This window comes from Acinetobacter sp. M5A5_2a (assembly GCF_053345265.1).
This window is the reverse complement of record NZ_JBKEZV010000006.1, coordinates 1-57,671: the sequence shown is the minus strand read 5'-3', so window position 1 is coordinate 57,671 and position 57,671 is coordinate 1. Positions and strand designations below refer to the sequence as shown.

Sequence of the window (57,671 nt, the reverse complement as noted above, 5' to 3'; positions counted from 1 at the left end):
CGATTCTTGAAGCACATAAAGCGCGTACGATCATGGTGATTAAGCGTTCTATGGCAACAGGTTATGCAGGTCTGGACAACGATTTGTTCTATAACGAAAAAACAATGATGATCTTTGGTGATGCGAAGAAAGTTGTGGAAGATATGACAAAAGCAATCAATGGTGGCGGTCACTAATCTGCCCTCAATTAGGATTGTAAAAGCCACCCTCGGGTGGCTTTTTTATTTGGTCTATTTGTTTAAAGAAATTTTTCTACAAGGTCCATTGACTGTTGATAGAGGTCACGTGCCAGTTGCTGGTTTTTTGCGTGTGAAGATTTCCAGTCTGGCATGTGCGCACTGACATATTCGCCATTACGATTCTGCCATGCATCTCCAGTTGCCATTTCTGTAATGAGATTTGCTGGAACTGAGGTTGGGACTAAGCCTAATTTCATCGCTGCATAAACTGGTTTTGGTAAGTCACGATAAATATCAGAAGCGACACCACCCGGATGCAATGCATTGTTGGTAATTGAGCTTCCAGCTAGCTGTTCTGCTAAAGCATTGCTGAATAATAAATTTGCAAGCTTCGATTGCCCATAATAGAACAGGGGATTGTAAAAACCTTCTGCTCGAAACTTGTTGGGTTTAATGGAGCCCACCCAGTGTGCGATGGATGCGAGATGAATAATCCGTGCTTCAGACGATTGTTGTAAAACTGGAAGCAATTTTTGAGTTAGTAAAAAATGGCCTAAATAATTAACGCCAAATTGCTGCTCGAAGCCATCGACAGTCAATTGCTTGGTCTTGGCAAATAACCCTGCATTGTTAATGAGTACATCAAGGCTACCATAGCGATCTGCAATCTCGTCGGCTGCATTTCGAGTTAATTCAAGACTGTTTAGATCGAGAGAAACTAAGTCGACTTGTCCTTGGTTAAGGATGCGTAATTTGTTTTGTGCAGCTTGAGCTTTTTCTGGATTTCGACACGCTAAAATAACATGTTGCCCTTGTTTAACGAGTTGTTCTGCTGTGGCGAAACCAATACCTGTGTTGGCGCCCGTAATCAATATTCTCACTTTCTGTGCTCCGGTTATGCTATTTATTGGTGGGGACTTCAAGAAATTGTATATTGCTGCAAATCTGACAATTTGTCATGTCAAATTTAAAAATGGGTGATGAGTAACGGCTTTTGCTTAATCTCTATAATCAAAAAATGGAAGTATTTATTATTTCTATTTAATGTAATGGTGAGAGTTTCAAGAACTATAATTAGCTAGTTTTTACTTTTACTGGATGCTAAGAATGATAATATTTGATTGATATATAATAGTTGTTTGAGGGGTTTAAGTGGTCAAAAAAATAATATTTTTCATAATCTCATTTATCAGTTTTTTCTTTTCTTCGGTAACTTTGGCAGAGCCTCTTGAGGAGGTGAGTGAAAAATATGCAAATTGTTTGATGAGGCAAGTTGAGCCTCAAATAAAAATGAATAAAGATGAAAATGATATTGTTAAAGATGCTTTCTATAAATGTGGACAAGAGGAAAAGGAGTGGATGGGGGTAACTGATATAAAAAAAATGGCGGGTGAAGATTATAAAAATATAAGTGATGAGCAACTCAAACTAATTTCTGAGCTACAAAGTGATATTGTCAAGAAAATGAAGATGAATATGACTGAGGAAATACTCAAAGTTATTCGGGAAGAAAGAAAAAAGCTAATACATAATAAAGTATAGGGGGGGTAATGGAAAATATCACCTTTAACAATTAAAAAAGCGGCTCAAAAGAGCCGCTTTTTTTAAAAGCAAAATTTTAAGCAACCGACTCTGGAGCGGTACGCCATAAGCTTTCTAAATCGTAGAATTTACGAGCTGTTGGTAGCATCACATGTACTACAACAAAGCCGAGATCAATCAAGATCCATTCTGCATCTCGTTCACCTTCAACGCCAATCGGGCGGAAACCGGCTTTTCGAGCTTCTTCTGCAACATTGTCAGCGAGTGCTTTGACATGGCGAGTAGAAGTACCACTTGCAATTACAATAGCATCAGAGACATTGCTAATTGAGCTAACATCTAACTGGAGAATATCTTTTGCTTTTACATCAACTAAAGCGTCATGAACAACTTTGAGACAAGTCTGTACGTCTTTATTTGAGGTGTTCATTGCGAAATCGTGAGAATTAGACACGCTGGGCGATGGTTCTAAATTCATATAGGGTATATTTTCCTGACAATTACTCACTATCTAATATAGTGGTTTTCGCGCTAAATTTCAATCAGAAGTCGTAACAGTTTATATATTTACATCATCCGAAAAATACTTTTTCTTCCAAGTAAATGACTGATTTGAAGTATTTTCAGGCTTATATTCTGCTGCAATATAGTTTTGATAAGAGCTTTGCTTTAACCAAGAAAAAATTTGTTCATAAGGAATTTGGGCTGTATCTGGTTCATGACGGCCCGGACAGTCCGCAAATTGAATATGTCCAATTAAGTTAATATTTTCTTGCAAACCCTCAAGTACATCTTCGCCCATCATTGCCATGTGATAGCAGTCATATTGCATTTTGAGAGCAGGATGATTGACCGCTTCTAGCATTTCTTGTCCCTGCGCAATATTCTGCACCAAAAAGCGTGGCATATCTGTACCGTTAATCATTTCAAAAACGGGTTCTATACCGTGTTCACTAAGTAAGTTACAGGCAAGTTTTAAATTAGCTGCTAATGTTTTCAAACAAGGGAGTAGGTCGGCATCTAGAGGCTGTTTCCCTGCCAAAATATTGATACGGGGAACTTTTAAAGCAGTGGCATAGCTAATTGCTAATTCTAACGCTTCACGAAAAGCTGTTTCTTGACCGGGTATGCCAGCTAAACCATTTCCACCTTGCATCAGATCACCCGCAGGCACATTGATTAGACAGAGGTTAAGGTTGTAGCGTTCGAGTTGAGTTTGAATATCGGAAATAGCCAATTCATAAGGAAATTGAATTTCTACATATTCAAAGCCCTGTGCATGCGCCAGAGCAAAGCGTTCAATTAAAGGAACTTCGGTAAAAATCATGGATAAATTGACTGCAAGACGACCCATACTCAAACTCCGTTTATTTTTGCTCTATTAATTGAATCATAGTAGCTAAATCTTTCTCAGCAAAGCCATTTTTTTGGTGAGTTTGTAGCTGTAGTAGAGCTTTTTGTGCAACAGGGATGTCTAAATTAACATTGTTAGCCAATGTTACTGCGTTGTTAAGATCCTTAGATAATGTTTGAACTTTCCACTGAACTGGTTCAAATGTATGAGTTGCCATGCGTGGAGTTAGAATTTGAAAGGGTTTGGAGTCAGCAAATCCACCAGCTAGGGCAGGAGCAAGCAAAGTTGTATCTACACCAGCTCGATCTGCAAGTGCGACAGCCTCTGCAATAAGAGCGCTGTTGGCTGCAACAATAAGTTGATTACAAATTTTGGTGGCTTGGCCGGTTCCTGTATCTCCCATGCGAGTCACACGTTGGGATAGAACATTATAAATAGGAGTTAATTCTGTAATAGTTTGAGCATCACCACCTGCAAAAATGACAAGAGTGCCTTGTTCTGCACCTGCTGTCCCACCTGATACAGGTGAGTCAATCCATATGACATCATGAGTTGTAGCTGCTTGAGCAAGAGTTTTCGTTGCGGCAACAGATAAACTCGAGAAATCAACAATAACCTGTTTAGCTTTTAAGTTAGGCTGAATTTGCTCAAATACAGCTTTTACTGCTTTGTCATCTGCCAGACAGATTAAAATAACTGGATACTCACCAATATTTGAAAGTTCTAAAGATTGTGCACCGATATCAAGAAGTTCGTCACATGCAGAGGCGGTTCGATTCCAAACAGCAACTTGAAAGCCAGCTTGAATAAGGCGGGTTGTCATCCGACTTCCCATAAGCCCTATGCCTAAAAAAGCAATAGCGGTGTTGCGATCAAAATTCATAATCTAAGCTCTTATTTATATTGGCGTGGTAAAAAATTAACTTCCGGATGTTTGTCTTTTTTACGAGCAAGTTTGCTATTTTTACCAAGTAATAATTTAAGTTGCCAGATTTTTTCTAGACGTAATGACTTTTCTGGTTGATGTTCCATTGCGTCAAGTACACGTTTTGCCGCAGTGAGGGCATCAGGTGAGCGCTGCAACATTTCAGATGCAATCTCATTTGCTCTCTCTAAAGGAGAATCACTTAAATGAGTTACAAGGCCAATTTCTTTTGCATAATTCCCATCAAAAACACGGGCAGTTAAGGTGAGTTCTTTTGCAAGGTCAACGCTAATTAAGCCTTTTAATGAGCGAGTAAGTCCCATATCAGGAACTAAACCCCAACGGCTTTCCATAATCGACATTTTTGTTTCTGGATGAGAAATTCGGATGTCAGCAGCCAAAGCGAGTTGCATACCAGCGCCGAAACAATATCCTTCTAGTGCCGCAATAACAGGTACAGGTAAATTCTGCCAAGTCAGAAATGCTTTTTGAAAAAGACTTTGTCCTGGTTTTACAAGTTCCCAAATGGCAAAAGCAGAGTTTTTGGGATTGTTGAGATCAGATAAATCAATGCCCGCACTAAACACATTTCCTTCGCCTGTCAAAATAACACAGCGAATATCTCTATCCTTTTTAATTGCTTTTGCAGTTGAAACTAACTCTTTTAATAAGGCAAAACTCATCGCATTGCGTTTGTCTGGACGGTTTAAATATACCGTTGCAATGCCATTATTTTTTTCAATACGTAAGAGTGCCATGAGATTCCCGCTTCTTTTTTTATAGATGAACGGAGCATAACATGGCTGTAATCTGGAAACATGACAGCTCAGTCATGCCTATTTGGTAGATATGTTAGTCAGGTATCACCAAGATCTGGTGAGCAGCACTTTCTACCTCTTTAACCACAAGACCTAATTCATCAAAGCGCTGTATAACTTCTTCAATGAAGCCTTCATCTGCTATACGGCGTTCTTTACGTAGCGTTGAAATAAATTGTTCAAAGTCACCTGTAACTTGCTGTAGTTTCGGTGCGCCTACATAGCGAGTGGCACCATACAGGCGATGTAAAACATGCTCAAGTTGAGGGAAGTCTTCAAGCTCAATGAGCTGCTGCATTTCATCTAGCTCAGTTGGAAAACTATCAACTAACATTTTAAGTAGATCGTGTGCTAAGTCTTCTTTATTTGCTGCAAGTTGCAAACTTTGTTGCCAGTTTAAAATTTGTGGGTCTAAAGCTTCTGCAACTACATGGTGATCTTTATCTATGGCTTTTGCTGTAAAGTTGTTTTTAGTCCATTGCGTTAAGATCTGGATGATTTGCTCCATTTGAATTGGCTTGGTGACATAGTCATTCATGCCTACTTTAAGAAGCTTTTGCTTTTCATCGGCAAGGGCGTGGGCCGTTAACGCAATAATTGGAAGCTGCATTTCTCCATCGAGCGTTGACTCTAAAGAACGGATAGCACGTGTGGTATCAATGCCCGACATGACAGGCATTTGGATATCCATAAACACCAAATCAAATGGTTTAAGTTTCTGATCAATTCGTTCTTGAATAAGGTTAAGCGCTTCTTGGCCACTTAATGCTTTAGTTGTTTTAACGTTTAATTCACCCAACAAAGCTTCTAAGACAATTAAGTTTGGTAAATGGTCATCTACTGCCAGAATGTGTAAACCTTGACCATTAAAATCTTGTTGTTCTTCTTCAAAAATAGGTTGGTTGCTTAATAATTGAATGAGTCCACTACGGCTTAATGGTTGATATAGAGGACGAGCGCGATATTCACTGAGCATGTTTGGCTCAAGCGTCATTTGATAACCATAGACTGCTAAATTACCTTGATAACGGCTACGGATTTCTTTTAATAACGCTTCGGTATCACCGCTATGATCAACGATAAGCCATGTATTATCTTTCTGATCAAGATGTTTTAAGCGACTAAACAAGTCTAGAATCGATTGTGTTTCGATATGAGGAACATGGTAGTTTTCAAGGTAGTAACGTAAAACACTTGCTGTAGCAGGGTGCGCAAGGTAAGACACCACTTGTAAATGCTCAAAGTGCGGGTGTTCGATTTCGTAATCTTCATCTACCACAAATTGTGCGGTAAACCAGAACGTAGAGCCTTTTTCTGTTGGTGCACGTTCTTGATTGTCCTCAAAGCCAATTTGACCATGCATCAGATGAACAAGCTGTTTAGAGATAGCAAGACCTAAACCAGTACCGCCAAATTGACGTGTAACTGATGCATCGCCTTGCGAGAATGATTCAAATAATTTTTTACGATCTGTACCACTTAAGCCAATACCACTATCTTGAACACTAAAATGAAGCAGACATTGCCCAATATCATCATGTTCCATACGAACACGAACAATAATTTCACCATCTGGAGTGAACTTGATTGCATTAGAAATCAAGTTGGTCAGAATTTGCTTGAAGCGTAACGCATCACCAATAACCTGTTGTGGAATATTGTCCGCATAGTAAAAAGCCATGGCGATATGTTTTTGAGCGGCCAAAGGAGACAGCATATCCATAACATCAAAAATGGCTTCTTCTAAATCAAAAGGTGCTGTTTCAAGCTCTAACTTACCCGCATCAATTTTTGAGAAATCTAATACATCGTTAATTAATGCCAATAAATGGGCAGATGACTTGCGAATGGTTTGTAAATAAAGATTTTGTTCGTTATTTAAGTTTTGCTGACGAAGCAATAGATGAATAAAACCATCAATACTGTTGAGAGGCGTTCGAAGCTCATGACTAATATTGGCAAGGAAAACTGACTTAGCTTGGTTTGATGAAATCGCTTGGTCACGTGCTTGACGATAGGTAATGTTTTGGACTTCTAAGGTATCTAATGTTCTGCGTAAGTCTTCTTCTGTTTGTTCAGTGTGTTCTTTTAATTCTAAAAAGCTAAAGTGCAATCGCTTAACAACGTTTGCAATATCGCGCTGTAGTAAGCGTAGCTCCCCAGTACTATTAATGACTAGATGCTGGTCTAGAGTATCTGCATTTAAACGTTGTAACTGCATGCGAATTTCATACATCGGCGCAATCCAGCGACGAGAATAAAAATTCAAGCATAGTAAAAGTAGCAGTAAGGTCATTAATCCAGTAATGACGAGGGCAATCATAATGCGATAACGTGCCAACTCTAAAGGCTGGTTATCCATTTCAATCACTAACCAGACAGGCGCTTTTCCAGCTTTATTACTAATCTGTAGCCCATAAATATTGTTGTGGTTATAAGAAATTGGACCAAAAAAATTATTACTACTGGGAAAGCTAGGCCAATAACGATTATCACGATAACCAATACTTAAATAAGTCTGTCCATTGTTATCGATGAGTACTGCGCGTTTAAGATTTTTTTCGCTAAACATGCTTTGCATGATGTGCTGAGCATGATCGTATTCATCGGGCTGTAGTTCGACCAGCGTATACAAATCTTTCGCAATTTGATTGTAGCGAGCTAAAATTGCTGAGGCATGATGTAGCTGTTGTTGTTTTACCGAATGTGACGTTTCAGTTAAAACCAGAAAAGCACCGACCCCTGTTAAAATCATAATCGGCACAAAAATTAGAGCAATCAATTGCCCATATGCATGATTCAGACGTAAGCGTTTCGATATGGTTTTATTGAAATTAGACATGGCTACATCAGATTTATCTCTCTGTACGGCATCTTATCACGCTTTATTTTAAAACAGACGGCATTTTATAAATGACCGAGCTTTAATCGCTTTCATGAAAAAGCATATTGAAATGGGTGCAGTACCGAGCATTTTTTCATACAATAGGCCCACCTCGATATAGGTGTTGATCATGAGTAATACACAACCTGACTTTTTAGCCGACAAATTTTTGTTAGATCACTATGTAGGTAAGACACCTCTAGTTCGTTTGCAGCGATTGGCTTCTCATACGCAAGCGACGGTTTTAGCAAAATTGGAAGGTAATAATCCGGCAGGTTCTGTAAAAGACCGTCCTGCATATAACATGATTATGCAGGCAGAAAAACGTGGTCAAATTAAGCCAGGTGACACTTTGATTGAGGCAACCAGTGGGAACACGGGTATTGCTTTGGCAATGGTTGCCGCAATGCGCGGCTATAAAATGAAACTTATTATGCCGAACAATATGAGTCAGGAGCGTAAAGATGCGATGCTGGCTTATGGTGCAGAGCTGATTGAAGTAACACCACAGCAAGGTATGGAAGGTGCACGTGATTTAGCCTTGCAAATGGAAAAAGACGGTAAAGGGCACGTTTTAAATCAGTTTGGTAATCCTGATAATGTTGAAGCTCATTACTTAACGACAGGCCCTGAAATCTGGAAACAAACAGGTGGGAAAATTACCCATTTTGTAAGCTCAATGGGTACAACTGGTACCATCATGGGTGTTTCTAAATATTTAAAAGAACAAAACCCAGATATTCAGATTGTTGGTTTACAACCAGCGGATGGATCAAGTATTGCTGGTATTCGCCGTTGGCCAAAAGAATATTTACCTACTATTTTTGATAGTAGCCGTGTGGATCGTACTATTGATATCCCACAAATTGATGCTGAAAAAACCATGCGTAAATTAGCGCGTATGGAAGGCATCAGTGCGGGTACATCTTCAGGTGGTGCAGTATGGGCATCCATCAAGATTGCAGAAGAAAATCCAGATGCTGTTATTGTTTGCATTATCTGTGACCGTGGCGATCGCTACTTGTCTACAGGACTGTTTTCAGTACAGGACGATAACTCATAATTGAGAGAAATAATGCGTTTCCCAACCTTAGTTTTTGATATTGAAACTTTAACTGATTTAAAAGCGGGAGCGCATTTATATCATCTTGATTTGCCAGAGGCTGATGTAGAGCAAGCGTTGACTAAACTGCGCCGTCAAGAATCAGGCATGGATTTTCAGCGCTTACCTTTGCACGAAATTGTTTGTATTTCTGGTCTATGGATTGATGAATCAGGTTTTAGATTATTTTCTTTTAGTCGTGAACAATATTCTGAAGCCGAAATTTTACAGAAATTCTTGTCAATTTTTGATAAACGTCATCCGACTTTAGTGAGTTGGAACGGCTCGCAATTTGATTTACCCGTCATTCTATTTCGTGCGATGTATCATGGGCTTTCTGCACCGGGCTTGTTTGATCAAGGTGAGATTGATAGCCAGAAGCGTTTTAATAATTACCAAAACCGTTATCACCATCGTCATATTGATTTAATGGATGTGATGGCAATGTTTAACGGGCGTAATTTTCAAAAGCTTGATGATATTGCCTGCATTTTAGGTTTGCCGGGTAAGCGCGGTGAGTCGGGTTATCATGTGCCGGAATATGTCCGTACGCAGCAGTGGTTAAAACTGACCAGCTATTGTGAAGGAGATGTACTTAATACATGGTTCGTCTATGTACGTTGGTTGTTATTAAAAGGACAATTAACTGTAGATGAGCATAATGATTGGGTAAACTCTAGTATTGATTATTTGAAAAATATTCCTCAGCAAGCAGATTTTCTTGAAGTATGGGAACGTACCTCAAAACATACTGAATTTACTTCACACTATTTTAATCCTTTAGATTTTTAGGTTCATCCTTTGAAACAACAAGCCAAATCTCGCAAGCCCCAACAACCTGAATACATTTTTCAGGTTGAAACACTTTCTCATGAGGGGCGGGGAATTGCGCATTATGGTTCTCATCCTGATCATCCCGCAGATAAGCATGGCAAGAAAGTTTTTATTCGTTATGCATTGCCCGGAGAAACTGTAAAGGCCAAGATTACCCATCAAGCAAAGCGTCTTGAAGAAGCTGAGATGGTGCAGTTGTTAGGAGAACCTTCAACTCATCGTATAGATGCAATTTGTCCTCATTATGGTATTTGCGGCGGCTGTAGCATGCAGCATATCCATCCTGATGAACAAATCCGTTTAAAGCAAAGTGTGCTCCAATCACATTTACAGCATTTTGCAGGTATTCAACCTGAACAATGGCTAGAGCCGATTCGGTCTTTACAAAGTGATTATCGCCGTCGAGCACGAATTGGTGTGCGCTATTTGCCGAAGCCAGATCGCTTAATTATGGGGTTTCGTGAACATCATAGTAATCGCTTAACTTCTATCCATAGTTGTAGCGTTTTGGATAAAAATTTATCAAATAGTTTGCCTGAGTTACGCATTTTACTCCAAAGTCTAAAAGGCAAAGCGCATATTGGTCATGTAGAATTAGCAAAAGGTGATCATGAAATTTCTTTATTGGTTCGTCATGTAGAAAAATTAAACAATTCTGATGTCAACCAATTAAAGCAATTTGCGTTAGACAAAGGGTGGCAGTTGTATTTGCAACCTAAGGGTCCTGGAAGTATTCATCGTATTGATGATGAAAAAGGTGCTTTACGTTTACATTATGCTTTAGAGAGGTTTAATGTAAATTTTGCTTTTTCGCCATTGGATTTTACGCAGGTCAATGCCACAGTAAATGAACAAATGGTTCAATTGGCATGTGAATTGCTTCAATTGCAATCAGGTGAAAAAGTACTTGATCTATTTTGTGGTTTAGGCAATTTCTCACTCCCGTTAGCACGATGTGTTGGTGAGAGTGGACAGGTTGTTGGTGTGGAAGGGAGTGAAGAAATGGTTCAACGGGCAACAGCTAATGCAAAATGCAATAGTTTGGTGCAGGCAACCTTCTTTTCACAAGATTTAACAAAAGATTTTTCGCATCATTCTTGGGCAAATCAAGGATTTGATGCATTATTGATTGATCCTCCTCGTGCTGGTGCATATGAAATTATGCAGTATGTATCAAATTTTGGAGCAAAAAGAATCGTTTATGTATCATGTAATCCAGCTACACTGGCAAGGGATGCAGGTGTTTTGGTCCAATATGGTTACCAGTTAAAAAAAGCAGCTGTGATGGACATGTTTACGCACACAGAACATGTTGAATCCATTGCACTATTTGAAAAAATTCAAGAGATAAACGATTAAAAACATGAGTTACATATTGAGGAGAATGGTATGGTCACAGTACGTGAACAGTTACCTGAACAACTAACTGAGTTGTCCGAGGAAACGACTGTAGAGCATGCCGCCGAAACGCAAATCGGTTTAGCCTCATGGTTGGATCGGGTGCGTGAAATATTAGATGGGGCGAAGCTTGAACAGCTTGAAAAAGTTGCGAATGAAACCCTGCAAAAAGAGTTAGAATCAACGGTTAATCATCGGTCCAATACTTTCGCTACTGGCGTTGGAATGGCCGACATTTTGGCACATCTCCATGTAGATGAAGATACTCTATCGGCAGCCATGCTCTATCGTAGTGTGCGTGAAGACATTACTGATATAGAAGAAGTAAAAAAGAAATTTGGAGATCAGGTCTATAACCTTGTCAAAGGCGCTTTGGCAATGGGTAAACTCTCGGAACTCATTGAAAAAAATAAGCGGTTAGAAGACCACTTCAATAACAATCAACGAGAACATTTAAGTGGCATTTATAAAATGCTGATTTCGGTCACCGAAGATGTTCGTGTTGTTTTAATTAAACTTGCTGAACGTACCTATTCTTTACGAGAGCTGGCAAATTCCTCTCGTGAACGTCAAGAACGCGTAGCACGTGAAATTCTTACTATTTATTCGCCATTGGCACATCGACTCGGTATTGCTCAGCTTAAATGGGAACTTGAAGATCTCGCTTTTCGCTATTTAGCTCCAGATCGTTATAAAGAAATTGCGTCATTACTGAATGAAAAACGTTTAGAACGCGAACATTATATTCAGTTCGTTATTGATCGTTTAAAAAATGAGTTGGCGTCTTACGGAATCGAGTCAGAAATCACAGGTCGAGCAAAGCACATTTATTCGATTTATCGAAAAATGAAAAGCAAAAACCTGAGTTTTGATCAGCTCTATGATATTCGTGCCTTACGTGTGTTGGTTAATAGTGTCCCAGAGTGTTACCACTCTTTGGGTATCGTACATCAAATCTGGCGTCATATTCCGCATCAGTTTGATGACTATATTACCAACCCAAAAGCAAATGGTTATCGCTCTTTGCACACTGCTGTAATTGCTGAAAATAAATCCCTTGAAGTACAAATTCGTACTCATGAGATGCATGACGAAGCAGAGTTAGGCGTATGTTCGCACTTTAACTATAAAGAAGGTTCAAAAAATACCGACCATTCCTTTAACCATCGTTTGCATTCGTTGCGTGCTGTTCTAGAACACTATCAAGAACGTAATGAAACGACGGTACATCAAAACGAAGATGAAACAGAAGGCTTTGATCAACTACAAGATTTTGAAGGCTTTGAGAAGATTTATGTTTTCAGTCGTGATGGTGATATTAAGGAATTGCCACGTGGCTCAACAGTTTTAGATTTTGCTTATCATGTGCATACAGAAGTAGGGAACAAGTGTTACGCAGCGCGAGTTAACCAGCGTTATGTGCCATTAACCTATACTTTAAAAACTGGCGAACAGGTTGAGATTTTAACTAAAAAAGATCGTGATCCAAACCGAGATTGGTTGGTGAATTCTTTGGGTTATATTAAGACCTCTCGTGCTCGTGACAAGCTGCGTCATTGGTTTAGACAACAAGATCGTAGTAAAAATCTTGAAGTAGGCCGTGAACTTCTTAATAAAGAACTAGCTCGTTTAGCAATTCACCCAAAAAGTATCGACCTAAATGATTATTCATCACATTTTAATGTAAAAACAGGTGATGACATTTTGGTGAGCCTAGTAAGCGGTGATATTAGCTTACATGCCTTGATTAATCAGGTGAACCGTCAAATGCATCTAGATCAGGATGAACCTGAACTAGTGCTTAAACCAGCATTAAATCCGCGTGCAAGCCATACGTTATCGGCCCACGGAATTTTAATTGATGGTTTAGACAATGTAGAGCTGCACATTGCTCAGTGCTGTCAGCCCGTACATGGTGAGTCAATCGCTGGATACATTACTTTGAATCGTGGTGTTAGCATCCACAAAGTCATTTGTTCAGACTACCAACGTATGATTAAGCAAGAACCAGAGCGTGCTGTTGAAGCCGATTGGGAAATGCAGCCAACGCGTGGTCAAAGCGTTCAAATTGTGGTGGAAGCTTATGATCGCCGTGGTCTGCTTAAAGACTTAACTCAAGTGATTTTCTCTGACCAAATCAATATTCGTCAGGTCAATACAATTTCTGAAGCAGATGGTATTGCCAATATGAAGTTGTTAATTGAGGTTAAGGGTTTAGCACAGCTTTCTCGTTTGTTGGCTCGCTTAGAGCAGCAGCCTGGAATCATTAGTGCACGACGCATGATCCAAGGTGTTTAATTAAATTGAGTAATTAAAAAGGCTGTCATTTGACAGCCTTTTTAATTCGAATTACTTTCTTGATAAATAAATATTAGTTAAGCGATTTAGAAATTGCGGACTTAAAGTCGAAAGTTGATAAAGTAGTTTGGTTTTTATGCCAACAGGCGTATGAGTAGGAGTCCAGAAATGAGCTTTTTTCTCTACGAGCGTAAGGACCTGTTGAGCAATATCATTCGGTGTTAAGTCGATTCCCATATTTTGAATGGTGCCTGCATCCATATTTTTGACCATTGCTGTTTGTACGAATAGCGGCATCACATCTAAAACACGAATACCGTATTTCTTCCATTCCACATCTAAGCCTTCAGTAATCCCCCGAACAGCAAATTTACTAGCCGAATAAGAAATCAAATCTGCTTGTCCATAAATTGCAGAAGCTGATGAAAGATTGATGACTCGTGCAAAAGAAGCTTGCTTTAAATAGGGGAGTGCAGCATGACAGCCATTGATGACACCGTTTACATTAATATTTATTGTCCTTTGGTGGGATTTAATATCAGTCGTTTCAAATGCACCAGAATATAAAATACCGGCGTTATTTACCAAGATGTTAAGTTCACCAGCCCAGTCAGTAAACTCTTTTAATATGTGTTGCCATTGGTTGTAATCACTTACATCTAGATAGCCAGCACATGCATTTGGCCCTAAATCACTTGCCAGTTTTTGAGCAAGCGACTCATTAATATCATAAATGCCTACTTTATATCCCTGTTGGTAAAATACACGTGCAATTTCTGCCCCAATACCTTGAGCGGCGCCACTAATCAGAATACTGTGTCTCATCTTTTTTCTCTTTGTCAGTACAATAGTGCGACTGATTTAATCGCTTTGATTTTGATCATAACAAATTAAAATCTTAGTTTTACTGACCGACTTTTTAAACCTGAGGGTTACCATGGATAAATTGCTTAAAATTATGCAAGAGTTACGTGAAAAATGTCCGTGGGATCAGGCGCAAACACCCATGACTCTTACGAAATATGCGATTGAAGAAGCCTATGAGGTCGAGGCTGCTATTCGTCAGGGCGATATTAGTGAAATTCGAAATGAGCTGGGTGATTTGCTATTACAAGTGGTGTTTCAATCACAAATGTTTAGTGAACAAGGTGCTTTTAATTTTCAAGATGTGGTTGAAGCAATAAGTGAAAAGTTAATTCGTCGCCATCCACATGTTTTTCAGCCAGATCAATTTAATAACTTAAGTTCTGAACAAGTAAGTGAACTCTGGAAACAAATTAAACAACAAGAAAAGCAAGGAAAGAGTCAATCGCGATTAGATGAACTAAAGCATGGACCAGCACTATTACAGGCACAAGAAATTCAAGAAAATGTAGCAAAAGTTGGATTCGATTTTGAAACTGTAGAAGATGCTTATGAAAAACTAGAAGAAGAGCTGGATGAGTTCAAACAGGCACTAAGAAATCAAAATATTGATGAAATTCAAGATGAATTTGGAGATTGCCTGTTTTCATTAGTCAATGTAGGACGTAAACTTGCGATTTCAAGTGAAACATCACTTTTATCAACAATACATAAATTTAGAAGCCGTTTTGCTTTTATTGAAGATCAAGCGAAAAAACAGCAAAGAACATTAGAAGACATGACCTTGTCTGAAATGGATGAATTGTGGAATCAGGCAAAGCGGCAGTTAAAGTTAGGGGAAAAAACACATGCAGCTCAGCATGAATCTTTGGAAGAGTAAGTATTATATTTTTATTGTTTTATTTTGGAGCCTGATTTCATCAACACTGATTCAGGCCCAATCTTTTGATCAAAATTTTAAGGAGTGGAAAGCTAAACAGCAGATGTATGATCAGAAGTTAAGCATTCAGCACTCCTCTCATTCTAATGTTTCAAAAAGTTCAACAATTTCTGATTCTTCAGGGCAAGTTCACTTGAATCAAGCCAATATTGATGAGCTTCAAAAGCTAAAAGGGATTGGTGAGAAAAAGGCTCAGGCGATTGTAGAATACCGCCAAAAGAATGGTGGTTTTAAAAATATTGATGAATTTAAAAACGTAAAGGGCATTGGTCCAGCCATTTTTGAAAAGAATAAAACACGGTTGAGTTTATAAATCATCTGTTTGTCAATTGTCATTTCATGCGCAAACTACAGAGAATCAAATTGCCCTTTGTGTGCGTTAGAGCTATGATTAGCGACAACTTGTTATTTACGTCCTGACGTAGGAGACAGCGTCTTTTGCAAACCTTGCGAGCGTCAAAATGTGGTTTGTCCACAGCCCAACTTCCTTCTTCGATTTTAGATGTGATCGATAGCCTGACTAAAGCTGGCTATGAAGCTTATATTGTTGGGGGTGGTGTCCGTGATTTAATGCTAGGGTTTAATCCTAAAGATTTCGATGCAGTCACCAATGCGACACCTGCTCAAATTAAAGAAGTTTTTGGCCGACGTTGCCGAATCATTGGCCGTCGATTTGAATTGGCACATGTCTATTCAGGGCGTGAGCTGATTGAAGTTGCAACATTCCGTGCCCCTCCTAAAAAAGCAGTTACGAGTGCCTCAGGCATGATTTTACGTGACAATAACTGGGGTACCATCGAACAAGACTTTGCTCGACGTGACTTTTCTATCAATACCTTATATTACCAACCGCGTAAGGCTATTGTGCTCGATTTTTGCAAAGCAATTGACGATGTTAAAAACAAAACTTTGCGTTTATTGGGTGATCCAACACAGCGTTTTGAAGAAGACCCTGTGCGTATGCTGCGAACTCTACGCTTTGCAGCCAAGTTAAATTTCAAAATTGATTCAAATATTCTCGATATATTTGATGCCGAAATGACGCAATTATTGCGTGATGTCTCGCCGCATCGTTTATATGATGAATCTCAGAAGCTCTTCACAATGGGACATTTGGCGCGTGTTTTGCCAATGTTGATTGAGTTCGGTGTCTGGAAGCAACTTTTTGCCGATATTCAGCCTAATCTCACTGCATTTATTTTAAGAGCAGCAAAGAATACAGATCAACGTATACAAGTGGGTAAAACAATTAACCCTGCATTTTTCTATGCGGTTTTATTGTGGGAGCCGTTTTTAGAGCGTTGTGAATTTTATTTATCTAAAGGTATTGTGCCGGCCGAAGCGCGTGCACAGGCTGGTTTAGACGTCTTAAAACGCCAAGCGACACGTACAGTGATTCCTCGTTTTGCAGAAACTTTTATTCGTGAAGTTTGGGAAATGCAGACTCGTTTGCTCAATCCAAAACCACAGCAAATAGAAGCATTGGCAGGGCATGCTCGCTTTCGCGCTGGTTTTGACTTCTTATTACTCCGTGAAAAGTCAGGTGATGACACAACACAAGGAATGGGAAGCTGGTGGGAATCCTACCAAGAAATGTCAAATGACGAAAAAGAAGCTGCTATTAGCCAATATAATCGTCAGAAAGCTAGAAACCGTCGTAAAGCTGCTGCTGAGCCTATTGAAAATAATAAAGTTGAGACGGAAATTGAACCTTTAGTTGATATTCCGGAACCACGCACTCGCCGTGGGAAAAAAGAACGTACTAGACAAGATCAGGCAGTAAGCCGATTTGTTGAAAAAGCGACTGCTTTGGACGCAGGCGTGATGGGCGATCATCCAATTTTAAAACGTAAGCGGGTACAACGTGATTTAAGCCAAGTTGTTTTTGGGCCAACACAATGACAATAACCACCTATATTGGTTTAGGAAGTAATTTAGGCGATTCACGTCAAATTTTATCTGAAGCCATTGCCAAGCTTAAAGCCTTAGGAATGGTTAAAGTTTCTAGACTTTATCAAAGTCCACCTATGGGGCCTCAAGACCAGCCAAATTATTTAAATGCAGTTGCAGAATTAAATACGGATCTTGCGCCTTTAGATTTGCTCGATCATTTACAACGTTTTGAGCAAGAGGCTGGTCGTGTACGACTTCGTCGTTGGGGTGAGCGAACCTTAGATCTGGATTTGCTTATATATGGTAATGAAAAAATTCAAAATGAGCGCTTAACTGTGCCGCACATAGGAATTCTACAACGAGATTTTGTTGTAATTCCCTTATTAGATTTAGATGCAGATTTACAACTGAATGGTCAGCCACTCAAAGATTTAGAGCTGATACAGCAGCCGACACTGACTGTACTTGCTGATGAGTCTTGGGCTTAAGCTCTCGATTCATTATGTTCTGCGAACTCCTGTAGAGGATATCATCATGATTAGTCTAAGTGACTTAAGAAAATTTAAAACCGAAGGACGCAAGTTCTCTTGCCTGACTTGTTACGATGCAAGCATGGCAAAAGCAATGGAACTTGCTGAAGTTGATACAATCTTAATTGGTGATTCTCTTGGAATGGCAATTCAAGGGCGAGATTCAACTTTGCCAGTCACCGTTGAAGATATGGCTTATCATACGGCAGCGGTTCGTCGTGGTAATCAGCATGCATTGATTATGACCGACTTACCATTCATGAGTTATGCAACCTTAAATGATGCTTTGCAGAACTCAAGAACAGTCATGCAGGCTGGCGCTCAAATGGTGAAAATCGAAGGCGGTGCATGGTTAAGTGAAATCGTGCAGGTTTTAACCCGTAATGGCGTGCCTGTTTGTGTACATTTAGGCTTAACACCTCAATCTGTACATGTATTTGGTGGTTATAAATTACAAGCGAGAACACGTGAAGCGGCAGATCAACTCATTGCTGATTGTACAGCAGTAGTTGAGGCGGGTGCATCGGTGTTATTACTTGAATGTGTACCTGCTCAGTTGGGACAAGAAATTGCTGAATTATTCCCAAATACACCTGTAATTGGTATTGGTGCAGGTAATGCAACCGATGGTCAGGTATTGGTTGTACAAGATATGTTAGGTTTAACTTTTGGTCGAGTTGCGCGCTTTGTACGTAACTTTATGAAAGAACAATCAGGTGAAACTGCTATTTTAGATGCGTTTAAAGCTTATCATGCTGCGGTACTTGATCAGTCATTCCCTGCTAAAGAACATACTTTTCACGTTGAGCTGTAATTCATGAAAACAGAAACCACCATACAAGGTCTTGCAGCTTCTTTAAATCCTGCTAGAGCTGCACGTAAAATTATTGGTTTTGTCCCAACAATGGGAAATCTACATGAAGGACATCTCACACTTGTTCGTGAAGCGAAAAAGTTATGTGATGTTGTGGTTGTGAGCATCTTCGTAAATCCGACTCAATTTGGACCGGGTGAAGATTTTGATAACTATCCTCGTACTTTAGAACAAGATAGTCGTCTATTGGCTGATGTAGGTTGTGATATTATTTTTGCGCCATCAGTTGAGCAAATGTACGGTACACAACCGCGTTTAACGAACATCAGTGTAAACCAGATTACAGATGCTTTATGTGGTAGTTCACGTCCAGGACACTTTGATGGTGTAGCTTTGGTGGTAACTAAGCTCTTTAATATTGTGCAACCTAACTACGCTTTCTTTGGACAAAAAGATTACCAGCAGTTAGCAGTTATTCGCCAGTTTGTACAAGATTTAAATATTCCTTTAGAAGTGATTGGTGTGCCAATTGTTCGTGCAGCAGATGGCTTGGCACTTAGCTCAAGAAATGGTTATTTAAGCGATGAGCACCGTCAGGTGGCTCCGGTTATTTATCAAAGTTTGAAGCAGGCTGAGCAACAGTTACATCAAGGTAAAGATTTGCAACAAGTTATAGAAGATATCAAAACTCAGTTGACAGATAATGGTTTTGTTGTGGATTATGTCGAAGCTCGTCAGACAAATCTGTTACCTGCTACTCAATTTGATCGTGATATTGTGTTATTTGTCGCGGCAAAACTGGGTGCAACCCGTTTGATTGACAATTTAGAAGTTGCCTTTACACCCCAATAAATAGATCAAAGGACAGCCATGCCATGAAGCGTATACTTATCGTGACAGGACAGTCTGGTTCAGGAAAATCTTCAGCCCTTCAAGTATTAGAAGATTTGGGCTATTACTGTATTGATAATTTGCCTTTGGCATTGCTGCCTGAAATTGTGGCAAAGCTAGATCATGAAAATAACCTAGAGCAATTAGCTTTAGGTGTGGATGTAAGAAGTACTCGGGCAGATATGCAAGAGTTCGATCATGTTTTTGAGCAATTACAAAGACATGGGACGGTTGATGTTATTTACCTTACTACGCAAGATCAGGATCTGATTGCGCGTTTCAGTGCATCGCGTCGCCCACATCCATTAGCCAACCGTTTTAAAAGTCTGTTGCAATGTATTCATGAAGAAAAGCAGTTACTGCTTCCAATTCAGTTCCGCGCGACGGTTCATATTGATACAACGGATAAAAGCGTTCATGATTTAAAGCATATTTTACTGTCTAAATTGGGGCAGTCGGATAAGCTTATTGTCATATTGCAGTCCTTTGGATATAAACACGGCATTCCTTTAGATGCCGATTATGTTTTTGATGTACGGCATTTACCAAATCCGCATTGGGATTTAGAATTAAGACGTTTTTCTGGTTTGGATGAGCCAGTAAGACAATTTTTAGAAGCAAGTCCACAAGCAAACGAAATGTTTGATGATATTCTTCACTTCTTAAAAAAATGGCTTCCAGCATTTGCTGAAGGACATCGTCACTATATGACGATTTCTATTGGTTGCACTGGAGGTCAACATCGTTCGGTTTATATCGTAGATAGACTAAAACAAGCACTTGAGGCAGAATGGTCTGTTCAGGTCTTACACAGAGAAATGAAGCACTGGTCATGATAGACACAACTGTTGATGTAATTAATAAACTCGGTTTACATGCTCGTGCATCAGGAAAACTGATAGAGGTCACTACAAAGTTTCGTTCGTCGATCCAGATTGGGAAAGGCGATCATTTAGTAGATGCAAAAAATATTATGTCTTTGCTGATGTTAGGTGCAGGTAAAGGGACCACTTTGCGATTGGTCATTGATGGTACCGACGAAGAACAGGCATTAAATGAAGTACTGGCGTTATTCGCAGCAAAATTTTATGAGGCAGATTAATCGTGGCACGTGGTTCCCAACGTTATAGTGAAGAAGATTTTGGTTCTTTAGAAGGACGTGCAAGTAAAACCGAACAGAAAAAAGCAGTGCAACGCATGGCTGCTTTAGGTGAGCAACTCGCACAACTTTCTATTAAACAAATTCAGAAACTTCCAGTTGATGAGCGTTTAATTGATGCTTTAATGGAAGTGCAGAACATTAGTTCTTTTGAAGCACGTCGTCGCCAATTTCAACGTATTGGTAAGTTATTGCGCAATGAAGATGAGACCATTATTTTGTCTTATTTAACCCCGCAGCAAGGCGCAAAAAGACAGGCTCAATTAATGCGTTGGGTTGACCGCATGATTGAACAGGGTGATCCTGCAATTACTGAATTTAGTAAAATTTATAATGCATCGGAACGTCACACCTTGCGTCAGCATGTGTTGAGAATCAACCGTGATAAAACTCAACAGGCGAGTGAAGCAGATATCGAGGCATCAAAAGTTAAATTTGTTAACTATGTACAGCAAATTGCATTATTGTCTGATCAAGGCTAAATGCACTTAAATAAAAAAAGCGACGCTCAAGGCGTCGCTTTTTTTATTTATATATTTTCAGCACGTTCTTTTGCCCATTCCCGCAAAATAAACTTCTGTAATTTGCCGGTCGATGTTTTTGGAATTTCTGTAATGACCACATCTTTAGGAACTTTAAAGCGTGCTAACTCTTTTTGGCAATGTGCAATAATTTCTTCAGGTGTTGCTGTAGCACCCATTTTTAATTCAATAAATGCGCAGGGTACTTCTTGCCAACGGGCATCGGGTTTAGCAACGACCGCAGCAGTTAAAACAGCTGGATGCCTGTACAACACATCTTCTACTTCTAAAGATGAAATATTTTCTCCACCTGAGATAATAATGTCTTTCGAGCGATCAGTAATTTTTGCATAACCATCGGGATGGCAAACGGCTAAGTCCCCTGTATGGAACCATCCACCAGCAAAGGCTTCTTGAGTTGCTTTAGGGTTCTTTAAATAGCCTTTCATGACAATATTGCCACGGAACATGATTTCTCCCATGGTTTGACCATCATTCGGTACAGGTTGCATAGTTTCTGGGTCTAATACACGCATACTGTCTTGTAACGGATAGGGTACGCCTTGACGGGAATGAAGTTGGGCTTGTTCGGCAATTGATAGCTCATTCCATCCTGATTGCGAAGCGCACAAGGCAGAAGGCCCGTAAGTTTCAGTTAAACCATAAACATGGTTTACATTAATTCCCATATTGCGCATACCTTCAATAATAGCAACTGGAGGAGCGGCTCCGGCAACCATTACTTCAACATGGTGATCAAAGTTAGTTTGCTTTTCTTTAGGTAAGTTAATAATCATTGAAAGAACAATAGGGGCACCACAGAAATAATCAACTTTATGTTTTGCAATGAGTTGCATGACTAATTCTGGGTCGACCTTGCGCAAACAAATATTGGTTCCACCACTAGCTGCAATACTCCATGCAAAACACCAACCATTACAATGAAAGAGAGGCAATGTCCATAAATACACAGCGCGAGGTTTCATTCCGCAGGCCAATATGTTACTTGCAGCGTTTAAATAAGCACCCCGATGATGATAAACAACGCCTTTAGGATTACCTGTTGTGCCTGAAGTGTAGCTTAAGCTAATTGCATCCCACTCATCATCTGGTAAGTGCCATACAAAATTAATGTCGCCTTGAGCTATCCATTCTTCATATTCAAAAGAGCCAATAAACTGATTCTCTCCCTCATATTCATCATCAGCTACATCAATCACAATAATGTGTTGGTCAGGAATAAGAGAGAGGGCTTCTCTTGCCAGATTAACAAATTCAGGGTCAACCAAAAGCACTTTGGTTTCAGCATGTTCTAACATGAAAGCTATTGTTTTTGCATCTAAGCGTGTATTGAGCGTATTGAGCACAGCTCCGGTCATCGGTACTGCAAAATGTGCTTCGATCATCGCTGGCACATTAGGCAATAAAACTGATACCGTATCATTTTTACCAATTCCCAGTTGTTTGAGCTGAGAAGCAAACTGGCAACAACGTTGGTAAGTTTCTTTCCATGAAATTTGGCGTTTACCGTGAATAATCGAAGCGTGATTTGGATAAATATAAGCTGCACGCTCTAGGTAGCGTAGAGGCGATAACGCAACAAAGTTTGCGGGTGTGCGTGGCAATTCATCATAAGCACTAACCATGTGAAACAACTCCGTGTTCTATTTTTAATTCATTCTTTGAAAATATGACTTAATACTCAGCAAAGCATCTATGCTTTAGTCTTAAAGGGAAATACCCTCCAGTCAGAAAATGAGCAGAAATGCTATTTTCTTCATCTTAAACCACTTGTGTTGAACATGTTTAAAAAATCATCTCAATATGTTTTTAAGTCATTTATTGCTGTTTACCTGATAAGCAAAATGTATTTATGATTTTATGGGCTCAAAGGTTTTCACTTTGCTTGAACAAGTGTAAAATCTTTGAGGTTTTTTTAATTTTGATTTACACCGTTTTTATATTTTGAGGTTCGCCTCGATCATAATCTCGCGGTGAAATGCTCCTTCGTATAGGGCATCACTCCTTAAGGATTTTTTTATGCCAATTATCACATTGCCAAATGGCGATCAAAAGAATTTTGATCACGCTGTATCTGTTATGGAAGTTGCCCAAAGTATCGGGCCTGGTCTAGCAAAAAATACTGTTGCTGGACGTGTGAATGATCGCTTAGTTGATGCATGTGACTTAATTACAGAAGATTCGACCTTACAAATTATCACTCCAAAAGATGAAGAAGGTCTTGAAATTATTCGCCATTCTTGTGCACACCTTGTCGGACATGCTGTTAAACAGCTTTTCCCTGAAGCCAAGATGGTGATTGGTCCAGTCATTGAAGAAGGTTTTTACTACGACATCTGGATGCCACGTCCTTTTACATTAGACGATATGGCAGCTGTCGAAGAGCGCATGAAAAAGCTCATCGATCAAGATTACGATGTCGTTAAAAAAATGACACCACGTGATGAAGTCATTGCTGAATTTACTGCACGTGGCGAAGAATACAAATTACGCTTGATTGCAGACATGCCTGAAGAAACACAAATGGGCTTGTACTACCATCAAGATTATTTAGATATGTGTCGTGGTCCACACGTACCGAACACTAAATTTTTAAAATCGTTTAAGCTGACAAAAATCTCTGGCGCTTACTGGCGTGGTGATGCGAAGAACGAACAGCTTCAACGTATTTATGGTACTGCATGGGCTGATAAGAAACAGCTTGCTGCATACATCAAACGTATTGAAGAAGCTGAAAAGCGCGACCACCGTAAAATTGGTAAAGCTCTAGACTTGTTCCATATGCAAGAAGAAGCACCAGGTATGGTGTTCTGGCATCCAAACGGTTGGACGATTTACCAAGTTCTTGAACAATACATGCGTAAAGTTCAGCAAGACAATGGTTACCTTGAGATTAAAACACCACAAATCGTAGACTTTACGCTTTGGGAAAAATCAGGTCATGCAGCGAACTATGCAGACAATATGTTTACGACTCATTCAGAAAGTCGTAACTATGCTGTAAAACCAATGAACTGCCCATGTCACGTGCAAGTTTTCAACCAAGGTTTGAAGTCTTACCGTGATTTGCCAATTCGTTTAGCAGAGTTCGGTTCTTGTCATCGTAACGAACCATCTGGTTCTTTACACGGCATTATGCGTGTACGTGGCTTTACACAAGATGACGCACATATCTTCTGTACTAAAGAACAAATCGGTCAAGAAGTTGCAGATTTTATTAAACTGACGCTTGATGTTTATAAAGATTTTGGCTTTGAAGAAGTGCAAATGAAACTTTCTACACGTCCAGAAAAACGTGTGGGTGATGATGCACTTTGGGATATGGCTGAGAAATCTTTAGCAGATGCTTTAGATGCAGCAGGGTTAGAATGGGAATTACAACCTGGTGAAGGTGCGTTCTACGGTCCGAAAATTGAATTCTCATTGAAAGACTGTCTCGGACGTGTATGGCAATGTGGTACTATTCAGTGTGACTTCAACTTACCAGAACGTTTAGATGCGTCTTATGTGACTGAAGACAATGATCGTGATCAGCCTGTTATGTTGCATCGTGCAATTCTTGGCAGTTTTGAGCGTTTTATTGGTATACTAATTGAACACTACGCTGGTTTCATGCCACCTTGGTTGTCACCGTTACAAGCATGTGTCATGAATATCACGGACTCTCAAGCTGAAGCTTGTGAGAAAGTCGTAGCAAAACTCAAAGAAAATGGTCTTCGTGCCATTTCTGACTTGAGAAATGAAAAAATCGGATTTAAGATTCGTGAGCGTACTCTAGAGCGTATTCCTTACTTGTTAGTTCTTGGTGATCGAGAAGTTGAAGAAGGTACAGTGAATGTACGTACCCGCTCAGGAAAAAATTTAGGTACTATGTCAGTAGATGCATTCATTGACTTAGTGAAGTCTGCCGTCGCCGAACGTGGCCGGTATATTGTGGAGTAAGAAAGATTAAACAGCCTGACCGTAACCAACAACAAGGTGCAAAAAGCAACCGTCCAGCAATTAATGATGAGATCCGTGCAAAAGAAGTACGCCTCGTCGGTGCTGAAGGTGAGCAAAAAGGAATTGTTTCATTAAGTGAAGCACTGCGTGCTGCTGAAGAGGTTGAACTTGATCTTGTTGAGATCGTTGCAAACGCCGAGCCGCCTGTTTGTAAAATTATGGATTACAACAAGCACTTGTTTGACCTGAAGCAGAAGCAAAAAGATGCGAAGAAAAAACAGCATCAAGTGCAAGTGAAGGAAATCAAACTGCGCCCTGCAACTGATGTTGGTGATTATCAAGTTAAGCTTCGTGCTATTTTGAAATTCCTTGAAGAAGGAAACAAAGTAAAGATTACTTTACGTTTCCGTGGTCGTGAAATGGCTCACCAACAGCTTGGCTTAGCTCAATTGCAAAAAATTGAAGTTGATGTAGCTGAGTTTGGGGTTGTGGAACAAGCACCAAAAATGGAAGGCCGTCAAATGGGTATGTTACTTGGACCGAAAAAGAAAAAGTAATACTCAAAAAAAGCACTGCAAAAGCAGTGCTTTTTTATAACTAAATACAAATAAAAAAGATGATTTAATTTTTCTCTATTCAGTTTCATTTAAGACAATCAATATATTTTTCTATGAAATTCAATTCTCGAATTTTATGTGTTTTTTGGTGTTGGAAATCTCATAGTCTTTCTTAAAACATGATATAAACCAAGACGCAGTCATGATAATGATGAATAGGAAAATAGAATGATTGATCTATATTATTGGGGAACTCCCAATGGACATAAAATCACAATTGCCTTAGAAGAAATGGGACTGGATTACACTCTTTATCCAATCAATATTTTAGAAAATGATCAATTTCAACCAGACTTCCTGAGAATTTCCCCAAATAATAAAATTCCTGCGATTGTTGATCAAGATGGACCCCGTGGTGAGCCAATTTCTATATTTGAGTCAGGCGCTATCTTGCAATATTTAGGTAGAAAAACTGGATTATTTTATCCAACTGATGAGCAAGAGCGAGTTGAAGTCGAGCAATGGCTCATGTGGCAAATGGGTGGTTTAGGGCCTATGCTTGGGCAAAATCATCATTTCAATCGTTTTGCCCCAGAAAAAATCCCCTATGCGATAGACCGCTATGTGAATGAGACTAAACGCTTATATAGTGTACTTAACAAACAACTCATTGGTCAGAAGTTTGTCGCTGGTGAATACTCTATTGCGGATATGGCAATTTTACCTTGGATTTTACGTTATGAATGGCAAAGTATTCAGATTGAAGACTATCCATACGTACAAGAATATATTGTACGTTTAACAGCACGGCCCGCAGTTCAGAAAGCACTATCGATTAAAGTGGCCTAATTTCTTGCTTGGATTTAGTGAATACTTGAAGCAAAAAGTCATTTGGTGTGATTGATTATGCTGAGTTACTTTTTGCTTTTTATTAGTGCTTTTGGCGCTGCGACATTACTACCTCTACAGTCTGAAGCGGTATTGGTAACCTTATTATTAAAGGGGCAATATTCAGCTTTGCTTTTAATTAGCATAGCTACTTTGGGTAATGTATTGGGTTCTTGCGTTAATTGGTGGCTAGGCCTAAAGATAGAACAATTTAAACATCGTAAGTGGTTTCCAGTTTCTGAAAAGCGTTTACAACAAGCGCAGAGCTTTTACCATAAATATGGATTTTACTCCTTACTTTTGAGTTGGACGCCTATTATTGGCGATCCCATTACTTTAGTTGCTGGGCTGTTCAAAGAAAATTTTTGGCGCTTCCTTGGTATAGTCCTTATTGCTAAAGCAGGGCGTTATCTGTTTATTTACTGGGTAGTAATGGGTTTTATTTAAAATAAAAAAGCATCCGAAGATGCTTGAATTATAAATAAGTATTTAGTCTTCTGAGCTTTTGGTAATGTCTACTTTAAATAGATCATTCGTTTTGAGCCAACAGAAAGTCACAACAACAAGCGTCATACAGCCTCCGAAAATAGTCGCTGTAATAGTTCCCAAATATTTAGCTGCTAAGCCTGACTCAAAAGCTCCTAATTCATTACTCGAAGACACAAACATACCATTTACAGCGGCTACGCGTCCCCGCATATTTTCTGGTGGGAAAATTTGCAAAATAGTTTGTCTTACAACCACAGAAATACTGTCACATGCGCCTGTCATAGCAAGCGCAAAGAGAGATAACCACATATTGTTCGAGAAGGCGAATAAAATGGTGAATATTCCAAAACCTGCTACAGCAAGTAACATGTTACGCCATGCATGTTGAGTAGGAGGGAAGCGGGTTAAGGCAATCATGGTAACAAGCGCACCAATAGATGGAGCCGCACGTAAATATCCAAGCCCTTCAGGACCGACTTTTAATATATCTTCTGCAAAAATGGGTAATAACGCGATGACACCCCCAAATAAAACAGAAGCTAAATCAAGAGAAATTGCCCAAAGAACAATTTTGGTTTTCCAGATAAAACGGAAACCGTCTCCTAAGCTTTCTAAAATATTGTCAGTTTCAATTTTAGGGAAACTACGTTTATGCAATAAGTTAATTAGAATAAAGCAAATAGCGAGTAAAGCAGCGACACTAAATAGGCTAGTTTCCCGTCCTAAATAAGCAAGCATAAAACCACCAAGCATTGGGCCGATAATTACACCACTTTGCCAGCCAATCGTTGTCCATGTCGCACCATTTGCATAGAGTTCGCGTGGAATTAAAAATGGTTTTAAAGATGTTGCAGAAGGGTTGTAGAAACCGCGGATTGTTCCTAAACCAAAAATAACAGCATAAATGCCCCAAGAAAGGAAGCTAACACTGATATGCCCTAAACCATGTAAGTGGAAAAGTAACCATAAAACCAAGGGAAGAGGAACCGAGAAAAATAAACAGATTTTCATAATGAGCTGTTTATTAAACCTATCTGCGAAATAACCTCCCCAAAGAGAAAGGGCAATAAATGGAATTGCTTCTGCGAGTCCGATTAAACCTAAGGTCAGTGGATCTTTGGTGATTTGATATAATGAGTAGGCAACAATAATTTCTTGAATCAAAATTGCGAGCGTTAAGCAAAATTGATTGATCGTAACGATAGAGAAATCTCGATACCGTAATGCAGCGAAAGCATCATTTTGTATATTCATATTCTTTTGAATTTAAGCGATTGTACTTATTATAGAGGATGATTTTATGGGTTTTCTCGTAATTTGATAATTGATTATAGAAAATAACGTTTATATAAAATAGACAATTTAATATCAAAAAATGAGCATTTTACTTTTGTTTTAAGCTGGGATGCTTTAGAATATCGGCTCCCTTACCTGCAGGTCGTTTTTGCAATGGTGCAAACGTTCCGAACAGGTGTTCAAAAGAGGTTGTTATGCCTAAGATGAAAACTCGCCGCGGTGCTGCTAAACGCTTCAAGGCGACTGCACACGGTTTTAAGCGCAAACAAGCATTTAAGCGCCACATTTTGACCAAAAAATCTGCTAAACGTATCCGTCAATTACGCGGCTGTGTAATGGTTCATGTTTCTGACGTGAACTCAGTTCGTCGTATGTGCCCATACATCTAAGGAGATTATAAATGGCTCGTGTAAAACGTGGTGTAGTGGCTCATCGTCGTCACAAAAAAATTCTTGCTCGCGCTAAAGGTTACTATGGTGCTCGTTCACGCGTTTACCGCGTAGCGTTCCAAGCGGTAATCAAAGCTGGTCAATACGCTTATCGTGACCGCCGTCAAAAGAAACGTCAATTCCGTGCTTTATGGATTGCGCGTATCAATGCTGGTGCTCGTCAAAACGGTTTGTCTTACAGCCGTATGATCGATGGCTTGAAAAAAGCTCAAGTGATCATCGACCGTCGCGTATTAGCTGACATCGCTATGCATGATGCAGTAGCATTTGCTGCTTTAGCTGAAAAAGCTAAAGGCGCATTAGCTGCATAAGCTTAGAGATTCAAAAAAGGCCGCTTTTTAGCGGTCTTTTTTATTTTTAGTGGTTCTGTTTTAAAAAAGATAATAACCAGAGATAAATTATGAAAGATGAAAAATTTTTAGATGACTTAATTCAAAAAGTGCAAAAAGGTGATCAGTTTAAATATTTATATTTTTGGGGGCATACTCCTAAGCAAGCTGATCTTATTGATAAGAGTTGTTTTAGTCAGTGGTATCCAGTGCAATTTAAAGATGAAGGTATTGAATACTTTACTGCTGAGCACTATATGATGGCGCAAAAAGCAAAATTATTTAATGATGAGCAAATCTTTGCACAGATCTTGCAAGTTAAACATCCGAATGAAGCAAAACAACTAGGTCGTAAAGTGCGCAATTATGATGAAAAGATATGGCAAGAAAAACGTTTTGATATCGTGGTGCAGGCGAACTTTGCTAAATTCTCTCAGCATCCTGAATTGAAAGAATTCTTATTAGCTACGAAAGATCGTATTTTGGTTGAAGCATCTCCAGTAGATAAAATTTGGGGAATTGGTATGGCGCAAGATCATTTACATATTCAAGACCCATCTCAATGGCAAGGTTTAAATTTATTGGGCTTTGCTTTAATGCATGTTCGGGAGCAGCTTTTAACTCAATAAATTTGTATTAAAAAATGATACTTAACTTTAAAAAGTAATGATGTGCGGGGAACGAATTGAAATCATTAAATGAAAGAGAAATTCGTATAGCCACTTTTAAGGATTCATTATCTATTGCAGAAGTGCATGTACAGTGTTGGAAAGAAACCTATACAGGTATGCTTAAGCAAGAAATATTGGATGAGCTTAAAGTACTAGATAAGGAGCTACTATGGAAAGAAATAACCAAAAGCCCTGATCATAAGTTATTTATTTATACTGAACATGGAATGGTAAAAGGCTTTCTCGATGGTTATCTTAACCCAGAGAATAATATTGCTGAAATTCTTGCCTTTTATCTTTTGAAAGAAATTCAAAGGCAAGGTATAGGCCGTGAGTTATTTCAAAAATTCTATAAATGTGCATTAAATCAGGGTTACGCTTTTATTCGTTTAGAAGTCTTTAACAAAAATCCGAGTCGTTTCTTCTATGAAAAAATGGGAGCCAAAATAATTGGCGAAGCCGAACTACCTGAGTTCGGCTTCGAAATAACAGAATTACTTTATCAATGGGAACTGTAATCTTGATTAAAGGCCAAAATAATAAGCCAAAGCACAAATAATAATCGTTAAAACAATCAGCTTAATAACGCCTGAACCAGTGCCTTTATGGTGGTGAGATTTCAAATGTTGTGGATTTTCATTTGATTGCTCGAACGGAGAAGCCTTAACGACTGGAATTATTTGAGCTGTTTGGTAGTGATTAGCAGTCTTAACAATAAGCTTGGCAAACAAATCATCAGTTTTTTGCGTGAAATTTCTTAAATTAATGAGTTGTTCTTGGTCTAGCTCTTCTCCTAAAGGATCATTTGCAAGTCGCTTCTTTTGTTCTAAATAGTTGGTTAATGCTTGAGTACGAGATAAAAGCTGGTGAGCATAATCTGCAGGATAATTTTCTGGAATTAAAGCAAGTTTTGGTGCTTGGCTCGTAATGTTTGTACCATCAAAATAAGCTTTTTGAAACTCTGGTTCTTCAAAACCTGCTGCATATTTACTACGAAATAATTCACTATCCATAAAGTCTGCTATTTCTTGCCATGGCGGATTTTTTAAATCTGCTTCAATTTTTTTTGATAATTTTTCAGTTAGTTCAAAACGCCAGAAAGTTTCTAAACGAAGTTCGCAGGTTTGTGAAGGAGGGGCTTCAAACTCATTGTCATTGTTATACCATTCAGCAAGTTCTTGGCCGAAAATCCATGCAAATTTCTTATTATTTTCATGGCTCACAATAAAATGAGTATAAGGTAAAAGCTCAACATTGCTGTTTGGATTTTGCTCTTCATTTAGAAGGCTTGATAAATGTAAGCTAAGCTGAGTGGTGCCTTGTTTTTTTAAAGCTTCCAACCAAACTTGAAAGTGTTGCGCAAGCAAATGCTGAGAAGCTAAGTCACGAAATTGAAAACTATGGTGATCAAAAATATGATGTTGTCGCCATTGGGTAAAGCTTAAATTCTGGCGGAGGTATTCATTACCATACGTCACAAGCGTAAGTTGTTGTTTCCAAATTTGATTGAGCGCCATAATAGTTGATCTCATTGACGATGCTATTATCTTATACGTTTTATCTTTTTGTTGCCTAATACATTTTTCATGATGGATAAACTTCATCAATTCGATGAAAAACTGTTAGAATGCAGTGTTTTATTATATTTTTTAATTTGTTGCTTTGAGAGTTAATATGTCACTGGAAGCCCTGACCACAGAAGCGCTTGCTGCCATTGCAGCAGCTCAAGACCTTGTTGCACTTGATCAGGTACGTGTGCAATTTACAGGGAAAAAAAGCCAGCTTGCAGAACAATCGAAAGCATTAGGGAAAATGGACCCTGAAGAACGCAAAGTACAAGGTGCTGCGATTCATGCTGTTCGAGAAACAATTAATACTGCTTTAACAGAACGTCAAGCAGCATTACAGCAGGCAGCACTTGAGCAAAAGCTAGCAAGTGAAACGATTGATATTACTTTGCCGGGCCGCGGTCAGCGTGTTGGTACAGTCCATCCTGTTACCCAAGTACAAGAAAGAATTTGTCAGTTCTTCACTAAAGCTGGTTTTACAGTCGCGACTGGTCCAGAAGTTGAAGATGACTATCATAATTTTGAAGCATTAAATATTCCTGGTCACCATCCAGCGCGTGCTATGCACGATACTTTCTATTTTGATGCCACTCATTTACTGCGTACGCATACGTCTGGTGTACAGATTCGTACAATGGAAACAAGTGAGCCACCAATTCGTATTGTATGTCCTGGGCGTGTTTATCGTTGTGACTCAGATCAAACGCATTCACCTATGTTCCATCAGATCGAAGGTCTATACGTTGCAGAGAACACCAGCTTTGCTGAGTTAAAAGGTTTATTGATTAATCTGCTTAATGAATTTTTTGAAAAAGATTTAAAGGTACGTTTCCGCCCATCATATTTCCCGTTTACTGAACCAAGTGCGGAAGTAGATATTATGGATGAACGTGGCCGTTGGTTAGAAGTTTTAGGCTGTGGCATGGTACATCCAAATGTATTACGTGCTGCTGGTATTGATCCTGATAAATACAAAGGCTTTGCTTTTGGTTTAGGGGTAGAGCGTTTTGCAATGTTGCGTTATGGCATTAATGACTTGCGTATGTTCTATCAAAATGATGTGCGTTTCTTACGCCAATTTGCCTAACAGTTTTTCAGGATTAAAAAAGGTTTATAAAGATGAAGATTAGCGAAAATTGGCTACGCACATGGGTTAACCCAGCAATTGATAGTGATACATTGTCTGATCAGTTGACGATGCTTGGTCTTGAAGTTGATGAATTGGCACCTGTGGCTAAACCATTTACAGGTGTTGTAATCGGTGAAGTGTTAACTGTTGAGCAGCATCCTGATGCAGACCGTCTGCGTGTAACAACAGTGAATATTGGTTCAGGTGAGCCTCTGCAAATCGTATGTGGTGCACCTAACGTTCGCGTTGGAATGAAACCACCTGTGGCAACCATTGGTGCAGTTTTACCTGGTGATTTTAAAATCAAAAAAGGTAAACTTCGTGGAGTTGAGTCACAAGGCATGCTTTGTGGTGCTTCTGAGATTGATCTTGAAGATAAAATCGATGGTTTGCTCGAACTGCCAGCGGATGCTCCAGTAGGAGTAAATATCCGTGAATACCTCAAACTTGATGACAATGTCATTGATATCAGTATTACGCCAAACCGTGGTGACTGTTTTAGTATTCGTGGTATTGCTCGTGAAATTGCAGTTATTAATAAGCTGCAAATGAATGAACCTGTAATTAACTCGGTTGATGCCACCATTGCTGATGAGAAAAAAGTAGTTATCAGTACTGAAGGTGCTCCGCGTTATCTAGGGCGTGTAGTTAAAAACGTTAATGTAAAAGCTGCGACTCCTGAGTGGATGCAACAGGCGTTATCACGTTCAGGAATTCGTACTCATAGTATTTTGGTTGATGTGACCAACTACGTCTTAATGGAATTGGGTCAACCAATGCATGCATTCGATTTGTCTAAAATCGAAGGGACTGTACATGTTCGTCAAGCAACACAACAAGAAAAGTTACAACTTCTGAATGATCAAGAAGTTGAGTTGCAAGAAGATATTATGGTTATTGCTGATGACCAAAAAGCTTTAGCAATTGCTGGAATTATGGGCGGTTTAGCATCAAGTGTAACCGATGACACTACCGATATCTTCCTAGAAAGTGCATTCTTCGCGCCACTCGCGATTGCTGGTCGTGCTCGTCGTTTTGGTTTACATACAGACTCTTCACAGCGTTATGAACGTGGTGTGGATTTTGAGTTGCCTTTAATAGCGATGAACCGTGCTTCGCAGCTTATTCAAGAGTTAGCGGGCGGTGAATTTGGCCCAATTACTGTAGCTGAAAAAACTGACTTACTTCCAAAACGTGAAGCCATTGAACTGAAACAAGTTCAGGTAGACCAGTTGTTAGGATATCAAGTCGCGGGTGAGTTCATTGCAGATGCTTTAACCCGACTAGGGTGTAAGGTAACAGTTAAAGCTGAAGGTGAATGGAGCGTAGTGCCACCATCGCATCGTTACGATATGGCTATTTATCAAGATTTAATTGAGGAAGTTGCGCGTATTGATGGCTATGACAATATCCAGATTAGCTTACCAAGCATGGATGTTAAATTTGCGAAATACCAAGATCGCTTTGAACTCGCTGAATTGCGTCAAACGATCGTGACGTTAGGTTATCAAGAAGCAATTAGTTTTAGCTTTGCTGATGCCAAACTTGAAAAGCAATTAAATCCCGAAGTCAAGCCGTTGATGCTCGCAAATCCAATTTCAAGTGATTTAGCCGCAATGCGTAGTACTTTACTTTCTAGTTTAGTTCCTTGCGTACAATATAATCTCAACCGTCAGCAAAGTCGTGTTCGCTTCTTCGAATTCGGACTGCGTTTTAATTATCAAAATGCTAAGACCATTGAAGACTTACAACAGACTCCTACTTTGGCTCTTGTTGCAGTCGGCTCGCAAGAGCCAGAATCATGGCATGCTAAACCGCAACCGATGGATTTCTTTGATTTCAAAGGTGAAGTAGAAGAGATATTAGCTGCTGGACGTGTAAGTGTTGAATATGTTCGTTCAGAACGTGCGTGGTTGCACCCAGGGCAATCAGCTGAAATTTTAGTAGATGGTAAGTCAATTGGTTATTTGGGTCGTTTGCACCCATCTCTAGAAAATGAGCTTGATTTAAGCACTACTTGGGTTGCTGAACTCGATCAAACAGCTGTTTTGCAATCTTATGTATCTAATTTTACAGAATTATCACGTTTTCCTTCGGTTAGACGTGATATTGCGCTTTTAATCTCTGATAATATAAATGTTAGAGATATTCAGCAGTTAATCGAACAAACTGGTGGAGAGCTTTTAGACTCTACATGGTTATTCGATGTGTATACGGGGCAGGGTGTCGAAGATGGTAAGCGCTCATTAGCGTTCGCACTATTGTGGCAACATCCTTCACGTACGCTTGAAGATGCTGAAATTAAATCTGGTATGGACAATATTATCCAAGTGTTAGAAAACACTTATCAAGCGACATTGAGGGCCTCATGACAGCATTAACTAAAGCAGACATGGCTGATCATTTAAGTGAGTTAACCAGCTTAAATCGCCGTGAAGCAAAACAAATGGTCGAGTTGTTCTTCGACGAAATTAGCCAAGCACTTATTGCAGGGGAGCAGGTTAAGCTCTCTGGTTTCGGTAATTTTGAATTAAGAGATAAACGCGAACGTCCAGGACGTAATCCGAAGACAGGCGAAGAAATTCCGATTTCTGCTCGTCGTGTAGTAACCTTCAGAGCGGGTCAGAAATTTAGACAACGCGTTGGAAATGAGCAGATCGATTGATCTGCTTTTTTTTTACTTATATTTAGACAGCTTTATTTAACTACGATGTTATGTCAATTTATCTAGGTACATTAAGCGAAGTACCCTTAGGAATTTAAAATTTAGGCATAAAAAAAGAGGACAAAATGTCCTCTTTTTATCTAATCTAGATTATAGATTAGTGTGCAGCAGAAGCAGCAGCTTCAGAAGCAGCAGGTGCAGAAGCAGCAGCAGCAGAAGCTTCAGAAGCAGCATCAACAGCTGAAGAAGCAGCAGTAGCAGCTTCAGAAGCAGCAGTAGTAGCTTCAGAAGCAGCAGCTACAGCTTCAGAAGCAGCAGCAGGAGCTTCTTCTTTCTTAGAACAACCAACGAAAGCTAAAGTAGCAGCTACAGCAGCAGCAACAGCAAATTTTTTGAATAACATGGCATCACTCTCACAAAAAAGATTTGAGATTAAAAAAACCTAAGTTGGACTGTTTTGCTTTTATTATTCCTAAAACGTAGCTAGGTAACAACGCATGGAGCAGTCTAACTGGTCTGCCGCTATGCTATCACTGCAAATGCTGAAATACTACTGCCGTCTGTCAAAAAAACGTATGAAAAAGAGAAAAACAGTCTGTTTTTTAACAGAAAAAAACAATCAATCAGCCCGAGTACATTGGAAAAGGTAGAGGTAAGCCACTAAAAAACTTAATTTTTTTAATTCAAAAATATTTATTATCAAAATCTTATAAATAATTTTACATAAAAAACTGCAAAATGTATTTTTGTGTAAAGCTTGTCAACCAAATAAAAAGCCACTCAAAAGAGTGGCTTTTTATTGAAGATTAATCGATTAAGTTGAAGCTTTACGTTTCATTTGATCGAAGAAATCATCATTTGTTTTAGTTTCTTTCATGCGATCAAGTAAGAATTCCATTGCCGCCAACTCGTCCATAGGGTGAAGAAGCTTGCGGAGGATCCATACTTTACGTAAGTTATCATCATCCATTAAGCGTTCTTCACGACGGGTGCCAGATTTCTTAATATTCATTGCAGGGAAGACGCGTTTTTCAGCAATACGGCGATCAAGAGTAATCTCTTGGTTACCTGTACCTTTGAATTCTTCATAAATTACGTCATCCATTTTACTGCCTGTTTCAATCAAAGCAGTTGAGATGATCGTAAGAGATCCACCTTCTTCAATATTACGTGCAGCACCGAAGAAGCGTTTAGGGCGCTCTAATGCGTGAGCATCTACACCACCAGTTAATACTTTACCTGATGAAGGAATGACAGTGTTATATGCACGCGCTAAACGGGTAATAGAGTCAAGCAGAATCACAACGTCTTTTTTATGTTCAACAAGACGTTTTGCTTTTTCAATCACCATTTCTGCAACTTGTACGTGGCGAGCAGGAGCTTCATCAAAAGTTGAAGCAATCACTTCACCGCGAACAGTACGTTCCATTTCAGTTACTTCTTCTGGACGCTCGTCAATTAATAGAACAATCAGGAATACTTCAGGATTGTTTCTAACAATAGATTGAGCAATATTTTGAAGTAACATTGTTTTACCCGCTTTTGGCGGTGCAACAATAATAGAACGTTGACCTTTACCAATTGGCGCAACTAAGTCAACCACACGAGAAGTTAAGTCTTCTGTCGTACCATTGCCTAGTTCCATAACCAATTGTTCGGTTGGGAAAAGGGGAGTTAAGTTTTCAAATAGAATTTTATTTCGAGAATTTTCTGGCGTGTCATAGTTAATCTGGTTAACTTTGAGCAACGCAAAATAACGCTCACCTTCTTTTGGAGGGCGAATAGTACCTGTGATGGTATCGCCTGTACGCAAGTTAAAGCGTCGGATTTGTGAGGGACTCACATAAATATCATCCGGACCTGCTAAATACGAACCTGCGGCAGAGCGCAAAAAACCAAAACCATCAGAGAGAATTTCAAGAACGCCATCACCAAAAATTTCTTCGCCATTCATTGCATGGCGTTTCAAAATGGCAAAGATAATATCTTGCTTTCGGTTACGAGCCATACCTTCCAGGCCCATAAATTCAGCAATTTTAATTAATTCACCAATTGGTTTTTTCTTGAGTTCAGTTAAATTCATAAGGGTCAGAATTAGGAAAGAGTAGAGTGTGGTTTAAAAAGAAGAAAAATCGCTCGCATACAAAAAAGATTATCGCAATTGTATTTACACAATAACAATTCAGAAGTCTGATTGATTGTTTCGAAGAAAAATGTGAAAAAACAATTTCTGTTGCCGAGTGGCGATCTTTATGTTTGTGTCTTGTAAGAAGCCGGACGAAGATGATTCCCTTCAGTGCCTCTTGAGCATGTAATATAAGCCAGCTTAGTTAATTTGTCAATTTATAGCCGAAAAAAATACGCTATAAAAAAGTATAGCGTATTTTCATTCTTAGCATTTTGACTTAAACATTTTCATCAATAAAGCTAACAAGTTTAGAGCGAGGTACAGCGCCAATTTGTTGAGCTACGACTTCACCATTTTTGAAAAGTAATAATGCAGGAATATTACGGATATTGTATTTCACCGCAATATCTTCGCAAGAAGTCACATCAACTTTAACAATTTTTACTTTACCAGCATATTCACTTGATAAGTCTTCAAGAACAGGTGCAATTGCTTTACAAGGTGCACACCAACCTGCCCAGAAGTCAACAAGCACAGGTGTTTCAGCGTCTAGAACATCTGCTTGGAAGTTATCATCAGTTGTATTTACAATAGTCGCAGACATGGTACGGCTCCAATTTTTAGAAAAAAGTGCTATTACTACAGGAGAAAATTATCTCTATCAGTATTACATAGCTACTTAGTTCAATGTAAGGGTTTGATGCTATTATTCAAGGCTTAACTAAATTTGTCTAATGGATGCTCACGATATTCATCATCGACTTGTACAATCAACTCTTAAATAGAAAAATATAAATGACAGTTAATTGTTGATGAAAATGGCTTTTCAATTGCATTCTTGTGAATTACTCTAGGCGTGAATTGTTATGGGTTTAGTTCAATAATGTCTGACTTTCTGATTGATGAAGAATTACTTGCCGCCATAGATATGGGGTCGAACAGCTTTCACCTTGCAATTGCACGGGTAGATCACGGTGAAGTTAAAAAAGTTGCTTCGATGTCAGAAAAAGTACAGCTTGCAGCTGGTTTAGATGAGAATAAAAATTTAACAGAAGCAGCTCAGCAACGTGGTTTGGCATGTCTAGCGCGTTTTGTTGGAAGATTGAGTTCTGTTCAACCTAATCGTTTACGAATTGTGGCTACTAATGCCTTGCGTCAGGCAAAAAATGGTCATGAATTTATCCAAAAAGCTGCAGAAATTTTACCTAAACCTATTGAAATTATTGCAGGGCGAGAAGAAGCCCGTCTGATTTATTTGGGCGTATCGCATACCATGGCTAATGGTGGACGTCGCTTAGTTGTTGATATTGGTGGTGGTTCTACCGAATTCATTATTGGTGAAGAGTTTGAACCGATTTACACCGAGTCATTACAAATGGGTTGTGTAGCCTATACAACAGCCTACTTTGCTGATGGGGAAATTACTCAGAAATCATTTGATAAGGCCGTAGTTGCTGCCCGTAAAGAGCTTTCTGCTATTGCAACGACTTATAAAATGGAAGGGTGGGATACTGTCGTTGGTTCGAGTGGAACGATTAAAGCCTGTCGCCAAATTATGGTCAATATGGGCTTAAGTGATGAACAAGAAAATGTCACTCGAGAAGGGTTATACAAACTCAAAGATAAATTACTTAAGTTTAAAAATGTTTCTGAAATTGATTTTGAAGGATTAAGAGAAGATCGACGAGCAGTTTTGCCAGCCGGATTGGCAATTTTGTACGCAGTTTTTGAAGTTCTAGAAATTGATCGTTTGGCATATTCTGATGGTGCATTACGCGAAGGTGTTATGTATGACCTATTAGGTCGATTTAAACATGAAGATATCCGCGACCGCAGTGTACAAGCTCTAATGGGCCGTTATAATGCCGACCCTAAACAAGCAGAACGTGTTGTCAAGACAGCACAACAATTATTTGATGGTGTTGCTAAATCTCTTAATTTAACGAGTGAAGACAGTGACTTACTGCGTCGGTCAGCTTATTTACATGAAATTGGTTTAGCAATTAGTCATGGTGGTTATCATCGCCATGGTGCTTATTTATTACAGCATTCTGATATTCCGGGTTTCTCGCAAATTGATCAAAATCATCTTTCACATTTAGTTGCTCATCATCGTCGTAAATTACGAAATGATGTAAAAAACGAAATTTTGAAGGCTGGTGGTCATAAATTACTTTACTTAAGTTTATTGCTTCGCCTAGCAGTTTTACTCAACCATAGTCGAAGTGATCAGATGCTTCCTGCCATTGAACTGACCATCATAAATGATCAACAATGGCAGCTTAGTGTTTCTGGTGATGCCAAACAATGGCCATTGTTAGTTGCCGACTTGCATGATGAGCAAGAGCAGTTTAAGCATTGGGACATTGAATTGAATATTCAGTCGGAAAAATTTATCGATTAAAGGGATAATATTCGACCTATGAAAAAATCTACTCAGTCCAAAGCTTGGACAACGGTTCAAATTGCACGTCATCCTGAACGTCCGCAGTTTCTAGATTATGTCGGTGAAATCTTTACAGAGTTTGACGCCTTGCATGGTGATCGTTTGTTTGGTGACGATGGTGCGATGGTAGGTGGTCTTGCTCGTTTTGACGGTCAACCTGTGATGGTCATTGGACAACACCGTGGTCGTAGTACCCGTGAAAAATTAAAGCATAACTTCGGTATGGCTAATCCTGAAGGTTACCGTAAATCTCAACGCCTATTAGATATGGCTGAGCGTTTTAATCTTCCGGTTTTCACGTTTATTGATACTATGGGTGCTTACCCGGGTGTTGGTGCTGAAGAGCGTGGACAAGCCGAAGCAATTGCAACTAGCCTTGCTCAACTTTCACGTTTGAAAGTTCCTGTTGTTGCAACAGTACTGGGTGAAGGGGGTTCTGGTGGTGCTTTAGGTATTGGTGTGGCTGACAGAGTAATTATGTTGTCGCACAGTATCTATTCTGTGATTTCACCAGAAGGCTGCGCATCTATTTTATGGAAAACTGCTGAAAAAGCGGCTCAAGCGAGTGAAGCTTTAGGTTTGACAGCAGACAAATTACAATCTCTAGGTATTGTTGAATATGTAGTAGATGAAGGCGAAGGGGCACATTTAGACCCTGAGCAAGTCATGCAAAACCTAAAAGTAGTTTTGAAGCAAGCTTTGGATGAATTGCTACCACTGGATGCAAATGAACGATGCGAAGCACGTTATCAACGTTTAATGAAGTTTGGCAGCGCAAATTTAGGCATAATGTCTTAAAGCAGGCTCAACTGTTTTCAGAAAATAGTTCTTTTCTTATTGGATGTAGTGGCGGCATGGATTCAATGCTGCTACTCCATTTGATGTCTCAAATTTCTCCTCAAAAGATCCGAGCGATTTATATCGATCATCAACTGCAATCACAAAGTGCAGAATGGGGGAAACTCGTTGCTAAACAAGCTACTCGCTTAGATATTCCTTATATTATTCAAAAAGTTCAAGTTACCGACGGTAATTTGGAAGCTCAAGCACGTCAGGCACGTTATCAAGCTTATCGACAGCATTTACAAGCCAACGAGATTTTAGTGCTTGCTCATCATCAGCAAGATCAGGCTGAAACAGTAATGTTGAGGTTGTTATCGGGTGCAGGTGTTGATGGATTGGCTGCCATGCAATCTATTGATTATCGTGCAGACATGACAATTTGGCGTCCTTTTTTAGATTTAACTCGTGAGCAAATTACCGATTGGACTACTCAACTTGAAATTGAGTATGTAAATGACCCTACAAATTACGATATTCATTATGATAGGGCGTGGTCACGTGAGGAACTTTGGCCTTTCTTACAAAACCGCTTTCCTAAAATGCAGCAAGCACTTAGTCGAACCAGTTATTTGATGCAAGATGCTTCTGAAATTTTAGAAGAAGTATTGATAGTCGATTTAAAGCATTGTGGCACCGCTGAGTGTTTAGACTTAACTAAATTGTTGGGTTTATCGGCTGCCCGTCAGCGCCAGTTGCTTTCAGTTTGGATGAAAGGTGATGGGCAATATCGACCTGCATTTGAAATGGTCGAGCGTTTAAAAAATGAAGTGATTGATTCAAAGTCTGACGCACAAGCAGCATTACACTGGAATCAGTTTTACTATGTCCGTTATCAAAATCATCTTTATAGATTGAGTAAGCAGGCTTTTCTTGCTGAAACATTAAGTCCAGTTGAAGCTGAATCGGAGCATCATTTCCAAATGGGAGAAATAGTGCATTACGCTTCAGGAAATTTTCAGATTAAACAAAAAAAAATCGGTTTGGCTTCATCTTTATTAAATGAAAAATTGACAATAATTCGACGTCAAGGTGGGGAAAAAGTCCATTTATATGGTCGTATTGGCCAATGGCCATTAAAAAAAGCAATTCAAGAAGCACATATTTTGCCTTGGCTTCGTCATACAATTCAAATATTAGTCATAGATAATGTTATGCTTGGGGTTTTTACACCGAAAGGATTTTGGTTGGCTCAGTCTCCGTATTGTGAGCAAGGAGGATGGCAACCAGATTTAATTTCTCATTCTTGTAATCTGGTAAATGGCGAATATGGTTATGGCAAGTGCAGTAAATTGTAATATCTGTTTTATTGGTGGCGGTAATATGGCCCAAGCTTTAATTGGCGGGCTGGTTTCAAGAGGTTTACCACCGACACGTATTACAGTTTCAGATCCTGTTGAACAGATCCGTCAATTATTACAAGAGAAAGAAGTCCACGTAACACAAGATAACGTGGCTGCAATTCAAAATGCTGATGTTGTCGTATTGGCGGTAAAGCCTCAAGTTTTGGCGACTGTTTTACGTCCCTTAAAAGGTCTGTTATCAGATAAATTGGTCATTTCAATTATTGCTGGTGCTGAAATCCAAACGATATCAAATTTAATTGATAGCGATCGAATTGTGCGAGTTATGCCAAATACACCAGCTCTGGTTCAAACTGGCGCTCATGGTATCTATGCAAATGATGTAGTGGGTACTTCGGATCGTGAATTAACAAGTCAGATTTTAGCAGCCACAGGCTTAACAATTTGGGTAAACTCCGAAGCTCAAATTGATGCGGTAACAGCAGTTTCTGGCTCAGGTCCTGCATATTTTTTCTATCTCATGGAAAGTATGATCCGTGCGGGTAAAAATTTAGGACTAGATGAAAAAGTTGCAACCGCTTTGACTCTTCAAACGGCGTTAGGTGCAGCTCAAATGGCAATTACCAGTTCAAATACTCCATCTGAACTTCGTAAGAATGTGACATCGCCAAATGGTACAACACAAGCTGCACTTGAAGTTTTTGACCGTGCACAAATCTCCCAAAATATTCAATCTGCATTGGCTGCTGCACAGAAGCGTAGCCAAGAATTGGCTCAAGAATTGAGTGACAGTGCGAAATAGCTTAAATAGGATAAGACAACTATGGGTGCAAATTCTGCGCTAATTTTTGGAATTTTAATTAATGTCGCGATTTTATTGGTCTTTTTCCGTTTTTTAATGCAATTAGCGGCAGTAAGTCCTTATAATCCTGTGGTTTTATCGACCGTAAAAGCGACTAAAATTGTTGATATTTTTGGCCGAATTTTTCCGACGGTCGCAAAAGGCCGATTTAATTTGGCTGCGTTGGTTCTTTTAATTACGTTGTATTTACTGAAAATTTTCGGTGTGATGTATCTTTCTGGCTCTATGCCAAATAGTCCGATTCATTTACTGATTCTGACATTTGTAACTATGATTCAGGACTTGATTCGTTTCTGCCGTTATTTAATTTTCGCAACAATCATTTTGAGTTGGGTGGTCATGTTTACTCAATCGCGTTCACCTTATATTGAGGTGATTCAAGATTTAGCTGAACCATTACTCGCACCATTCCGCCGTTTATTGCCTAATATGGGAATGATTGACTTATCTCCAATTTTGGCATTTTTGGCACTCTATATTGCCGAAATTTTAATGAATGAAGTAGCGAAAGTTCTATTAACAGGACTTTAAGCTGACTCAATAAAAAAGGGCTGTATTTCACAGCCCTTTTTTTTATTTCTGTTAATTAATGAGCATCATCCCAGTTTAGACCTTGTCCTACCTCAACCACTAAAGGCACAGAAATTTCTACAACTGATTCCATGACTTTTGCGATTTGTTTGGAAAGTTCTTCAGCAATGTTTTGATCGGCTTCAAAAACTAATTCATCGTGTACTTGAAGTAGTAACTTGGCTTGATCTTTTGGCAAGATTTTATCAACTTCAATCATCGCAATTTTAATAATATCAGCCGCACTGCCTTGTAACGGTGCATTGATCGCAGCACGTTCGGCAGCCTTACGCACCATCACATTTCGTGCATCAATATCTGGCGTATAAAGACGACGGCCTAAAATAGTTTCAACAAATCCTTGCTCTGATGCAACTTGACGTGTGCGTTGCATATATTCATAAATGCCAGGATAGCGTTGGAAGTACTGTTTGATATAGTTCTGCGACTCTTGACGTGTGAAACCTAACTGACGAATCAAACCAAACTCAGACATACCATACAGTAGACCAAAGTTTACTGCCTTAGCTTGGCGACGTTGATCATTAGTCACATCTTCAATTGCAATACCCAATACTTCTGCTGCAGTACGGCGGTGAACGTCTTGTCCATGCTGGAATGCATGTACTAAAGCATCATCTTGAGAAAAATGTGCCATTAAACGTAGTTCAATTTGCGAGTAATCGGCAGCCAATAGAACTCGGCCTTCTGGTGCAATGAATGCTTTACGAATCTGACGACCAATTTGTCTACGAATTGGAATATTCTGTAAGTTAGGGTCAGAAGAGGAGAGGCGGCCTGTTGCTGTTAAAGCTTGATGATAGCTCGTATGTACACGATGCGTATCATTATGAGACTGCTCAACCAAACGGTCAGTATAAGTACTCTTTAGCTTTGCCAATCCGCGATGTTCTAAAATAATTTCTGCTAAAGGATGCTCAATTTTTTCTAAAACACTTTCGCTTGTACTGTATTGCCCAGTTGCGGTTTTTTTACCACCTTTGATTCCTAATTTATCAAATAGTATTTCGCCTACTTGTTTAGGTGAAGCAATATTAAAAGTTTCATCTGCAATTTCCATGGCTTGATTTTCAAGCCCTTCCATCGTTTTTGCAAATTCAACACTTAAGTTATCTAGGAATGCATGATCTAAACGAATGCCATTTTCTTCCATGCCTGATAAAATTCGGGCAACTGGCATTTCGATGTTATATAAAATATTTTCTAGCTCAGGGAATGGCTTAAGTTTATTTGAAAGTACTTCATACAAACGATAGGTGACATGCGCATCTTCTGCTGCATAGTGGGCAGCGACTTCAATCTCAATTTGATTAAATGTTTTCTGCTTTGCACCTTTGCCGGCAATTTGCTCAAAAGTTGTTGTTAAGTGACTTAAGTAGACACGAGCAACATCATCCATTCCATGACGAGTCGCTGCCGCATTCAATACGTAAGATGCCAACATGGTATCGAAATACCAGCCTTTTAGCTCAATGCCGTGGTTTGCAAAAATGTGTGCATCATATTTAAGATGATGGCCAATTTTTTTAACTGCTTCATTTTCTAATACAGGCTTAATTTGAGCCAGAATTTGTTCACGATTCAGTTGCTGTGGAGCATTTTCATAGTTATGTGCCAAAGGAACATAGTAAGCGTCTTGTGCATCAAAGGCGATTGAAAAACCAACCATCTCGGCAATGCGGTAATCAAGGCTTGTAGTTTCTGTATCAATGGCAAAATGATCGGCATTTTGCATGCGTTGCCAGAGTTGATCCCATGCTTCTTGAGTTAAAACAGTGTGGTAATTGGCGGTTCCAAGTTGATCATCTTGACTGGTTAAGCTTGACTGATCTTCAGTTTCTATAGAATCAGCCGGTTTAACTTCATCTTGAACTACGACCTGTGAAACTTGTTGTTTATAACTAGAGCTGTTCGGATTATTTGGATGATCAAGCGACTGTAACTGATTTCTAAATTCAAGCTCAGTATATAGGTTGCGCAAAGCATCAACATTTGGGTCGATAAGCTTTAATTCATGCCAATCGAGTTCTAAAGGAAGATCGCACACAATGCTTGCTAACTGATGATCAAGCTTAATATTGTCTAAATTATCTTTGATATTCTGGCTAATCTTGCCTTTAAGTTGGTCTGCATTGGCAATGATATTGTCCAACGTGCCATATTCAGTTAGTAATTTGGCTGCTGTCTTTGCTCCTACACCCGGTACACCCATAATTCCGTCAGATGCATCGCCCATTAGAGTCAAATAGTCGATAATCTGATTTGGCCAAACTCCAAATTTTTCAAAAACACCGTCGGTGTCCATTACGCGATCTTTAAAGCTATCTTCTAACTTTACATGATCATTAACTAATTGAGCCATGTCTTTATCTCCAGTCGAGATAAGAACATGGTGTCCTTCGAGTACGGCACGTTTAGCAAGTGTACCGATAATGTCATCTGCTTCCGCGCCAGGGAGACTATATAAAGGAATACCTTGAGCTTTAATCAATGCATGTAAATATGGAATTTGTTGAGACAACTCTTCGGGCATGCTCGGGCGGTCACCTTTATAGATCGGTGAAAGCTTATGACGGAAGGTTGGTTCGGGGGTATCAAAAATTACAGCCATATGCGTAGGTTGCATACGACGCATCAATTTTTGAATCGCAGAAATTGCTCCACGTATTGCATTGGTATGTAACCCTGTAGAGGTCGTCAATGGTGGTAATGCATGATATGCACGAAATAAAAAATAGGACCCATCAACCAAGACAAATGGTGGCATTGAACAATTCCTTAATCTGAATTACGGGTATTTTACGTGAAAACGGATATGAATGCAGATTTATGATTTTTGCAGTATTTTGTATGTATAAATATACGCTTGTATTTGCTTAAAGTAAGATGACATGTAATGAAGGTGTCATATTGCTAAGCCCATGTATAAAAAAGACAAACAGGGAATGATCATTGTTTTGATCGCTTTGACTTTGTTTTTAGCCATGTCAATTGGTTTTAAATTTCATAGTGCCGTTGTTGTTTTATCTATTGCATTTATCGTAATACTGGTTCAGTTATTGTCGAATCTGCATCAGCGTCTGACACATTTAGAACAACAGTTTTCTCATCAAGCAACTCCTCTTTATTCTATTCGTATGCAAACAACAGTGATTTATACGGCTGCCTTGGTTGCATTAGTTGCTTATATGAATCACTGGATGTGGATTGCTGGCGGTGCATTACTGGTTTTATTACTATGTTTGATTCAAACGATTAGTGTATTTCATACTCGACTGTTGTATCTCGAGTCGGCAAAACAAACTGTTCATGTAAATGAAGTTGTAAAGACAGAAGCTATAACTCCCGTATTAGAGCAAGCTAACTTCCATAATACAGACGTGTTAGTCCCAGCTGAAACAGCACCTTTAAATCAAGAAGAATATCCAACTCAGGTACAAACTGCATGGTGGCAACCAGCAATTGATTGGATGGTACATGGTAATCCAATTTTAAGAGTTGCTGTTGCTGTGCTTATGGTTGGGGTAGTGTTATTACTGCGTTTTGCAAGTGAACACTGGCAGCTGAGTTTAGGCATAAAACTTGGGTTTATTGCTGTTGCTGGAGGTGTATTAACTGCATTTGGATATACCTTACAAAAGAAAAATCAGCTTTTTGCTGTGGCATTGCAAGGTGTCGGACTGGCAGTTGTGTTCCTAACACTTGTGTTCTCGCATCATTTTGGTGTGATTGCCAATCTAACTACAGCAAGTATTCTGTTTACGATTTTATTAGCAATCACTGTATTTTTAAGTTTAAAGCAACAGGCGATTTATTTAGCTATTTTAGCACTCGGCATGGCTTATGCTGCCCCATTGGTGATTCCGCAATATCACCCTGATGTGGTTTTCTTATTCAGCTACTATTTGGTTATTAATCTTGCGGTTGCCGCCGTTAATTTTATTCAACCTTGGAAAATCTTAAATCAAATCGCTTTCTTTGCCACGATGTTTATTGGTGGTACGGCAATCGCATTTTATGCAGAACCAGCAAAATTTGACACATTAGACTGGATTTTATGGCTACATATAGCCCTGTTTATTTGGCTTAGTGTTCGTTATAGCCAAAATATATCTCGAGTTTCAGCACGTGAACAACAAGAAGGCATTCGTTTACCCCCTTTGTTGGATGTTGGTCTTATTTTTAGTGTTCCAGTATTAGGTTTTACATTACATGCCTATTTAGTTCATGAGTCTACACAAGCGTTGACGATTGGTGCTGCAGTATTAGCGGGTACCTATGCAGTATTAACTTTCTGGATCAAAAAGAGTCATCCTCAACTTTCAGTACTAGCAAAAAGCTTTTTCATTCTTGCTGTTGCATTCTTTGCTTTAATATTTCCACTTGCGAAAGGGGCGCATTGGACTGCAATTGGTTGGGTTGCTCAAGGTACGGCCCTCATTGTATGGGGAGTAACTGAGCGCTACCGTTTAAGCCGATATATTGGTGTAGTTTTAGTCTTACTCAGCTCTCTTGCACTGTTTTATCAGATTTGGGCGAATGCAGAGTTCCCGACTCTAAGCACAAGCATTTATGCAATTGCTCAATTTATTTCAGCCTTCTATTTGTTGCAGTACAACAGCAAAGAGCAACACTATTTTAGTGCCAGTATGTTTAGCGGTATTTTCTTGTGTTTAGGGATGTATGCAGGTGCTGTAGCAGGTGTAGAAATAATGGCATGGCACCATCATGGTTTGAGTCCGTACTTGATGATTGCGATACTATTGTTATCAATATTTAGTTTAGTTGTGCACTATAAATTGCGTGTGCAATGGCAAAGTTTGCAGTTAATTTTAGTTAGCCTGTTATTATTGTTAATTCTGGGTGAGGTCTTTTCCAGCCAAGTATTCACCATGTTTAAATGGTCGAGTATATTGCAACAGGGCACTTTCCTTGTTGCTGCAATTGCTCTTAATGTCTTATTTATTATGGCTCAACCGCAGTCAGGTCAGTCTGGATATTTAAAGGTCTGGGCTGGTTTAAGTTGCTTAGCATTAGCAACGGTGGGGTTGGCGATCTTTCCACAAATGCCAATAGTTGCTTTGGCTTTTGTACCCGTAGTTTATTCACTCTGGGCGTATAAGTCCCATAAAACTGCTTTGTTACATCAAATTCCGGTATGGTGTTTAAGTTTACTTTGGTTGCTTGTGGTGAGTGTCGACATCCATTCTGCCGAGTACCTTTATTTTGTTCCTTTGTTTAACTTAACTGATTTCCTTTCAATTGCAGTATTTGCAGGTCTTCTCTTTATTATCTATCAACATGCTTTTGATCAAGATAAATCGCTTGAGTGGACTTTTAAAATTACAACAATTCTAGTGGGATTATTAGTATTCAGTAGTGTGGTGGTCAGAGGTTTGCACCATTACTGGGCGACGCCACTATGGAGCGCTGCAATTTGGACAAATGGCGTAGTACAGTTAAGTTTGACATTACTTTGGGTCGTATTAGCGTTCATTTTAACCACATTCTCAAGTCGAAAAATGATTCGTCAATTGTGGTTTGTGGGTGCTGCGCTTTTAGGAATTGTCGTATTAAAACTAATTTTACTTGATCTATCGCAAAGTGCGACTTTAACTCGGGTCATTTCATTTATTGGAGCAGGTGGCGTAATGCTAATTATTGCTTATATTGCACCATTACCACCGTCATCCGCTGTACAGAAAAATGAAGAGCCTAAGCTTTAGGCTCTCGTTTTAACTCATTTTGATTAGTGTATTGATCGATATCATCTTCAGCAAAAACAGTAGATGGTCGATCAATCAATCCCATTTTAGGAACAGGAATTTCAATTCGGTTATCTAAAAATCCATTTCGAATTCTTTCTTGCATTTCATCCCGTACTTTTAAAGAGTTTTCTTGTCGACACCACATCGTGAATAAAAGCTCAATAGATGACTCTCTGAATGCAGTAACTGTAACAGCGGGTTTGGGATCATCTAACACAAGTGGATAATGAGCTGCTACATTAAGTAGAACCTCACGAACTTTAATGATGTCTTCATGGAAGTTAATTGCAAGTGTAATTGGAATACGTCGAATTGGGTATTTAGATAAGTTGTGTACAGGGGCACGAATAAGCTGTTCGTTTGGTAAACGAATATAGACATTGTCTAATGTAAGCAGCTTAACCGAAAGCAAATCAATCGAGATCACTTCACCTTCAATTGTATTTCCACGAATGAGGGTAATCTGGATCGTATCACCGACTTCAAATGAACCTTCACCAATCAAAAATAAACCACTAATCAAGTTACTGGCAGACGTTTGCGATGCGAAACCAAGTGCTACGGTTAGAATCCCTGCCGCGCCAAGGAATACACTGAGTTTAAAACCAGCTTCTTTTAAACTCGTCATAATGAAGAGTAAAAAAATAAAATAAAAAATACCGCGCCGCCACACAAGGCGTTGATGAGCATTAAAACGTGAGCCAATGGTTCTAATAAATGTATTTGAAATAATACGGGCAAGAACAAAGCCAATAAAACACAGTACAACACCGACTAAAATTTCACTAATCCGCTCGGTATTGATATTGGTAAATATACTGGTGAGGCTATCAGCGATATCCTTAGGAATACTTGTATCAGCCATATAAACCTCTTAAAAGAATGAATCAAACATATTGAATAATGCTCCACCAGGTGAACGTGGTGGATGAACATAGGTCACTTCACCCGCAAGTGGTGGAGTGCGGTTTTCAATACGAATGCGTGCGGGACGATCAGAGCCTTCATAGAAAACTTTAATTTGAGAAGTCCATAAACGCCCAGTACTTTCACTGTAAAAAAGAGGCAGAGCGGTAACAGGTACATTCATGCGGTCAAAACGCAATTGATGATTACTGGTATTATGAAAATCAATTGGAGTAACAGCACGAAACGCACGGGGGGTTAACAGGTTCAAATCGGTACGCCCATCTACGGAAGTGGCATAACAGATTTCGCCTTGCTGGGCATTTGGACCAAACCATGTATCTTTGGGCTGAATTAGAGGAATTTCAAATAAAGGCTCATGCTGACTTTCAACTAAACCGGCAATCCATAGCGGTGTACTAATATAAAGAGTTCCGCGTTGTCCCGCTGGAATGTAGATAGGGTCAACGGGTTTAATTACTACGGAACGATCTGCCAGACGTGGCATCAGTAGAAATTCTGGATTAGTTTTCCGGAACATGTAGCGTTCTACTTGAACAGTATGCGGAAAGGCAAAATTCGGATCTGCGATTGGGTGCCAATCTTGCTCATTATCGTCTTGAAGAGATGGGCGATAATATTCGATACGCCATTCTTTTATGCCGCGCGTTAGACGAAAAAGCATTGAACCGAATTGCCATGCTTTAGCCTGATTAATTTCAAAGTGCTGTTCTCCCCACCATTTTAAAGAATTCTGGGGACGAGGCTGATATTCATTATTTTCAAACAAGACGTAAAATTCCTCTACCGAGTTGTTAAACAGACTTCACGCTGTAATCTGCTTAGAGTACACTCAAAATCATCTTACTCATCATTATAAATTGTGATGCAAATATTGAAACAAATACAAGTTCCATATAGTTTTGCCAAGCGTCATGGTGTTTTATTTCGTTATGACGGTGATCAAGTATTTATTATTAGACGTCAAAACACTGAAAAAATTGCATTGCAGGAAGCAAGACGAATTCTAGGTAAGCCAGCTCACTACCAATTATGTACTGAACAAGAATTTAATACACTTTTAAGTACGAGCTATGCAGGTGATACAGGGGAATCACAACAAGTTGCGGCAGGTTTAGAAGACCACCCTGATTTATTAAGCTTGGCTGATCAGGTTCCAGAAACAGAAGATCTGATGGATCAAGAAGATGATGCCCCAATTGTTCGTCTTATTAATGCGCTACTTTCAGAAGCAATACGGGTAGGAGCTTCTGATATTCATATTGAAGCTTTTGAAAAGAAATTATCTGTACGATTACGTGTAGATGGTCAATTACGTGAAATTGTACAGCCACGCCGTGAGTTGGCACCTTTGCTGGTTTCACGTATTAAAGTCATGGCAAAACTCGATATTGCGGAAAAACGTGTACCACAAGATGGGCGTATTTCTTTACGTCTTGCGGGACGAGAAGTAGATGTACGTGTTTCGACTTTACCTTCATCACATGGTGAAAGGGTTGTAATGCGTTTGCTTGATAAACAAGCTGGTCGTCTTAATATGATCCATTTGGGTCTGATGGCAAATGACTATGAGCGTTTAACTCAACTTGTACATCGTCCCCATGGCATTATTTTAGTAACAGGTCCTACAGGCTCGGGGAAAACGACGACCTTGTATGCAGCCTTATCGGATCTAAACGACAATACGCGTAACATTTTGACTGCCGAAGATCCGATTGAATATCAACTTGAAGGTATTGGGCAGACACAAGTTAATACCAAAGTGGATATGACATTCGCTCGTGCTTTAAAAGCAATGTTGCGTCAAGATCCAGATGTAGTCATGGTTGGTGAGATTCGTGATTTAGAAACTGCTGAAATTGCAGTACAGGCATCATTAACAGGTCATTTGGTTTTATCGACACTACACACCAATACAGCTATTGGCGCGGTCACTCGACTTAAAGATATGGGGATTGAACCATTCTTATTATCGAGCTCTTTAATTGGAGTGATTGCTCAACGTTTGGTTCGTACTTTATGTCAACATTGTATGACATGGCGTGAAGCAGATACTTTCGAAAGACAGGTATTTCAGCATATTCATAGTGAGTCTATGTTGAAGTTACCACAGGCTCAAGGGTGTGATCATTGTTCACATTTAGGTTTTAATGGGCGTACGGCTATTTATGAAATTGTGCCTGTTGATGATTCTATGCGCCGTCAGATTCACGGAAATGCGGCTGAATATGAATTAGAAAATCATGCTCGTCAGTATTCGGGCTCTATTCGTGATGATGGTTTACGCAAAGTACTTACAGGTAAAACTACACTTGAAGAAGTGCTTCGGGTAACCAATGAAGCAAGTGAAGTATAATTTCTAATGTACAATAAAAAAGCCCGATAAGATTCGGGCTTTTTTTTAAACTTGAAAAATTACTCAGTCACAATATTAAAGTTCACATCAATATTATTGCGAGTTGCATTTGAATAAGGGCAAACAATATGAGCGGCTGCAACTAACTTTTCAGCTTCTTCACGATCCATGCCAACCAAGTGAACATTTAAAGTCACTTCAATGCCGAAACCTGTAGGAATTGGGCCAATACCTACTTCGCCTTCTACATAAGCATCTTTACTAATATTAAATTTATCGCGGTTTGCAACAAATTTTAAAGCGCCTAAAAAGCATGCTGAATAACCAGCTGCAAATAATTGCTCAGGATTTGTTACAGCACCACCAGCGCCACCCATTTCTTTAGGTACGCCAAGTTGTACATCTAATACACCGTCTGATGAAGTTGCACGGCCATCACGACCACCGGTCGCTTTAGCTTTTGCGCGATAAACAACTTTTTCTAATGACATCGTTTTTATTCCTAAAATAAATTGAATACAAATATATCGTACACGACTTAGTTGTTTTGGCAAGTATATTTTTTGAAAAAAATGCTGTTTATTTGACTAGGTTTGTACGGAGTTTAGTAAGTTGATCTTTTAGGTCCAGTAGCGTTGTCATATCACATGAACTTGCATCTAATACTTCGGCTGGAATATTCATTGCTTGATCTTTTAACTTTTTTCCTTCGTCACTTAGCGTAATAATAACTTGGCGTTCATCTTGCGTTGAGCGAGTGCGGTGAAGAAAATGTAGGACTTCTAATTTTTTCAGAATAGGGGTGAGAGTTGATGATTCTAAAAAAAGCTTGGCACCAATTTCTGAAACAGTAACTTCATCCTGTTCCCATAAAACTAACATCACTAAATATTGAGGATAAGTAATACCCAAAGGCGCTAGGAGCTTTCGGTAGAGCTGATTAAGAGCTAAATTTGTTGAATAGACGAGGAAACATAGTTGATTCTCAAGCTTTAAGTTTTTACAGTCTTGGTCCATATATTCCTCAAAGAAACTAATATTGCTTTTGTAGTATATCGCGTTCTATTCAGTTTCTTAAATGTTCATAAGAATAGGTTATGAATAAAGTAAATTAAGGGACAGAAAAAATGGAATAATTAAATCAATTATTCCATAAGATAAAAATTTTTTAGATAAAATTGTCTACCACAGATCTGCAATTTTTTTCATTAAACGCGCACGATATTTAGCGGTAGGATTATTTACACTACGTTGTTGCTCTTGTTCATAAAAGTCTTGCCAAGCAGTAATCATTTCAAGTGTTGTTCCTTGTTTTTTAATCATAGAAACATCTGCTGGTTGAATATTTTCTAAACGTTGTCTTGCGCCTTCTGCGCCCGTTCCCCATCCAATTATTCTTTGGCCAAATGCAGGTAAAGGAATATCTTTAGGAGTAGAGGGAAGAATATCTGATTTGAGTTGTGCGGTTGGTGAAACGAAATGATTCGTTGTACCAAACTCTGCATAACAATGAATATTTGCCCCCAAGCAAAAAAAGCTAAATAAGTATTTCCACATGAATAATTAAACTTTTAATAGTGAATCAATTTACGGTGTGTCATTAGAGGCATTGAAGAGCGGGCGAGATCTTGTGCTGTTAAATCAAAAGGTACAGTGATTAAACCATTCCCTTCATATCCAATCATACTTAAAATTTGACCACGACTATCTGTTGCCCCCGAGTGTCCCCAGGTTTGTCGTTTTTCACCATGCCAGCCCTGTTGTGCTGCACCTAAAACATAACATTGGCTATCCATTGCCCGAGCCTGTAGCAGAAGTTGCCAATGCATTTGCCCAGTTGTGTAGGTAAATGCAGCAGGAGCAGTAAGAAGATGAGCGCCTCGTTGTCTTAGCGTTAGAGCAAGCTCTGGAAAACGTAAGTCATAACATACCATTAAGCCAATATTGCCAAAAGGGGTAGATGTGACTACTACGTCTGTTCCAGGTTCAAAGAAACGAGACTCTTGATAACCACCGACCGCATCACCAACTTGTACATCAAATAAATGGATCTTGTCATAACGTGCTTCTGTACGCTCAGGGCTGATACAGAGGCTAACGGTTCGGACGCGACCATCTTGAATCGTAGATCCATCTGGACGGAATGGACATGGCAAGGTTCCAGCCACAATCCAGATTTGATATTGATGTGCTAGTTGCTCAAGCCTTTGTTGAATAGATTCAAATTGCTCAGCAGTTTCACGTTGTTTTCCAGCAGCAAAACATACAAAGTTTTCAGGGAAAACAATCAGGCTAGCATTTTGCGCCTTGCTTTGTTGAATCAAAGGCTCGATGACTTGAAAATTATTTTCAATATCATCTTGAGAGTTCATTTGAGCAACAGAAACAAGAGTCATATACTAATCCGGCTTAATCGTGAAAATCAGGCATTTTGCTTATCCGATACCTGTTCAAGCGTATCTTGTTCTTTCTGTAACTGCTTCACAAGTGGCTCAAACATATTCTGATTGTTTGCATTGAGTTTCATCAATGTCTTATGTGCATCCAGAACAGTTCTTAGCATTGCATTATGAGTGATTTGTTCATCTGTTAACGTTAACGTACAAACATTAGGATCACCACAATAATTCAAAATGACAAAAACCTGCCCTAGCCCCATACTGTTGGCTAAGGTTGTGATATCTGGATTGGTAGATAGCATCACAGCTTGAATATGATGAGTCTGTTTCAGCTTTAAACCTAGCTTAGCTAAGATACCTAATACAGTACTATCAATAAATGTTGTTTGGGTTAAATCAACGATTGCACCAACAACATTCTCTTGCTGTTCAATTCTGTTTAAAAGTTTGTCTAGACTTATACAAGAATGGGCTCGCACTTCACCAATAAGTTTGAAAATATGCGTTCCATTTAAGCTTGCATATTCAACATGACCTGTTGACATATAAATGCCATTTTCAGAGAAGGATAGAAAAATTATCACATAGTGCCATCTCAGACTCAAGAGTCCTTAGGTCGTATATTATGTAATTAATTGATTCGTAAATTAATTCATTCGACAAAGACTGAAGATGGCAATATCATCGGCCACATGATCGGGTGCTTGAAATGATTGATTTTGCAAATGATGGACCAATTGTTGGAACTGATCATTCAAACCACCATCAAAGGGTTCGAGGGCTCCATCAGAGCAAACAATGAAGCGCGCATGGCGATTTAGTGTACAAATATGCTCTTCAACTTCCAACTCATCCGTTAAACCTAGCGGAAAACTGCTTGTTGTTAGAATTTTAGGTGGTTGGTTAGGTTCGAAGATAATTGGAGGAGGGTAGTGCCCAGCGCTTGACCAACGAAGAGTGTGCGTTTCAAGATTTAAAATACCCACAACAATCGTAATGTGCTTTTCAATATTTTCTTGAACCAACATCCCGTTTAATTTTTTAATTAATTGTCTTGGGGTTTTAGATCGACCATGGAAAGCTGCCATCCATGATGTTAGCAAACTACTCGTTACACCATGACCTGAAACATCTGCAAGATAAAATAAAACTTCTTTATCGTTTAATTTCCAATAGTCATACCAATCACCGGAAAGATAAGCCGAAGGCTGAAAGAAAGTTTCGACTTCATAATTTAATAAATCGATTGGGTTTGGTAGTAAGCGTTTTTGCAATTCAGCAGCCGAAGGTAAGTCACGGCTATCTTGATTACGTTTATATTGAGCATCAATTCTTGATAAGGCTTTGTTTAAATCGTTAGGTAGTTGATTCCATACCCAACCTGCAAGAGCACCTGCTTCCCATGCATGAGCTAAAGCGCTACCTTCATTTTCAAAAGCAATTACAATAGTCGGTAAATTCCACTTATAAGTTAAGAAATCTTGTACATCTGCAATTGCAATGATGGTTGGATCATATAAGTCTAAATCATCTATGTTAATGACTTGTAAGCCTGGTAGTTTATCCAAGGCTTGCTCTAAATAAGGGATAGAGCGTGTCGGTTTAATAAAATACATAGAAGATATGGTAGTCCTTTTATATGATCACTTTATTCATCATAGAGTATGTATCATCAAAATCAAGGTATTGCCGAACTCTCAATCCAAGCAATACCTCGATTTCATATTTTAAGGGTTTTGATTCTCATCTGGTGTATCTTCTGAGTCATCATCAATGAAAGACACATCAGCTGAGTCGCCTTTTTTCTCTGCAATCTGGAATGCTTTACGTTGGAGGTATAAGTCTCGAATCATAGCGTATTGATCACCCTGTAAGGTTTGATCCAAGTCCAGATATTGAGCACGAGTATCAACAGCTTGTAATAGATTGCTTGACCAATAAAGACCCTCTTGATCATCCATAACATATTTTTGTGGACGAGCTTGGGCGTCTACTGCCAAACCAAAACCATCACGCAAAGTACTTGGCCCAAAGAAAGGTAACATAAGGAATGGACCAGAAGGCACACCATAGTAACCAAGAGTTACGCCAAAATTCTCTTCCTCAGTCGGTAAACCTAAGCGGCTGGCTGGGTCTGCCAAACCAAGAGTAGTTAAGGTATTAATCGTAAATCGACCTAAAGTTTTTGCTGCACGACCTGGGCGACCTTGAATAAGCTGATTAACAGCATTCCATGGTTCACCAAGATTTTTACGGAACTGGCGATAAGAGCCACGTACATCTTCTGGAGTCTTTTCTTTATATTGAACAGCAACGGGGCGCAAGAAATTGCGGTCCAACATATCATTAAAAGAATAAATTGGACGGTTCAATGACTGCAAAGGATCTTTAACTAAATCTGGTTGTGCTGCATTTGCATTAATTTTTAAATCTTTAACTTTAATATTTTTTAAATCTTTAATAATTTGTGAACGGGGGTGATTCGGCCCCGTTTCTTCTAATGAACTAGCATTAGCAGATTCACTTATCGTGTTTTCTTGAGCATATATAGAGGTACAAACACCTACAGATAACACGCTTAGTAAAATTAAATTAGAATAATTCATATAATTCCTTAACCGCCAGCCAGGCTAATACTTAATGTGCAGTTGGATGGAGATATGCTTTAATACAAAATTGATAACCTATTATCAATGTAAAATTGATCAAATAATATAGATAAAATGCTAAAAAGGATAAAAAACAAACAGACGATCGTATTGATTTAAAAAAGGGGTTGCCAAGAGGATTTAATCCTCTATAATGCACATCCATCGGCGGTGATGTAGATAAGAACTTGTTGAAAAACAGTTACTTGGAATTGAGTTGATTACTTTAAGTGATGAATTTGATGAGGAGTTGGTTTTGAGAATAAGTTTTAAAAATATCGAAATTACCTGTTGACTTTTAAGAGATTAAGAGTAATATAGCCGACCTAGCTTGCTGGTGACGAACCAGTAAGAAGATCATTAAGAGATTATGAAGAACAACTTGTGTGGATTTTTACTGATTGATTGATCGAAATATTATCATTGATTGATTGGTTTAAATTACTCGAAGT

At 39.1% G+C, this 57,671-nt stretch carries 57 protein-coding genes (1 of these 57 running past the window's edge); 34 read left to right on the top strand and 23 right to left on the bottom strand.

Going from position 1 to position 57,671, the window contains the following annotated elements; genetic code table 11:
* A protein-coding gene (locus ACLBWE_RS09040; RefSeq protein WP_198496535.1) for an NAD(P)(+) transhydrogenase (Re/Si-specific) subunit beta crosses the window boundary here: on the top strand, positions 1–176 show its end. It extends 1,279 nt beyond the left edge of the window; the window shows 176 of its 1,455 coding nt (coding positions 1,280–1,455); its start codon lies beyond the left edge, outside the window; it ends in the stop codon at positions 174–176.
* Positions 177–238: 62 nt separating this feature from the next.
* Here ACLBWE_RS09040 and ACLBWE_RS09035 read toward each other — a convergent pair whose 3' ends face one another.
* A complete protein-coding gene (locus ACLBWE_RS09035; protein ID WP_447602445.1) occupies positions 239–1,060 on the bottom strand; it encodes an SDR family NAD(P)-dependent oxidoreductase in 822 nt (273 codons plus the stop codon).
* A gap of 271 nt (positions 1,061–1,331) precedes the next feature.
* Between ACLBWE_RS09035 and ACLBWE_RS09030 the strand changes: the two genes are divergently transcribed.
* Positions 1,332–1,721, top strand: a complete 390-nt coding sequence (locus ACLBWE_RS09030) for a hypothetical protein (RefSeq protein WP_447602443.1) — start codon at positions 1,332–1,334, stop codon at positions 1,719–1,721.
* A 76-nt stretch (positions 1,722–1,797) separates the two neighbouring features.
* Here the strand turns inward: ACLBWE_RS09030 and rsfS are convergent, their stop codons facing one another.
* From rsfS to ACLBWE_RS09005, 5 genes are all read right to left on the bottom strand, one after another.
* Positions 1,798–2,199, bottom strand: coding sequence for a ribosome silencing factor (gene rsfS, locus ACLBWE_RS09025; protein ID WP_003654998.1), 402 nt, complete (start codon positions 2,197–2,199; stop codon positions 1,798–1,800).
* 81 nt (positions 2,200–2,280) lie between these two features.
* Complete coding sequence (locus tag ACLBWE_RS09020; protein WP_447602440.1) at positions 2,281–3,075, bottom strand: hydroxypyruvate isomerase family protein; 795 nt, start codon at positions 3,073–3,075, stop codon at positions 2,281–2,283.
* A 13-nt stretch (positions 3,076–3,088) separates the two neighbouring features.
* Complete coding sequence (locus ACLBWE_RS09015; RefSeq protein ID WP_447602438.1) at positions 3,089–3,958, bottom strand: NAD(P)-dependent oxidoreductase; 870 nt, start codon at positions 3,956–3,958, stop codon at positions 3,089–3,091.
* Between the two features lie 11 nt (positions 3,959–3,969).
* A complete protein-coding gene (locus tag ACLBWE_RS09010) occupies positions 3,970–4,758 on the bottom strand; it encodes a crotonase/enoyl-CoA hydratase family protein (protein ID WP_005036819.1) in 789 nt (262 codons plus the stop codon).
* A 94-nt stretch (positions 4,759–4,852) separates the two neighbouring features.
* Complete coding sequence (locus ACLBWE_RS09005) at positions 4,853–7,660, bottom strand: GacS-like sensor histidine kinase (RefSeq protein ID WP_447602436.1); 2,808 nt, start codon at positions 7,658–7,660, stop codon at positions 4,853–4,855.
* A 172-nt stretch (positions 7,661–7,832) separates the two neighbouring features.
* Here ACLBWE_RS09005 and cysM point away from each other — a divergent pair, with 172 nt between their 5' ends.
* Genes cysM through ACLBWE_RS08985 form a run of 4 tightly spaced genes read left to right on the top strand, consistent with a single transcriptional unit; the run spans position 7,833 to position 13,334 of the window.
* Positions 7,833–8,765, top strand: coding sequence for a cysteine synthase CysM (gene cysM / locus ACLBWE_RS09000; protein WP_447602434.1), 933 nt, complete (start codon positions 7,833–7,835; stop codon positions 8,763–8,765).
* 12 nt (positions 8,766–8,777) lie between these two features.
* Positions 8,778–9,596, top strand: coding sequence for a 3'-5' exonuclease (locus ACLBWE_RS08995; protein WP_017391245.1), 819 nt, complete (start codon positions 8,778–8,780; stop codon positions 9,594–9,596).
* Between the two features lie 9 nt (positions 9,597–9,605).
* On the top strand, positions 9,606–10,997 hold the full coding sequence (gene rlmD, locus ACLBWE_RS08990) for a 23S rRNA (uracil(1939)-C(5))-methyltransferase RlmD (protein ID WP_447602432.1): 1,392 nt from the start codon (positions 9,606–9,608) through the stop codon (positions 10,995–10,997).
* A gap of 30 nt (positions 10,998–11,027) precedes the next feature.
* Entirely contained in the window at positions 11,028–13,334 is a 2,307-nt protein-coding gene (locus ACLBWE_RS08985; protein WP_003655013.1) for a RelA/SpoT family protein, read from the top strand.
* Between the two features lie 51 nt (positions 13,335–13,385).
* Here ACLBWE_RS08985 and ACLBWE_RS08980 read toward each other — a convergent pair whose 3' ends face one another.
* Positions 13,386–14,159: an SDR family oxidoreductase gene (locus tag ACLBWE_RS08980; RefSeq protein WP_080026313.1), complete on the bottom strand. Its 774-nt coding sequence runs from the start codon at positions 14,157–14,159 to the stop codon at positions 13,386–13,388.
* A 112-nt stretch (positions 14,160–14,271) separates the two neighbouring features.
* Here ACLBWE_RS08980 and mazG point away from each other — a divergent pair, with 112 nt between their 5' ends.
* The 9 genes from mazG to yjgA all read left to right on the top strand — a co-directional run bounded on the left by mazG (position 14,272) and on the right by yjgA (position 20,907).
* Complete coding sequence (mazG, locus tag ACLBWE_RS08975; protein ID WP_447602429.1) at positions 14,272–15,078, top strand: nucleoside triphosphate pyrophosphohydrolase; 807 nt, start codon at positions 14,272–14,274, stop codon at positions 15,076–15,078.
* The gene (locus tag ACLBWE_RS08970; RefSeq protein ID WP_447602427.1) at positions 15,047–15,451 is read left to right on the top strand and encodes a ComEA family DNA-binding protein; all 405 of its coding nucleotides are present in this window, start codon (positions 15,047–15,049) and stop codon (positions 15,449–15,451) included. Before mazG ends, ACLBWE_RS08970 begins: the two co-directional genes overlap by 32 nt.
* A 125-nt stretch (positions 15,452–15,576) precedes the next feature.
* Entirely contained in the window at positions 15,577–17,040 is a 1,464-nt protein-coding gene (gene pcnB / locus ACLBWE_RS08965; RefSeq protein ID WP_447602425.1) for a polynucleotide adenylyltransferase PcnB, read from the top strand.
* Entirely contained in the window at positions 17,037–17,519 is a 483-nt protein-coding gene (gene folK / locus ACLBWE_RS08960; RefSeq protein WP_447602423.1) for a 2-amino-4-hydroxy-6-hydroxymethyldihydropteridine diphosphokinase, read from the top strand. The genes pcnB and folK overlap by 4 nt, the downstream gene beginning before the upstream one ends.
* Before the next feature lie 46 nt (positions 17,520–17,565).
* Positions 17,566–18,375: a 3-methyl-2-oxobutanoate hydroxymethyltransferase gene (gene panB, locus ACLBWE_RS08955; RefSeq protein WP_003655024.1), complete on the top strand. Its 810-nt coding sequence runs from the start codon at positions 17,566–17,568 to the stop codon at positions 18,373–18,375.
* A 3-nt stretch (positions 18,376–18,378) separates the two neighbouring features.
* Entirely contained in the window at positions 18,379–19,227 is an 849-nt protein-coding gene (panC, locus tag ACLBWE_RS08950; RefSeq protein ID WP_416659164.1) for a pantoate--beta-alanine ligase, read from the top strand.
* Positions 19,228–19,250: 23 nt separating this feature from the next.
* A complete protein-coding gene (rapZ, locus tag ACLBWE_RS08945) occupies positions 19,251–20,102 on the top strand; it encodes an RNase adapter RapZ (RefSeq protein WP_003655028.1) in 852 nt (283 codons plus the stop codon).
* Positions 20,099–20,368 (top strand): HPr family phosphocarrier protein, encoded by a 270-nt coding sequence (locus ACLBWE_RS08940; protein ID WP_013198928.1) that lies wholly within the window; start codon positions 20,099–20,101, stop codon positions 20,366–20,368. The genes rapZ and ACLBWE_RS08940 overlap by 4 nt, the downstream gene beginning before the upstream one ends.
* A gap of 2 nt (positions 20,369–20,370) precedes the next feature.
* Positions 20,371–20,907, top strand: a complete 537-nt coding sequence (gene yjgA / locus ACLBWE_RS08935) for a ribosome biogenesis factor YjgA (RefSeq protein WP_003655034.1) — start codon at positions 20,371–20,373, stop codon at positions 20,905–20,907.
* A 47-nt stretch (positions 20,908–20,954) separates the two neighbouring features.
* Here yjgA and ACLBWE_RS08930 read toward each other — a convergent pair whose 3' ends face one another.
* Complete coding sequence (locus ACLBWE_RS08930) at positions 20,955–22,592, bottom strand: acyl-CoA synthetase (RefSeq protein ID WP_447602419.1); 1,638 nt, start codon at positions 22,590–22,592, stop codon at positions 20,955–20,957.
* Positions 22,593–22,986: 394 nt separating this feature from the next.
* On the opposite strand from ACLBWE_RS08930, the gene thrS reads away from it, so the two are divergent.
* The 4 genes from thrS to ACLBWE_RS08910 all read left to right on the top strand — a co-directional run bounded on the left by thrS (position 22,987) and on the right by ACLBWE_RS08910 (position 26,801).
* On the top strand, positions 22,987–24,909 hold the full coding sequence (gene thrS, locus ACLBWE_RS08925) for a threonine--tRNA ligase (protein ID WP_003655037.1): 1,923 nt from the start codon (positions 22,987–22,989) through the stop codon (positions 24,907–24,909).
* Between the two features lie 5 nt (positions 24,910–24,914).
* Positions 24,915–25,466: a translation initiation factor IF-3 gene (gene infC, locus ACLBWE_RS08920; RefSeq protein ID WP_080026316.1), complete on the top strand. Its 552-nt coding sequence runs from the start codon at positions 24,915–24,917 to the stop codon at positions 25,464–25,466.
* Between the two features lie 228 nt (positions 25,467–25,694).
* A complete protein-coding gene (locus ACLBWE_RS08915) occupies positions 25,695–26,315 on the top strand; it encodes a glutathione S-transferase N-terminal domain-containing protein (RefSeq protein WP_447602416.1) in 621 nt (206 codons plus the stop codon).
* Positions 26,316–26,372: 57 nt separating this feature from the next.
* The gene (locus ACLBWE_RS08910) at positions 26,373–26,801 is read left to right on the top strand and encodes a YqaA family protein (RefSeq protein WP_080026317.1); all 429 of its coding nucleotides are present in this window, start codon (positions 26,373–26,375) and stop codon (positions 26,799–26,801) included.
* Between the two features lie 42 nt (positions 26,802–26,843).
* On the opposite strand, the gene nreB is transcribed toward ACLBWE_RS08910, so the two are convergent.
* Positions 26,844–28,097, bottom strand: coding sequence for a nickel resistance MFS transporter NreB (gene nreB / locus ACLBWE_RS08905; protein ID WP_426455911.1), 1,254 nt, complete (start codon positions 28,095–28,097; stop codon positions 26,844–26,846).
* Positions 28,098–28,333: 236 nt separating this feature from the next.
* Here nreB and rpmI point away from each other — a divergent pair, with 236 nt between their 5' ends.
* From rpmI to ACLBWE_RS08885, 4 genes are all read left to right on the top strand, one after another.
* The gene (rpmI, locus tag ACLBWE_RS08900) at positions 28,334–28,528 is read left to right on the top strand and encodes a 50S ribosomal protein L35 (RefSeq protein ID WP_003655048.1); all 195 of its coding nucleotides are present in this window, start codon (positions 28,334–28,336) and stop codon (positions 28,526–28,528) included.
* An 11-nt stretch (positions 28,529–28,539) separates the two neighbouring features.
* Positions 28,540–28,899: a 50S ribosomal protein L20 gene (gene rplT / locus ACLBWE_RS08895; RefSeq protein WP_000124858.1), complete on the top strand. Its 360-nt coding sequence runs from the start codon at positions 28,540–28,542 to the stop codon at positions 28,897–28,899.
* An 89-nt stretch (positions 28,900–28,988) separates the two neighbouring features.
* Positions 28,989–29,546 carry an NADAR family protein gene (locus ACLBWE_RS08890; protein ID WP_447602411.1) on the top strand — a complete coding sequence of 186 codons (558 nt, stop codon included), beginning with the start codon at positions 28,989–28,991 and terminating at the stop codon, positions 29,544–29,546.
* A gap of 56 nt (positions 29,547–29,602) precedes the next feature.
* Positions 29,603–30,106 carry a GNAT family N-acetyltransferase gene (locus ACLBWE_RS08885; protein ID WP_447602409.1) on the top strand — a complete coding sequence of 168 codons (504 nt, stop codon included), beginning with the start codon at positions 29,603–29,605 and terminating at the stop codon, positions 30,104–30,106.
* A 6-nt stretch (positions 30,107–30,112) separates the two neighbouring features.
* Here the strand turns inward: ACLBWE_RS08885 and ACLBWE_RS08880 are convergent, their stop codons facing one another.
* The gene (locus ACLBWE_RS08880; RefSeq protein ID WP_447602712.1) at positions 30,113–31,105 is read right to left on the bottom strand and encodes a hypothetical protein; all 993 of its coding nucleotides are present in this window, start codon (positions 31,103–31,105) and stop codon (positions 30,113–30,115) included.
* A 157-nt stretch (positions 31,106–31,262) separates the two neighbouring features.
* Here ACLBWE_RS08880 and pheS point away from each other — a divergent pair, with 157 nt between their 5' ends.
* Genes pheS through ACLBWE_RS08865 form a run of 3 tightly spaced genes read left to right on the top strand, consistent with a single transcriptional unit; the run spans position 31,263 to position 34,950 of the window.
* Positions 31,263–32,243, top strand: a complete 981-nt coding sequence (gene pheS, locus ACLBWE_RS08875) for a phenylalanine--tRNA ligase subunit alpha (protein ID WP_003655056.1) — start codon at positions 31,263–31,265, stop codon at positions 32,241–32,243.
* A 32-nt stretch (positions 32,244–32,275) separates the two neighbouring features.
* Positions 32,276–34,657: a phenylalanine--tRNA ligase subunit beta gene (pheT, locus tag ACLBWE_RS08870; protein ID WP_447602406.1), complete on the top strand. Its 2,382-nt coding sequence runs from the start codon at positions 32,276–32,278 to the stop codon at positions 34,655–34,657.
* Complete coding sequence (locus ACLBWE_RS08865) at positions 34,654–34,950, top strand: integration host factor subunit alpha (protein ID WP_000126166.1); 297 nt, start codon at positions 34,654–34,656, stop codon at positions 34,948–34,950. Before pheT ends, ACLBWE_RS08865 begins: the two co-directional genes overlap by 4 nt.
* Before the next feature lie 157 nt (positions 34,951–35,107).
* Here ACLBWE_RS08865 and ACLBWE_RS08860 read toward each other — a convergent pair whose 3' ends face one another.
* Positions 35,108–35,353, bottom strand: a complete 246-nt coding sequence (locus ACLBWE_RS08860; RefSeq protein ID WP_133747670.1) for a hypothetical protein — start codon at positions 35,351–35,353, stop codon at positions 35,108–35,110.
* 94 nt (positions 35,354–35,447) lie between these two features.
* Between ACLBWE_RS08860 and ACLBWE_RS08855 the strand changes: the two genes are divergently transcribed.
* Positions 35,448–35,600, top strand: coding sequence for a hypothetical protein (locus ACLBWE_RS08855; protein WP_080026324.1), 153 nt, complete (start codon positions 35,448–35,450; stop codon positions 35,598–35,600).
* Between the two features lie 164 nt (positions 35,601–35,764).
* Here ACLBWE_RS08855 and rho read toward each other — a convergent pair whose 3' ends face one another.
* Both rho and trxA read right to left on the bottom strand, forming a co-directional pair.
* Positions 35,765–37,033, bottom strand: coding sequence for a transcription termination factor Rho (gene rho / locus ACLBWE_RS08850; protein ID WP_003655059.1), 1,269 nt, complete (start codon positions 37,031–37,033; stop codon positions 35,765–35,767).
* A 322-nt stretch (positions 37,034–37,355) separates the two neighbouring features.
* The gene (trxA, locus tag ACLBWE_RS08845; protein ID WP_003655060.1) at positions 37,356–37,682 is read right to left on the bottom strand and encodes a thioredoxin; all 327 of its coding nucleotides are present in this window, start codon (positions 37,680–37,682) and stop codon (positions 37,356–37,358) included.
* A gap of 279 nt (positions 37,683–37,961) precedes the next feature.
* Here trxA and ppx point away from each other — a divergent pair, with 279 nt between their 5' ends.
* The 5 genes from ppx to ACLBWE_RS08820 are packed head-to-tail and all read left to right on the top strand — an operon-like array spanning position 37,962 to position 43,061.
* Positions 37,962–39,482, top strand: a complete 1,521-nt coding sequence (gene ppx / locus ACLBWE_RS08840) for an exopolyphosphatase (protein WP_017388337.1) — start codon at positions 37,962–37,964, stop codon at positions 39,480–39,482.
* Between the two features lie 18 nt (positions 39,483–39,500).
* Complete coding sequence (locus ACLBWE_RS08835; protein ID WP_003655062.1) at positions 39,501–40,322, top strand: acetyl-CoA carboxylase carboxyltransferase subunit alpha; 822 nt, start codon at positions 39,501–39,503, stop codon at positions 40,320–40,322.
* Positions 40,259–41,662 carry a tRNA lysidine(34) synthetase TilS gene (gene tilS, locus ACLBWE_RS08830; RefSeq protein ID WP_447602399.1) on the top strand — a complete coding sequence of 468 codons (1,404 nt, stop codon included), beginning with the start codon at positions 40,259–40,261 and terminating at the stop codon, positions 41,660–41,662. Before ACLBWE_RS08835 ends, tilS begins: the two co-directional genes overlap by 64 nt.
* On the top strand, positions 41,634–42,470 hold the full coding sequence (gene proC, locus ACLBWE_RS08825; RefSeq protein ID WP_080026326.1) for a pyrroline-5-carboxylate reductase: 837 nt from the start codon (positions 41,634–41,636) through the stop codon (positions 42,468–42,470). Before tilS ends, proC begins: the two co-directional genes overlap by 29 nt.
* Positions 42,471–42,491: 21 nt before the next feature.
* The gene (locus ACLBWE_RS08820; protein ID WP_003655065.1) at positions 42,492–43,061 is read left to right on the top strand and encodes a YggT family protein; all 570 of its coding nucleotides are present in this window, start codon (positions 42,492–42,494) and stop codon (positions 43,059–43,061) included.
* 55 nt (positions 43,062–43,116) lie between these two features.
* Here the strand turns inward: ACLBWE_RS08820 and polA are convergent, their stop codons facing one another.
* Complete coding sequence (polA, locus tag ACLBWE_RS08815) at positions 43,117–45,888, bottom strand: DNA polymerase I (RefSeq protein ID WP_348951723.1); 2,772 nt, start codon at positions 45,886–45,888, stop codon at positions 43,117–43,119.
* Positions 45,889–46,042: 154 nt separating this feature from the next.
* On the opposite strand from polA, the gene ACLBWE_RS08810 reads away from it, so the two are divergent.
* Positions 46,043–48,847: a DUF2339 domain-containing protein gene (locus ACLBWE_RS08810; protein WP_447602396.1), complete on the top strand. Its 2,805-nt coding sequence runs from the start codon at positions 46,043–46,045 to the stop codon at positions 48,845–48,847.
* On the opposite strand, the gene ACLBWE_RS08805 is transcribed toward ACLBWE_RS08810, so the two are convergent.
* Together ACLBWE_RS08805 and ACLBWE_RS08800 are read right to left on the bottom strand one after the other, a co-directional pair.
* Positions 48,837–49,754 carry a mechanosensitive ion channel family protein gene (locus ACLBWE_RS08805; protein ID WP_045435174.1) on the bottom strand — a complete coding sequence of 306 codons (918 nt, stop codon included), beginning with the start codon at positions 49,752–49,754 and terminating at the stop codon, positions 48,837–48,839. The genes ACLBWE_RS08810 and ACLBWE_RS08805 overlap by 11 nt on opposite strands.
* A 9-nt stretch (positions 49,755–49,763) precedes the next feature.
* Positions 49,764–50,585 carry a hypothetical protein gene (locus ACLBWE_RS08800; protein ID WP_017391225.1) on the bottom strand — a complete coding sequence of 274 codons (822 nt, stop codon included), beginning with the start codon at positions 50,583–50,585 and terminating at the stop codon, positions 49,764–49,766.
* 96 nt (positions 50,586–50,681) lie between these two features.
* Between ACLBWE_RS08800 and gspE the strand changes: the two genes are divergently transcribed.
* The gene (gene gspE / locus ACLBWE_RS08795) at positions 50,682–52,172 is read left to right on the top strand and encodes a type II secretion system ATPase GspE (RefSeq protein WP_447602393.1); all 1,491 of its coding nucleotides are present in this window, start codon (positions 50,682–50,684) and stop codon (positions 52,170–52,172) included.
* Between the two features lie 59 nt (positions 52,173–52,231).
* On the opposite strand, the gene ACLBWE_RS08790 is transcribed toward gspE, so the two are convergent.
* The 7 genes from ACLBWE_RS08790 to ACLBWE_RS08760 form a co-directional block, all read right to left on the bottom strand.
* Positions 52,232–52,663 carry an organic hydroperoxide resistance protein gene (locus tag ACLBWE_RS08790; RefSeq protein ID WP_447602391.1) on the bottom strand — a complete coding sequence of 144 codons (432 nt, stop codon included), beginning with the start codon at positions 52,661–52,663 and terminating at the stop codon, positions 52,232–52,234.
* 88 nt (positions 52,664–52,751) lie between these two features.
* Positions 52,752–53,189 (bottom strand): MarR family winged helix-turn-helix transcriptional regulator, encoded by a 438-nt coding sequence (locus ACLBWE_RS08785; RefSeq protein ID WP_447602389.1) that lies wholly within the window; start codon positions 53,187–53,189, stop codon positions 52,752–52,754.
* A 165-nt stretch (positions 53,190–53,354) separates the two neighbouring features.
* Positions 53,355–53,729: a DUF4951 domain-containing protein gene (locus tag ACLBWE_RS08780; RefSeq protein ID WP_016139199.1), complete on the bottom strand. Its 375-nt coding sequence runs from the start codon at positions 53,727–53,729 to the stop codon at positions 53,355–53,357.
* 14 nt (positions 53,730–53,743) lie between these two features.
* A complete protein-coding gene (locus ACLBWE_RS08775; RefSeq protein WP_447602386.1) occupies positions 53,744–54,568 on the bottom strand; it encodes a carbon-nitrogen hydrolase family protein in 825 nt (274 codons plus the stop codon).
* A gap of 26 nt (positions 54,569–54,594) precedes the next feature.
* The gene (gigB, locus tag ACLBWE_RS08770; protein ID WP_002117273.1) at positions 54,595–55,116 is read right to left on the bottom strand and encodes an anti-anti-sigma factor GigB; all 522 of its coding nucleotides are present in this window, start codon (positions 55,114–55,116) and stop codon (positions 54,595–54,597) included.
* A 102-nt stretch (positions 55,117–55,218) separates the two neighbouring features.
* A complete protein-coding gene (gigA, locus tag ACLBWE_RS08765; protein WP_447602384.1) occupies positions 55,219–56,187 on the bottom strand; it encodes an RsbU family protein phosphatase GigA in 969 nt (322 codons plus the stop codon).
* A 111-nt stretch (positions 56,188–56,298) separates the two neighbouring features.
* Positions 56,299–57,177, bottom strand: a complete 879-nt coding sequence (locus ACLBWE_RS08760; RefSeq protein ID WP_348951734.1) for an MlaA family lipoprotein — start codon at positions 57,175–57,177, stop codon at positions 56,299–56,301.
* Positions 57,178–57,671 lie beyond the last annotated feature (494 nt).

Coding starts and splice junctions, on each gene's coding strand:
- rsfS (WP_003654998.1), bottom strand. CDS start 2,199: ATGAATTTAGAACCATCGCCCAGCGTGTCTAATTCTCACGATTTCGCA.
- ACLBWE_RS09020 (WP_447602440.1), bottom strand. CDS start 3,075: ATGGGTCGTCTTGCAGTCAATTTATCCATGATTTTTACCGAAGTTCCT.
- ACLBWE_RS09015 (WP_447602438.1), bottom strand. CDS start 3,958: ATGAATTTTGATCGCAACACCGCTATTGCTTTTTTAGGCATAGGGCTT.
- ACLBWE_RS09010 (WP_005036819.1), bottom strand. CDS start 4,758: ATGGCACTCTTACGTATTGAAAAAAATAATGGCATTGCAACGGTATAT.
- ACLBWE_RS09005 (WP_447602436.1), bottom strand. CDS start 7,660: ATGTCTAATTTCAATAAAACCATATCGAAACGCTTACGTCTGAATCAT.
- cysM (WP_447602434.1), top strand. CDS start 7,833: ATGAGTAATACACAACCTGACTTTTTAGCCGACAAATTTTTGTTAGAT.
- ACLBWE_RS08995 (WP_017391245.1), top strand. CDS start 8,778: ATGCGTTTCCCAACCTTAGTTTTTGATATTGAAACTTTAACTGATTTA.
- ACLBWE_RS08985 (WP_003655013.1), top strand. CDS start 11,028: ATGGTCACAGTACGTGAACAGTTACCTGAACAACTAACTGAGTTGTCC.
- ACLBWE_RS08980 (WP_080026313.1), bottom strand. CDS start 14,159: ATGAGACACAGTATTCTGATTAGTGGCGCCGCTCAAGGTATTGGGGCA.
- mazG (WP_447602429.1), top strand. CDS start 14,272: ATGGATAAATTGCTTAAAATTATGCAAGAGTTACGTGAAAAATGTCCG.
- ACLBWE_RS08970 (WP_447602427.1), top strand. CDS start 15,047: ATGCAGCTCAGCATGAATCTTTGGAAGAGTAAGTATTATATTTTTATT.
- folK (WP_447602423.1), top strand. CDS start 17,037: ATGACAATAACCACCTATATTGGTTTAGGAAGTAATTTAGGCGATTCA.
- panB (WP_003655024.1), top strand. CDS start 17,566: ATGATTAGTCTAAGTGACTTAAGAAAATTTAAAACCGAAGGACGCAAG.
- panC (WP_416659164.1), top strand. CDS start 18,379: ATGAAAACAGAAACCACCATACAAGGTCTTGCAGCTTCTTTAAATCCT.
- rapZ (WP_003655028.1), top strand. CDS start 19,251: ATGAAGCGTATACTTATCGTGACAGGACAGTCTGGTTCAGGAAAATCT.
- ACLBWE_RS08940 (WP_013198928.1), top strand. CDS start 20,099: ATGATAGACACAACTGTTGATGTAATTAATAAACTCGGTTTACATGCT.
- ACLBWE_RS08930 (WP_447602419.1), bottom strand. CDS start 22,592: ATGGTTAGTGCTTATGATGAATTGCCACGCACACCCGCAAACTTTGTT.
- thrS (WP_003655037.1), top strand. CDS start 22,987: ATGCCAATTATCACATTGCCAAATGGCGATCAAAAGAATTTTGATCAC.
- ACLBWE_RS08915 (WP_447602416.1), top strand. CDS start 25,695: ATGATTGATCTATATTATTGGGGAACTCCCAATGGACATAAAATCACA.
- ACLBWE_RS08910 (WP_080026317.1), top strand. CDS start 26,373: ATGCTGAGTTACTTTTTGCTTTTTATTAGTGCTTTTGGCGCTGCGACA.
- nreB (WP_426455911.1), bottom strand. CDS start 28,097: ATGAATATACAAAATGATGCTTTCGCTGCATTACGGTATCGAGATTTC.
- rpmI (WP_003655048.1), top strand. CDS start 28,334: ATGCCTAAGATGAAAACTCGCCGCGGTGCTGCTAAACGCTTCAAGGCG.
- rplT (WP_000124858.1), top strand. CDS start 28,540: ATGGCTCGTGTAAAACGTGGTGTAGTGGCTCATCGTCGTCACAAAAAA.
- ACLBWE_RS08890 (WP_447602411.1), top strand. CDS start 28,989: ATGAAAGATGAAAAATTTTTAGATGACTTAATTCAAAAAGTGCAAAAA.
- ACLBWE_RS08880 (WP_447602712.1), bottom strand. CDS start 31,105: ATGGCGCTCAATCAAATTTGGAAACAACAACTTACGCTTGTGACGTAT.
- pheS (WP_003655056.1), top strand. CDS start 31,263: ATGTCACTGGAAGCCCTGACCACAGAAGCGCTTGCTGCCATTGCAGCA.
- pheT (WP_447602406.1), top strand. CDS start 32,276: ATGAAGATTAGCGAAAATTGGCTACGCACATGGGTTAACCCAGCAATT.
- ACLBWE_RS08865 (WP_000126166.1), top strand. CDS start 34,654: ATGACAGCATTAACTAAAGCAGACATGGCTGATCATTTAAGTGAGTTA.
- ACLBWE_RS08860 (WP_133747670.1), bottom strand. CDS start 35,353: ATGTTATTCAAAAAATTTGCTGTTGCTGCTGCTGTAGCTGCTACTTTA.
- ACLBWE_RS08855 (WP_080026324.1), top strand. CDS start 35,448: ATGGAGCAGTCTAACTGGTCTGCCGCTATGCTATCACTGCAAATGCTG.
- rho (WP_003655059.1), bottom strand. CDS start 37,033: ATGAATTTAACTGAACTCAAGAAAAAACCAATTGGTGAATTAATTAAA.
- trxA (WP_003655060.1), bottom strand. CDS start 37,682: ATGTCTGCGACTATTGTAAATACAACTGATGATAACTTCCAAGCAGAT.
- ppx (WP_017388337.1), top strand. CDS start 37,962: ATGTCTGACTTTCTGATTGATGAAGAATTACTTGCCGCCATAGATATG.
- ACLBWE_RS08835 (WP_003655062.1), top strand. CDS start 39,501: ATGAAAAAATCTACTCAGTCCAAAGCTTGGACAACGGTTCAAATTGCA.
- tilS (WP_447602399.1), top strand. CDS start 40,259: ATGCGAAGCACGTTATCAACGTTTAATGAAGTTTGGCAGCGCAAATTT.
- proC (WP_080026326.1), top strand. CDS start 41,634: ATGGTTATGGCAAGTGCAGTAAATTGTAATATCTGTTTTATTGGTGGC.
- ACLBWE_RS08820 (WP_003655065.1), top strand. CDS start 42,492: ATGGGTGCAAATTCTGCGCTAATTTTTGGAATTTTAATTAATGTCGCG.
- polA (WP_348951723.1), bottom strand. CDS start 45,888: ATGCCACCATTTGTCTTGGTTGATGGGTCCTATTTTTTATTTCGTGCA.
- ACLBWE_RS08810 (WP_447602396.1), top strand. CDS start 46,043: ATGTATAAAAAAGACAAACAGGGAATGATCATTGTTTTGATCGCTTTG.
- ACLBWE_RS08805 (WP_045435174.1), bottom strand. CDS start 49,754: ATGGCTGATACAAGTATTCCTAAGGATATCGCTGATAGCCTCACCAGT.
- gspE (WP_447602393.1), top strand. CDS start 50,682: ATGCAAATATTGAAACAAATACAAGTTCCATATAGTTTTGCCAAGCGT.
- ACLBWE_RS08790 (WP_447602391.1), bottom strand. CDS start 52,663: ATGTCATTAGAAAAAGTTGTTTATCGCGCAAAAGCTAAAGCGACCGGT.
- ACLBWE_RS08785 (WP_447602389.1), bottom strand. CDS start 53,189: ATGGACCAAGACTGTAAAAACTTAAAGCTTGAGAATCAACTATGTTTC.
- ACLBWE_RS08780 (WP_016139199.1), bottom strand. CDS start 53,729: ATGTGGAAATACTTATTTAGCTTTTTTTGCTTGGGGGCAAATATTCAT.
- ACLBWE_RS08775 (WP_447602386.1), bottom strand. CDS start 54,568: ATGACTCTTGTTTCTGTTGCTCAAATGAACTCTCAAGATGATATTGAA.
- gigB (WP_002117273.1), bottom strand. CDS start 55,116: ATGTCAACAGGTCATGTTGAATATGCAAGCTTAAATGGAACGCATATT.
- gigA (WP_447602384.1), bottom strand. CDS start 56,187: ATGTATTTTATTAAACCGACACGCTCTATCCCTTATTTAGAGCAAGCC.
- ACLBWE_RS08760 (WP_348951734.1), bottom strand. CDS start 57,177: ATGAATTATTCTAATTTAATTTTACTAAGCGTGTTATCTGTAGGTGTT.